A 57239-nucleotide genomic window follows, 5' to 3' on the forward strand; every position below is an offset into this window, starting at 1 on the left:
CGGACCGGATATTCCTTGTTTTGCTGACCAAAACGGCTTTGGCGGTGCCTGTAACAGGAACAAGCTCGCGAAGCGCGTCCTATCACCGGCACCACGGAGACCTCCTAAGCCATTGCCGAAGATCAGCTTTTCGCTGTGATTAGCAAAGGCGTAGAACATGTCGGAGCGCCAGGCCGGCGGTACTTCGCCTTCCGGCTTCGCCCTTTTGGAGCTGTATCACTCTAAGGCTAGCGTGGCATATTGCTCTTTATTGGGTGACAGGAAAAATTGTTAATGTGGCCACTTGGCTCTTCCATAGTGTTCCTGGCGATGGCAGTTGGGACATACCGCAGCGGCGTTTTCTACCGTATCAGGTCCATTCTGTGACAGTGGGACTTTGTGATGGACTTCCAAGAAAGGGCTGCCATCGGAAAGCCGTTCAAAAGGTGCGTTCTTTCCGCAACTCTCGCATACACCATTAGCTCGGTACAGTACCTCAGCAATTACGTCCGGGTTCCTCTGGTAAGCTGTTGCCACAATCCTCTGCTTGCCCGGTTGGCTTGCTGCCGTCTCTAATCTCTTTCTTCTTTCTGTAGCATCCATTCGTTGAGACGCTTTAACCTTATGATGCAATGACGACTCCACGTCCGTGATATACGCTATTTGGCCCATACCATCGTCCCAACTAGCTAGGTCAAACCACTTTGAGCCATCTTCCTCGGATTGAATGGACAGTAGAAAAAATCGTCCATAATAAGTGAAGCGACTACTGCTTGCCTCTCTGACAAAAGCCAACACGGGCTTTTGTGGGTTATTTATTATCGCAGCATTATCCCGATAACTTTCACTAAAGTTTCCACTTATTGCTTTCATGAAGTATTTGAGTCTTTTTCGGCTTTCGATCCAGCTATTCTCATAAGTGCCGCCGCTTAGTGTTGCCTTGATTGCGACGAAGTCAACTGAACCGGCGCCATCCCAGACAGGTAGAATGCCACCACTCCTTAAATCATAGCTACCGCAAATCGCGTGGATCATTCGAGTGGAATAGTCCATTCCAACTTGCAGATCATCCTTTGTAAGCCGATCTTCCAGTTCGTTCGCAAACTTTCTCTCAAATTCCGGTAGTATTTCTGTGATAGTCGTAATGCCTAGTCGCACTTGTTCTTCGAAGACAACCGGACTCTGCGATTTATCAAGAAAATTCAGAAGTTCCAAGAGGTTGCCAGTGTGGGACATCTCGGTTGCCCACACCCTGAAATTCTTGGCAATGTTTTTGGGCTTCTCACCAATTTCCGGATGGTTAATCGTGGGGTCGAACAACTCATCACACACGAATTTAATTGCTTGATCGACAGACATCTTCAGCACCTATTTCAGCTACGGTCGACTGCGCCAGAGACATACAAGCGGCTCGGGCTTGCTTTCGAACATTTGCGGCTAAGTGAATTTCTTTAAATGGACCTGTCAATCATGTCTTGCATGATCGGTCATGTTCGTTAGCTATGTAGTAATATTACTGCATGGCTAATTGGAGCCATTTTCTCGGCACGAATACGTTATAACCCGTACCGTAGCTGTGGCCGACGCCCTCGGTCTGCCAACCGCCGATATGGTCCACGATATCCGCAGGGCATTCCACAGCACGGAGTCTGTCTCGCATGGCATGGCGGAACCCGTGCATGGTGACGGTTTCACCTACGGTCGACTTGATCCACTTGTTCAAAGCCGCACTAGCGGAGTTGGCGTTCGTGGCCTCGCCCTTGTTGTATCGAGGGAAGGCAAACTCTCCGGACTTCCGTGTCGCCAAGATACGCTGTGCGGCCCACAGTGATGATCCGACCAGAGGAACAACTCTTTCACTCCCCTTCGTCTTCAGCCTGCGCCACGGGCGGGGAACGATCTGAACGGCAAGGCTGCCTTCATCGCATTCAATGATGTCTTCACGGAGAATGCCCGCTGCTTCGGCTAGTCGCATGCCGGTGTCGGCCACCAAAGCCACAAGCCACCGTGCTTCATCGTCAAGTTTGTAGCACCGGGTCTGAATGGTCCGGATATTCGCGAGGGAGATTGGCTTCCGATCCGAGACACCCGCCTGACGATCATAGTAAATCTTGGCGAAGGGGTTAGGGATCGACAGCCCAGCTTCACTGGCAGCGAAGTTGAAGACAGACCTCACCGTCCCAATCGTCCTTGCGATGCTGCTGCCCGACAAACCACGCTCAATCAGGCTATCCCTCAAGGCATTGCCGTCAGCCTTTGTGTAGTCGGTAAGGGGTTTGTCTCCGCAGACGTCGATAGCATAGCCACAGCACCGCTCAGCAGCCCGTTTGAAGGTGTCTACCTTCCCGGTACCTTTAAGCCGAAGGTACACAGAAACCCCGTCAGACAGCGTCATGCAGTCGGTGGTGACGGGAAGCGGCTCTATCGGCCTAGTTCCGCCTTGCCTGAGCATGTGCTTGCCCGGGATGTCGGCCTTCTGCGAGCGGAGGAAGTACCAGTATTCGTCCAACTTCATGGCGGCACTGGCTGATCTTGCCCGAGCCACGGACTGACTTCTGGTTCGCAGAGAATAGGAGATTTTTCCGGACGAGTAGTGGCCCCTCAAGTCACGTGGCACACGCCGAACGAAGTAAAATATGCCGTCTTTTTGGAAGAGGTGGGGGGCGGATTTGTACTCCGACATGTTCTACGCCTTTGCTAATCACAGCGAAAAGCTGATCTTCGGCAATGGCTTAGGAGGTCTCCGTGGTGCCGGTGATAGGACTCGAACCTACGACCCCATCATTACGAATGACGTGCTCTACCAGCTGAGCTACACCGGCGCCGGAGTGAGGCGGCTCTTAGCACCGCCTCGGAGCGAGGAAAAGGGTCAATTCGACCTCGCGCCGCCTGTTTCGCGGCGCTCTTCCTCGGTGGTGGCGATGGTGTCGAGAACTTCGGCATTCGGGCCTGTCGGTTCAGACGCCTGACCTTCGCTCAGGTCCTGTGCAGCGGTGTCCTCGGTCGCCGGGGCGGGCATCGGGGCCTCGTCCTCGGGGCGGTCGTCGCCCACCAGCAGCGGAAGCATTTCGGCGCCCACGGGCGACGCGCCGGAATCGGACGGAGGTGTCTTCCACGAGAGGGTGTCGAAGGCCTCGCAGTGGGTGCAGACCGGCACCCATTCGGAGTGCACGGTGTTGCAGTTGTCGCAGACCCATTGCGGACCGCGCGGCGCGGTGAGCGCGCGGGCGAGCCAGCCCCGGACGACCCGGTCGGAGGCACCTTCGCCGCGTTCGATGGCAGCCATGATCGACAGCACGCGGGCGTCCGGCTCTGTCTCGGGGAGGTCGCCGATGGCGCGGCGCGCGCCGGGGAAGTCCTCGGCCGCGAGGTGCAGCTCGGCGTTCAGCAGGCGCGTTTCCCGGTGATCGGGATTGATCGACAGCAGCTGGCGGAAGCGCTTGAGGCGCTGCTCCGGGGTCTCCTCGGGCTCGATCTCGGCGAAGGCCGCAGCGAGGTCGGGGTGGGGCTGAACCTGCCAGGTCTTCTTGAGCAGGCGCGTCGCGTATTTCTTGCGATCGTCGGCGATGTGGGCCCGGGCGGCCATCGCGGCAGCCGGGATCAGGTCGGACGAGTTCTTGTTGGCGGTAATTGCCGCCTCGCGGGCCTCGATGGTCTTGCCCTCGTCGAGCACGTCACGCGCCTCGGAGAGCGCCAGCACCGCGTCACGGCGCTTGTGCACGTCGCGGGGCAGGGCACCGTGGCGCAGCTTGGCGTTCAGCGTGTTGCGCGCGCCCTTCCAGTCGTGGTGCCCGGCCTGGAGCCGCAGCAGGATGTCCTGTGTCTCTTCATGCTTGGGCTTCAGCGCGAAGGCGCGCTCGGCCAGCTGCAGCGCGGTGTCGGTGTCGCCCTCGGCCAGCCGCTGGTGCATGATGCCGCGGATGCCGACGAAGCGCGTCTTGTCGTGGGCGAGGAGCTTCTTGTAGGTCGCCTCGGCCTTCTTGCGGTCGCCCTGTTGCTCGGCCGCCTGCGCGGTGATGAGGTTGGTGACCTCTGGGCGGTTCAGGTAGCGCTCGGCCTTTTCGGCCTTGGCGATGGCGAGACGCGACTCACCCGCAGCCAGCGCGGTCATGCCGTCGGCGAGCGCCTCGTAGCCCTTCTTTTCGCGGTTGCGGTCGAAGTAGCGCGAGATCGCGGTGTCGTCGCCGTTGATGAACTTCAGCACGGCGACCAGCAGCGAGACCAGCTTGAAGACGACGTAGAGCGCGACGACCAGCAGGATCAGCGCGAGCACCGATTGCAGGGGGCCGAAGCTGTACTCGGTGCCCGCCACGGTGACCATGACGCCACCGTTCGTCTGCATCAGCCAGCCGGCGCCGATGGTCAGCGCCGCGACCGCCGCGACGAAGAGGATGATCTTGAGAAGTGACCAAAGCATGTGCGGCGCCTTTTATTCGATGTTCAGGTCTTGCCGGAGGGCGTCGACGGCGGAGAGGGCATCGGCCCGGGCGCGGGCCTGGTCGATCCAGCCCGACATGGCCTCGCGGGCGGTGTCCGGCAGCGCCTCGAGTTCCGACAGGGCGGTGCCGAGATCGCCGTTGTCGACGGCGGCTTCGGCCCGGCTGAGGATCGCGTCGGGGCTGTCGCCCTCACGCGGGGTGACCGAGCGGGCGCCGAGCTGGCGCGCCATGAAGGAGGCGAAACGATTGGCGCCCTCGCCCTCGATCGGCTCGTCCGCGCGGGCCGCGGCCAACCCGTCGCGTGCCGCCGGCGGGAAGCTCTCGGCAAGGCGGGCCTGTGTGGCGACGCCGTCTTCGGCATTGGCCGACAGCGCCTCGGGAACCTCCATGCCCTCGGCGTCCGAGATCGGTCCGAGCGCCTGCTGGAATGGCTCGCCCGAGCGGACGGCGGTATCGAGGTCCGACACGGCGGCGCGGAGCGTGGCGATCTGTGCCTGCCGCGCGGCCTCCTGCTCGGAGGCGTTGGCCTCGTCGACCATGGCCTGAAGCTCGGCCCGCTGTTCCTCGATCTGGGCCTGTTGCTGGGCGAAGGCTTCGTCCATCCGGGCCTGCTGGTCTGCGAAGGCCTGATCCATCGCGGCGCGCTGGTCGGCCACCGTCTGGTCGAAAGCGCCGCTCTGTTCGTCCATTCGCGACTGCAGGTCGGCAAGCTCGGCTTCGTAGGCGGCGACGGTCTCGGGCGACACGGCGTCCTCCATCGGCGCCTTCTCGAGCGCGCTCACCCGGTCGGCGAAGCTCGCGGCGTCCTCGGAAATGGTCGCGAGGCCCGCCTGCAGACCCTCGACACTGGAGGACAGCGCGTCCACGCGCTCGTTCAGGCCGGTGCCGATTTCGCCCACGTCCGACTGGAGGGTGGCGATGTCGGCGGCCAGCGTGCCGGTGCGCTCGGTCAGGTCGGCGACGGCGGTCTCGACGCTCGACAGGTCGACATCGGAGAGGTTGGTTTCCACCCCGTCGACGCGGCCTTGGAGGGCCTGCATTCCGTCGCGGGTCTCCATCAGGGCGGACCGGGTCTCTTCCTCGAAATTGGCGGCGCCGGAAAACGGCCAGCCCGTCGGTCCGAGGTATTGCGAAAGGAAGAAGCCACCGACGGCGGCGAGGATGCCGCCGAACACGGCCGGCACGAAGCCTCCGCGGCGTTCGACGATCTTTTCCTGCACGAGCGGCCCGCCGGTGCCCGCGGCCACGGCGGCTTCGCCCCGGTCGTCGGTGACGGTGTCGTCGGCGTGAACCGAGCCGACAACGGTGTCGGCCGTGGCGTCGTTCTCGGTGCCTGCTGTCAGGGTGTCCTGTGCGGCTGCGCCATCCTCGACCGGGGGCGCGCTGTGGTCGCCGTAATCGTGCGCGATCATGCCGTCGTCGTCGGCGCGCGCTTCGTCATGCGCCTCTTGCGAGGCCGGATCGGTCTCGTCGGCATCTTCGGGGGCGGGGTCAGCGACCTCTCCGTCCGGGCCGGGCATCAGCGGGTCCGACGATGGTCCGGCATCGACCGTATCGTCACCCGAAGTGACGGTGTCGCCGTCCGAGTCGTCGGGTTCGTTGGCCATCCGGGGCGTGGACGCCTGGCCCGTATCCTCCTCCGGCGCGGTTTCGCGCTTTTCTTCGTCCGGGCTGTCTTTCGGCTTGTCCGCGTCTGCCACGTCCGCTGTCCCCTTCGAATCCTTCGCATCCCTTTGGGACGCCTTGTGTCAACCGGACCTTACTCGGCCCCACCCCCTGTCTCAAGCGCCGCGGCTTCGGGCAGAAGCCGCAGCGTCGCGGCCTGCATCGCCGCGGCGGTGGGTGCCTCCGCGATCAGCACACGGCGCGGAGCCAGCGGGCTGAGGGCGTCGGCGACCGCCGGACTCATGGCCGCCACGAAGACGGGCGCGTTCGCCGGAGAATATAGGGCGAGTTCGGCTGCCGTCCGGGGGGAAAAGACAGGGGTGACCACCGGAGATGTCCCGGCGAGCGCCGCCTGTCCGGCTTTCGACAGCGGCTGCGACGTCTGCTCGTAGACCACCGCTTCGTCGCACACGAGGCCGGCGGCTCGGAGACGTGAGCCGAGATCGCCGCGCGTCTCAAGTCCGCGCAGGTGCACGAGCCGTCCCGACGGCGGATCCCGCAGGACCAGCGCGATCAGCGACTCGACGTCGCCACCGGCCGAGACCGTCTCGAGCCCGGCCTCGCAGGCCGCCGCCGCTGTCGCGTCCCCCACCGCGAGGGCACGCCGTCCGGCCGGGCCGCCGCCCTTGCGGTAGGCGCGCACGCCGTTCATCGAGGTAAAGACCGGCACGTCGCCCGCGCCGATCACCGGCAAGGCGCCGCGGAAGCGCATGGCCAGAAGCGGGCTGATCACGGTCTGGAAGGTAGCGCCGGCGGCCTGCCGCAGGGCGTTGGCCGTGCGCGTGGCGCCGGGCTCGGGCCGGGTGATCAGCAGGACGGGACGCATCGGCTCTCGGTCTGGCACGGGGCGGGCCTCTGGCGGTGAAGGATTGAGGGCCGGGCGCCCCGGTGCTACCTCCTGACCCGCTTGCAGGCAACGGATACGTCTCTCATGGACCGGCCCATCCTCGGTATCGAAAGCTCGTGCGACGACAGCGCCGCGGCGCTGGTGCGCGACCGCGAGGTTCTGGCGTCGGTGGTCGTGGGGCAGGGCAGGCTGCACGCTGCGTTCGGCGGCGTCGTCCCCGAAATCGCCGCACGCGCCCATGCAGAGACGCTCGATGCCGTGGTCCGCCGTGCGCTGGATGAGGCCGGGATGGACCTGCGCGGCGTCGGCGCTGTGGCGGTGACCTCGGGGCCGGGGCTGATCGGCGGCGTCCTGGCGGGCGTGATGACCGCCAAGGGGATCGCCGCCGGAACGGGCCTGCCGATGATCGGGGTGAACCACCTTGCCGGGCACGCGCTGACGCCGCGCCTGACCGATGGGCTCGCATTCCCCTACCTCATGCTGCTGGTCTCGGGCGGACATTGCCAGTTCCTGATCGTACGTGGGCCGGACGCGTTCACGCGCCTCGGTGGCACCATCGATGACGCGCCCGGCGAGGCGTTCGACAAGGTGGCGCGGATCCTCGGCCTGCCGCAGCCCGGTGGCCCTTCGGTCGAGGCCGCGGCGGCGGACGGTGATCCGGCCCGATTCGCCTTTCCGCGCCCGCTGCTGGACCGCGTCGGTTGCGACATGTCCTTCTCGGGCCTCAAGACCGCCGTACTGCGCCAGCGCGACGCGCTTGTGGCGGAGCAGGGCGGTCTCTGGCGGCAGGACCGCGCGGATCTCTGCGCCGGCTTCCAGCGGGCGGTGCGCGATGTGCTGGCCGAAAAGGCGCGGCGGGCGCTCGCGATCTATATGGCAGACGCACCCGGCGAGCCCGCCATGGCCGTCGCGGGCGGCGTGGCTGCGAACGGGCCGCTTCGCGCGGCCCTGCAGGATGTCGCCGCGGCGGCGGGTGCCCGGTTCTGCGCCCCGCCGCTGGCGCTCTGCACCGACAATGCCGCCATGATTGCCTTTGCCGGGCAGGAACTGATGGCCTCCGGGCATCGTTCGGGGCTGGACCTTGCAGCCCGCCCCCGATGGCCTCTCGACGCAGGGGCCGCGCCCATGCTCGGATACGGCCGCAAGGGCGCCAAGGCCTGATCGTTCCCCAAGGAGACCCCACCATGCTCGTCGCTCTGATCGCCCGTGACAAACCCGGCGCCATCGCCACGCGGAAGGAAAACCGCGACGCTCACCTCGCGTATATCGAGGACACTGGCCACGTGCTCATGGCCGGTCCGCTGATCGAAGAGGAAGAGATGGTCGGGTCGCTGGTGATCCTCGAGGTCACCGACATGGAGGCGGCTGAAAAATGGGCCGAGGACGATCCGTACGCCAAGGCCGGGCTCTTCGAGTCGGTTCAGCTGACCGAGTGGAAGAAGGTTATCGGGTGATGCGCTACTGGCTGTTCAAGTCCGAGCCCTCCACCTGGTCCTGGGACGACCAGGTGGCCAAGGGCGACACGGGCGAGGAATGGGACGGGGTGCGCAACTACCAGGCGCGCAACTTCATGCGCGAGATGTCGGTGGGCGACCGCGGCTTCTTCTACCACTCGCAGAAGGCGCGCGAGATCGTCGGCACGGTCGAGGTGATCGCCGAAGCGCATCCCGATTCGACCACCGATGACGAGCGGTGGGAGTGCGTGGACATACGCGCGCTGGAAGCTGCAAAGACGCCCCTGTCGCTGGATGAGATCAAGGGCGACCCGGTCCTGTCCGAAATGGTTCTGGTAAAGAATTCGCGCCTGTCGGTGCAGCCGGTGACCGAGGCCGAGTGGTCGCATATTTGCAAGCGGACGGGCCTGTCGGCCTGATGCCGGCAGCCCTTAACGGGCCGCTGAAATCGAAGCGGGGGCCCCGCCATAATGCGAGTCCCCCGCTTACTCACCCCGACGCTCCCACACGCCGTTCGAGTATCCCGGTTCGTCGCCTTCTGGCTTGATGCAGGTTTGATCTACCGGACGCGAACGTTGCGCGCCAAGGTTAAGTCCCTCAAATCCAACGGGTTTACGGCATAACATTATCCCAAGAAACTAACCTCTCGGGTGGTTTCCGGGCTCCTTCGTGGCAAAACCGTGTCGGCGACCGGTAAGCTATTGATTTGGCGTAGAGGGTGCGTCTGGGGATAGGGTAAACGTATCTATGAAACCGGAATCTGGCATTTGAAAGATTATGGGGATCTTTGAGTCTACAGAGGCGCCCGGAGCGCCAAGCGGGTTAATGGCCTCTCGGAACTTGCAGCCTCACCCTAGCGATAGACGCTTTCCCGACCGAAGTGCTTCACCAGCATGTAGTAGACAACCGGCCGATGCTTGTCGCGCTCGGAACGGCCGTAGGTCTCGATGACCGCGTCGATCGCCTCGTCCAGTTCCGGTCCGTCCGACAGGCCCAGCTTGCGCACCAGGAAGTTCCGCTTCACCGTTTCGAGTTCGCCCGGCTGAGTGGCCGCAACCGTTGCGCTGTCGGCGTCGTAGATGGTCGGCCCGCACCCGATGGTGACTTTCTTCAGAAGCTCCATGTCGGGCTCCATGCCGCATTTCGTGCGGAGGTCTTCGGCATAGCGGGCAATCAGGTCGTCGCGGCGTCCCATCGGTCGTCCCTCCCTTTTCAACACTGAGATGAAGTCGGATGCCAGAAAGGTCACCCAGCAGGGGGTGTCTGGCAATCAAAAAGGGGCGTGGCGACGAAAAAGGCCGGCCCCGAAGGACCGGCCCTGCTGTCTTGCGGGATATACGCAATCAGTTGTTCGACTGGCTCTCGCCGTCTTCGGACATCTCGCCGCTGTCCGACGAGTCGCCACCTTCGGACATCTCGCTGTCCGAACCCGAACCGCTGTCCGAACCCGACTCGCTGTTCGAAGCCGCGTCATCCGACATGCCGGCGTCCATCTCCGACTCGCCCATCTCGGAGTTCTCGCCCATGTCGTTGCCCATCTCGTCGGACATCAGCTCGGACATCATCATGTCGTCGGGCAGTTCTTCGATTTCCGACTCGTCGATCTCGGGCTGCTGCTCGAGGGTCTCGCGGTCGGTGTCGACCGAGAAGCCTTCCGGGTCCTGCTGCAGCTCGAATTCCGAGATCGGCAGCGCCACGGTGTACTCGCCGAGGCCGAGGAAGCCACCGATGCCGATCACGGCTTCGGCACCGTCGCCACGGTCGATGACGTAGTCGATTTCACCGATACGGCCGTCCTCGGGATCGAAAACACTCATGCCGGTGACGTCGCCGACGGTCATTTCCTCGATGGAGGTGAATTGACCTTCGCCGGCCATTTCACCGCCAGCCTCGTCGGCCTCGGCCTCCATCTCGTTGCCGGCCTCCTCGGCTTCGGCTTCCATCTCGTTGCCGGCCTCTTCCATTTCCTGGCCGGCCTCTTCAGCAGCGTTCTCGGTCGCCTGGGCCGCATCCTCGGCTGCGTTCTCAGCGGCCTCACCGGCCTGTTCGGCGGCCTGACCGGCTTCCTGAGCTGCGTCGCCTGCTTCTTCTGCCGCGGCCTCGGCCGAGTTCTCCATCTCGGAATCGCCGTCGTGCTGCTCGGCCGTGGCCGCGCCTGCCAGAAGTGCGGCGGTAGCCGCGCTCATCATGAGTGCCTTGAGTTTCATCGTCCGTGTCCTCCTTGGTCACGTGGTGTGCTGCCCAAGAAAGCGTCGAACGGCCCCGGAAGTTTCCCCCGGGGTGAGAAAATGTTTGATCTGGCCGGAAATTGCCGCTCACGTCCGCGTGAATGGGCGGGTTCCCGCCCATTGGCAATGTCATCCGCTCCGGAGCGGGGTCAGTACCGGTAGTGCTCGGGCTTGAACGGGCCCTCGGGCGTCACGCCGATATAGGCGGCCTGCTCGGAGGACAGCTCGGTCAGCTTCGCACCCACGCGGGCAAGGTGCAGGCGCGCGACCTTCTCGTCGAGATGCTTGGGCAGGACGTAGACCTCGTTCTTGTAGTCGTCGCCCTTGGTCCAGAGCTCGATCTGCGCCAGCGTCTGGTTGGTGAACGACGCCGACATCACGAAGGACGGGTGCCCGGTCGCGTTGCCGAGGTTCAGCAGACGGCCTTCGGACAGCAGGATGATGCGGTTGCCCGAGGGCATCTCGATCATGTCCACCTGGTCCTTGATGTTGGTCCACTTGTGGTTCTTCAGCGCGGCGACCTGGATCTCGTTGTCGAAGTGGCCGATGTTGCCGACGATCGCCATGTCCTTCATCTCGCGCATATGGTCGATGCGGATGACGTCCTTGTTGCCGGTCGTGGTGATGAAGATGTCGGCGCTGCCGATCACGTCCTCGAGCAGCACGACCTCGAAGCCGTCCATCGCTGCCTGAAGCGCGCAGATCGGGTCCGCCTCGGTCACCTTGACGCGCGCGCCCGCGCCCGAGAGCGACGCCGCCGAGCCCTTGCCCACATCGCCATAGCCGCAGACGACCGCGACCTTGCCGGCCATCATGGTGTCCGTGGCCCGGCGGATGCCGTCGACAAGGCTCTCACGGCAGCCGTACTTGTTGTCGAACTTCGACTTGGTGACGCTGTCGTTCACGTTGATCGCCGGGAAGGGTAGGCGGCCGTCGCGCATCAGCTCGTAGAGGCGGTGCACGCCGGTGGTGGTCTCTTCACTGACGCCGCGGATCGCGTCCCGCTGCTTGGCGAAGAAGCCGGGCGTCGCCTCCATCCGCTTGCGGATCTGCGCGAAGAGCGCTTCTTCCTCCTCGGACTTCGGATCGGCGATCAGATCGGTCTCGCCCGCCTCGACCCGCGCGCCGAGCAGGATGTACATCGTCGCGTCGCCACCATCGTCGAGGATCAGGTTTGCGCCGCCCTGGCCATCACCGTCGAAGTGGAAGATGCGGTCGCAGTAGTCCCAGTATTCCGGCAGCGTCTCGCCCTTGATGGCGAAGACCGGGGTGCCGCCCTCCGCGATCGCCGCCGCGGCGTGATCCTGGGTCGAGAAGATGTTGCACGAAGCCCACCGCACGTCCGCGCCGAGCGCGACCAGCGTCTCGATCAGGACGGCGGTCTGGATCGTCATGTGCAGCGATCCGGCGATCTTTGCGCCCGACAGGGGCTTGGCGCTGCCGTACTCCTCGCGCAGGGCCATGAGGCCCGGCATTTCGGTTTCCGCGATGTCGAGTTCCTTGCGGCCGTAGCCTGCAAGGCCGATGTCCTTGACGATGTAATCCTTGGCCATGACCCGGGCCCCTCCGAATGGACTGAATATGTGTTGGCGTCGGCATAGCATCGCCCGGGGCGTCCGACAACGCGGCCGAGCAGCCGTTGCGCCGCTGGCCCGGCTCGGGCATCCAATTGCCCGATATCTGGGATTCGTGAACCATGCCGAAACAACCCCGTGCCTGGCAGCGGATGCTGTCCGGCCGCCGCCTCGACCTCCTCGATCCGACGCCGGTGGACATCGAGATCGAGGACATCGCCCACGGCCTCGCCTTCGTCGCGCGCTGGAACGGCCAGACGCGGGGCGACTACGCCTATTCGGTGGCCGAGCACTCGCTACTGGTCGAGGTCATATACGGCCGGCTCTGCCCCAACGCGCCGGCTTCGTGGCGCCTCGCGGCACTGCTGCACGACGCGCCGGAATACGTCATCGGGGACATGATCTCTCCGGTAAAGGCGGCGGTGGGACCGAGTTACGGCGCGCTCGACGATCGGCTGGGCGCGGCCATCCATCAGCGCTTCGGCCTGCCCGCCGAGATTCCCAAGTCGGTGAAGCGCCAGATCAAGCGCGCCGACAAGGTTTCGGCCTGGATGGAGGCGACCGAGATCGCCGGTTTCTCCGAGGCAGAGGCCGACCGCTTCTTCGGCCGCCCGCCCGAGCCTGCACGCGAAGGCCTGTCGATCCGCTTGCGCCCGCCAAAGGAGGTGCGTGAGGAGTTTACCGCCCGCCATGCCGCGCTGCTGTCGCAGATCTGAGCGCAAGCCAACGCGCGTCCGTCGTCCCGTGGAAGATTCCTGGGTAGCGCAAGGGCAGCGCCCGCGCCGCGGCGATCACCGCGGGGAGCGTTTCGCCAGGATGCGCTGCAGCGTGCGCCGGTGCATGTTCAGCCGCCGCGCGGTCTCGGACACGTTGCGGTCGCACAGCTCGTAGACTCGCTGGATGTGCTCCCACCGGACGCGGTCGGCGGACATCGGGTTCTCCGGCGGCGGCGGCAGGTCCTCTCCGCGCGCAAGCAGCGCGTTGACGATATCGGTGGCGTCGGCGGGCTTCGACAGGTAGTCTGTCGCGCCCATCTTCACCGCGGCGACCGCGGTGGCGATGGCGCCGTAGCCCGTCAGCACCACGATGCGGCTGTCCGGGCGCCGCTCGCGCAGCGCCTCCACCACGTCGAGGCCGTTGCCGTCCTCGAGCCGCAGGTCCACCACGGCGTAGGCCGGCGGACGCGCGGTGGCGGCGGCGCGGCCGGCGGCGACGGAGCCTGCGCTCTCGACCGTGAAGCCGCGCTTCTCCATCGCCTTCTCGAGGCGGCGGAGGAATGCCTCGTCGTCGTCGACCAGCAGCAGCGTGCGGTCGTCGCCAAGGTCTTCGGCAGCAGCGGTGTCGGTCACGGGTCTCGTCTCCCCACGGGTCTCGTCTGCGAAGTAGGACTGGGCACCGCGGCGGTCAAACCGGGCCGGTTCAGGCGCCTGCCGCGTCGATGAAGCAGGCGGCGCGCTCGGCCATGCCCTCGGGTGTATCCTCGCGCTTGAAGAAGTCCACCACACCCGCCTCGGGCAGAACGAGGTAGGTGAAGGTCGTGTGATCCACGAGGTAATATTCCTCGTCGGTCTCGGGCACGCGGTAATAGACCCTGTAGGCGTCGGCGGCGGCCTTCACCTGCGCTTCGCTGCCAGTCAGGCCCAGCATGTCGGGGTGCATGGCGTCGGTGAACTCGGCCATGACCTCTGGCGTGTCCCGCGCGGGGTCCACCGTGATGAAGACGGGCTGCACGTCATAGCCCATCTCCTCCATCACGTCGGCCGCTTGCGCGTTGCGCTGGTTGTCCAGAGGGCAGACGTCCGGGCAGAAGGTGTAGCCGAAATAGACCAGTGACGGCGTTTCGAAGACCGCGTCGCTCGTGACGGTCTCGCCGGTTTCCGAGACCAGCTCGAAGTCGCCGCCGATGGCTCCCATGCCGCCAGCGACGTTGGCGGATCGGCAGTCGGCGAAGACGTCGGCATCGCCGCGCATCTGCGAATAGAGGACGGTGCCGCCGATGATCCCCAGAAGCGCCGCACCCGCGGCCAGCGCCGCGATCGTGGTCCCGTTGCGCATGTGCGAGGTCCTTCCGCGTTTGATTCGACCCGCCGGAGACCTATCAAGTCGGGAACCCGCCGCAACTGACGGAACGCCGCACATGTCCGCGAGCGCCGATACCAACTTCGACCTTCTCGCCCCGGGGCGCCGCCGGAACTGGATCCGTCTGCGGACCATGATCCTGCTGCGGTGGTTCGCCATCGCCGGGCAGCTCGCCGCGATCGTGGTGGCGCAGCGGCTTTACGATCTGCAGCTCGAACTCGGGCTCTGCTTCCTTGCCGTGGGCGTGTCCGTCGTCGGCAACCTCGTGGCGATGTTCATCTTCCCCGAGACGAAGCGCCTGAGCGAGCAAGAAAACTTCATGATGGTCGTCTTCGACGTCTTTCAGCTGGCGTTCCTGCTGTTCCTGACCGGCGGATTGCACAATCCGTTCTCGCTGCTGTTGTTGGCTCCGGTCACGGTGTCGGCGGCGGTTCTGCGACTGCGCTCGACCATCATCCTCAACGCCATCGCCTTCAGCTTCGCAAGCGCGCTGGTGTTCTGGCACCTGCCGCTGATGACCGATGATGGCCAGGTTCTGCGGATCCCGGACCTCTTCGTCTTCGGTCAGTGGATCGCGCTGACCATCGCGCTGGTCTTCATCTCGGTCTACGCCCGCCGTCTGACCTCCGAGATGCACGCCATGCAGGAGGCGCTGGCGGCGACGCAGATGGCGCTGGCCCGGGCGCAGAAGCTCACTGATCTTGGCGGTGTGGTCGCGGCGGCGGCGCACGAACTCGGCACGCCGCTTGCCACCATCAAGCTGACTTCCTCCGAGCTTTACGACGACCTTGCCGACCGGCCAGAGCAGCAGGAGGACGCGGCCCTGATCCGGCAGCAGGCCGACCGTTGCCGCGACATCCTGCGCAGCATGGGCCGCGCCGGGAAGAACGACCTTCAGACGCGGCAGGCGCCCTTGCTCGAAGTCATCCGCGAGGCGGCCGAGCCGCACCAGGAGCGCGGCAAGGACGTGGTCGTCGAGGCCGAGGCCGCGGACGGCGGCGCCCAGCCGCAGATCCTGCGCCGGCCCGAGATCGTGCACGGGCTGCGCAACCTCGTGCAGAACGCGGTGGACTTCGCCCGCTCCACCGTCTGGGTCGAGGTGATCTGGACCGACATGCACATCACCGTGCGGATTCTCGACGACGGACGGGGCTTTCCGACGCACCTGATCGGCCGGATCGGCGACCCGTTCATGCGCCGCCGCTGGAGCGAGCGCGAGCGGGCGCAGCGACCCGAATACGAGGGTATGGGCCTCGGCCTCTTCATCGCGAAGACGCTGCTCGAGCGCACAGGCGCCGAGCTGAGTTTTGCCAACGGCTGGGACCAGGGCGCCCAGGGTCCGGCGCCCGAGCGGCGCGGCGCGGTGGTCGAAGTGGTCTGGCCGCGTCACGAGATCGAGGCCGATCGCGGACGCCCCCGCGGCCCGGTGGGCGCCAACCAGCCTTTCCTGCCCTGAGCGGCCGCGTGCCGTAGGCGCCTCGGGACGGCGGTGGTCCGCTACCCGTGTTAACCCAGTGTTAACCTTCCCGCGCTTCAGTTGAGCCGCGCCCGTGCAGGGCACATTGTTTCGAGTGCGATGAAGAATGGGTACTGAAGCTCTCGCCGCCGCGCTGATTGGTGGGACGATTGGTCTTGCGGGGCTTGTGATCTTCCTGTGGCGGTCGCCGGGTGTCCCGGCGATCGTCCGTCAGGCTGCGCCCCGGGGCGTGCCGCTGTTCCTGTTCCGCGATGGCCGCTGCGTCGATTCGAGCTCTGCCGGGCACACCATTCTGGACGCGCTGGAAGCGCCGCTCGGGGCCGACGGCGCCGGCGCGACCTGGTGCGATGTCGCGCGTATCCTCCGCCGTGTCTTTCCGGACCTGCCGTCGGACAGCCCGCCCCCGCCCGGCGCGGTGGCGGCGCCCGGGGTGGATACCGGCCTGCGGCTGGAGATCACGGAGGCGGGCAAAGGCGTACACGTCGCGGTGTTCGCGGATGCCGGCGATGCCGCCGCGCTGCTGGCCGGCGCCCTCGCCGCCGAGGAGGTGCGCATTCTGCGTGCCGGGATCGACACCGCTCCGCACCCGGCATGGAGCGAGGATGACGCCGACCGGATCGTCTGGGCCAACGCCGCCTTCCGCGATCTCTGCCGCGAGACGGGATCGGACCGGCCCTTCGAGGTATGCCCCGACAGCGCGGCCGAGCGACAGACCACCCGTGCCCAGATCGGGCCCGACGGCCCCCATGCGCCGCGCTGGTTCGAAATCATCAGCTTCCGGCTGGAAGACGGCTGGGCGCACCACGCGATCAGTATCAACGCCGTGGTCCGGGCCGAGGCCGCGCAGCGCAATTTCGTGCAGACCCTGTCGTTGACCTTCTCTTTCCTGCCCACTGGTCTGGCGATCTTCGACCGGACGCAGGCGCTGGTGCTCTTCAACCCCGCGTTGTGCGACCTGACCGGCCTTACCGCCGAACAGCTGGCGAACCGGCCGGACCTCATGTCGTTCTTCGATCTGCTGCGCGAGCGGCAGATCATGCCCGAGCCGCGCGATTATGCATCTTGGCGGGCTGATCTGGCCCGGTTGATCGCCGCGGCGCGGGACGAGGGCTATTCAGACACATGGTCCCTGCCGAGCGGGCTGACCTACCGGGTCAACGGCCGACCGCACCCGGACGGCGCCGTTGCCTTCCTTATCGAGGACATCAGCGACGAGGTGTCCCTCACGCGGCGCTTCCGCCGCGAGCTCGAGCTCAGCCAGTCCGTGATCGATGCCTTCGACGATGCTGTCGCGGTGTTCACCGCCGGGGGTCTGCTGGCGTTCTGCAACGCGGCCTACCGACGGCTGTGGAACACCGATCCCGACACCACGGTCGAGACGACCTCGGTGATCGAGGCCACGCGCCACTGGCAGTCCGAGTGCGCCCCGAGCCCGATCTGGGGCGACCTGCGCGATTTCGTCCGCCAACACGGGGAGCGCGCGGGCTGGGACGCGCAAGTGGGCCACCGTTCCGGAGAAACGCTGATTTGCCGCGCGGAACCGATCCACGGCGGAGCCACGCTCGTGCGGTTCTCGAACCTCGCCGCCGGGCCGGACCGGCTGTCGCGCCGGGCATGACGGTTCGGCATCCACGGCGGACCCGCGCGGGGCGACCATCGACCAATTTCGAGGAGAAGGCCCGGCCCGCCCGCTTAAGGACGTGACGAAGGTCGGCAGCACGCCCGACCACCAGGCCGCATGACCGAGGTCCAATGATCCTGACCGCAGGGCATCCGACAATGCCGGTTGCGACGCGGGCGGGCAGCGGTCATCTTCCGGCCCATGCCCGCCCGCGACTTCACCCTGACCCTGCCGGACCCTGACGCCACTGCCGACTGCGCGCGGCGGCTTGGTGCGGTGTTGCGCCCTGGCGATACGGTGCTGCTGACCGGCGGTCTCGGGGCCGGCAAGACGCATTTCGCCCGCGCCCTGATCCAGTCGCGCCTGCCGGTGCCCGAGGACGTGCCGTCGCCCACCTTCACCCTCGTGCAGGTCTACGATGCCGGCGATACCGAGATCTGGCATGCCGACCTCTATCGCCTGAGCGGACCCGACGAGGTGATCGAGCTGGGCCTGGACGCCGCTTTCGAGGACGCGATCTGCCTGGTGGAATGGCCGGACCGGCTGGGCGACATGATGCCCAAAGGCGCGCTCGACCTGGCATTCGCGCCGACCGAGGACGACGCGCGCACTCTCACGGTCCGGTGGAGCGCTGACACATGGAACGACCGGATCACCGCATGGACACGCTAGAGCCTTTCCTGTCCCGCGCCGGCTGGGCTGACGCCCGCCGCACCGCGTTGGCCGGTGATGCCTCGGCCCGCCGTTACACGCGCCTGATGCGCGAAGATGGCGCGCGCGCCATTCTCATGGTGGATCCTGGCGGCAGCGTTGCGCGGTTCGACGCGGTCGGCGCGGCACTGCGCGGCATGGGCCTTTCGGCGCCCGAGGTCTGGGCCGTGGACACCGATGCGGGCCTGATGCTGCTGGAGGATCTCGGCGACGCGGTTTTCGCGCCGCTGGCCGAGGCCGATCCGGCCCTCGAGGTCACGCTCTATGAAACCGCAGCGGACGTGCTGTCGACCCTGCATCGGCATGGCCCGCTTCCGGAACTGGAGCAAGCGACGCCGGAGCGCCTTGCCGACATGACGGACCTTGCCTTCGACTGGTATCTCGTCCGCGCCGGTGCCGCGCCCGACCCGGCCGCGAAGGCCTCGGCCCGCGCGGTGTTCGCGACCGTACTCGCGGCCCATGCGCCGGAGACCGGTGTGACGATCCTGCGTGACTACCACGCCGAGAACCTGATCTGGCTGCCCGACCGCGAAGGCGCCGCTCGCGCTGGCCTGCTGGATTTCCAGGACGCGATGGCTGGACACCCGGCCTACGACCTCGTCTCCCTGCTGCAGGATGCGCGCCGGGACGTGGGAGCAGCGGCGGCCGACGCCGCGATGGACCGCTTTCTCGACGGAAGCGATCACGATCCCGACCGTTTCGCAGCCGCTTATGCCGCGCTGGGCGCACAGCGAAATTTGCGGATCCTCGGAGTCTTCGCGCGCCTTGCCGCGACACGGGCCAAGCCGCATTACATCGACCTGATCCCGCGCGTCTGGGCCCATCTGCAGACCAACCTCGCCCATCCGGCCTGCGCGCCGCTGCGCGCGCCGTTGGCCGTGCTGCCGGACCCGACGACTGCCCTCCTGTCCCGATTGAAGGCCCCATGCCTGACGCAGTGATGATCTTTGCCGCGGGGTTCGGCACGCGCATGGGCGCGCTGACCGCAACGCGGCCCAAACCCCTGATCGAGGTCGGCGGCCGCGCGCTGCTGGACCGCACGCTCGACCTCGCGCGGGATCACGGCATGACGCGTATCGTGGTGAACGCCCATTACCGCGCCGAACAGATCGAGGCGCATCTGGCGGGCAGCGAGGTCGCCGTCTCGGTCGAGATGCCCGATATTCTCGACACCGGGGGCGGTCTTCGGGCGGCACTGCCGCTGCTGGGCGGCGGAACGGTCTTCACCTCGAACGCCGACAACGTGTGGGACGGACCGAACCCGTTCGACGTGCTGGCCGACGCGTGGCAGCCGGACCGGATGGATGCACTGCTTCTGACCGTGCCCCTGTCCCATGCTGTGGGCCGGAAGGGCGATGGCGACTTCGCCATGGCGGCGGACGGGCGACTGTCGCGCAAGGGGATGCGGGTCTATCCCGGCGTGCAGATCCTCAAGACCGAGGCGCTGGCCGACATTCCCGACCGGGTGTTTTCGCTCAACGCCGTGTGGGACCGGATCGCGGCGAGGGGTCGTCTCTTCGGCGCGCATTATCCCGGCCGCTGGTGCGACGTGGGCCATCCCGAAGGCATCGCGCTGGCCGAGGCTGTTCTGGAGGGCCGCTGATGTTTTCCACCGACCACGGACCGCGCCTCTTCGGTCTCGCCCCCGGAATCGATTTTGCCCGCGAGCTCGTCGCGGGGCTGCGCGCGCGGATGGAGGGCCAGCCGCCCGAGGCCATGGCGCGGGTCGAGCTGATCGTGAATACCGGACGGATGCGGCGTCGGATCGAGGAAGCCTTCGCCGAGGGCCCGCCGGGGTTCCTGCCGCGGATGCGGCTGCTCGACGCGCCGGTGGATCCAGTGGCCGAGGCCGACCTGCCGGCGCCGGTGTCGCCCCTCCGGAGACGGCTGGAATTGACGCGGCTGGTGTCGGGTCTTCTTGAGGCGCAGCCCGACCTCGCACCCAAGGCCGCGCTTTTCGATCTGGCCGACAGCCTCGCGGCGCTGATGGACGAGATGCAGATCGAGGGCGTGCCGCCCGAGGCGCTTTCGCGGCTCGATGTCAGTGACATGTCCGGCCACTGGGCACGCACCTTGCGGTTCCTGACCATCGTGCAAGGCTACTTCGACGCCGACAGCGCCCCGGACGCGGCTTGCCTGCAGCGCCGGATCGTGGACGCGCGGATCGCCGCGTGGCAGGCCGCTCCGCCGGATCATCCGGTCGTGGTCGCGGGCTCGACCGGCTCGCGCGGAACGACCTTGCGGCTGATGGCTGCGGTGGCGCGGCTGCCGCAAGGCGCAGTGGTGCTGCCGGGCTTCGACACCGACATGCCGCGCCACGTCTGGGACCAGCTGCTCGACGCCGAGCGGCGCACCGACCGGACGCAGCCCGGCGAGGATCATCCGCAATACCGCTTTGCCCGCCTGCTCGACGCGCTGGGCGCCGCGCCGCAGGACGTGATGCGCTGGACCGACGCCACGCCGCCCGCCCCGGCGCGCAACCGGCTGGTGTCTCTGGCACTGCGGCCCGCGCCGGTCACCGACCAGTGGCTGGAAGAGGGCCCGTCGCTTGGCCCGTTGGCCGAGGCGACCGACCGCGTGACGCTCGTCGAGGCCGCGACCCGGCGCGAAGAGGCCATGGCCATCGCTCTGCGTCTGCGGCAGGCGGCCGAGGACGGCGTGAGGGCCGCGCTCGTGACGCCGGACCGGCAGCTCAGCCGCATGGTGACCGCCGCGCTCGACCGGTGGGAGATCGTGCCGGATGACAGCGCCGGCGTGCCCGGCCACCTGAGCCCGCCCGGGCGCCTGCTGCGGCATGTCGCGGCGCTCTACCCCATCCCGCTGTCGGCCGAGGCGCTGATCGAGGTGCTGCGCCATCCACTGACGCACCGGGGCGACGACACCGCGCGACACGGTCTCTGGCGACAGGAACTGGACCTGTTCCTGCGCGGCACGCGCCGGCCGGAGGGCGCTCCGCCGGGACCGCATCCGTTTCCCGATGCCGAGGTGCTGCGCGCCTGGGGCGTGGCGGTGGGGGCCGAGGCCTGGGCCGGCTGGATCGTGGACACGTTCTGCCAGCCTCCCGTCGCGGGCCTGCGCCCTCTCGAGGACTGGGTGGCCGACCACGTCGCGCGCACGGAAGCCGTTGTGGCCGGCACCGCAGCCGACGATCCGTCTGAGCTCTGGGCCGAGGAGGCCGGCCGCACGCTGCGCGCCGCGGTCGATGCGCTGGCCCGCGAGGCCGACGCGGGCGCACCGCTGGATGCGCGCACCTATTCCGAGCTGTTCACCGGTATCCTGCAACGCGCAGAAGTGCGCCGCACCGAGGACGCGCACCCGCTGATCCGCATCTGGGGCACGCTCGAAGCCCGCGCGATGGGGGCCGATCTGATGATCCTCGGCGGACTGAACGACGGCAGCTGGCCCGAAATTCCCGCCGCCGACCCGTGGCTGAACCGCCGTATGCGAGCCGATACCGGCCTGTTGCTGCCCGAGCGCCGGATCGGGCTCTCGGCGCACGACTTCCAGCAGGCGGTGGCCGGCTCCGAGGCGTGGCTGACCCGCGCGCAGACTGCCGACGAAGCCGAGACTGTGCCCTCGCGCTGGGTGAACCGGCTCGCGAACCTGATGCGGGGTCTGGGCGCACAGGGCGGTCCCGAGGCGCTGGAGGCGATGCAGGCGCGTGGCGCGCGCTGGCTCGACATGGCCCGCGCGCTGGAAGAGCCGATCGCGACCCGTCCCGCGCCGCGTCCGTCGCCGGTGCCGCCGGTGGACGCGCGTCCGAAGAAGCTGAGCGTCACGCGGATCAAGACGCTGCTGCGCGATCCTTATGCCATTTACGCCCAGTCGGTCCTGCGGCTGCGCCCACTCGACCCGCTGCAACGCCCGCCCGATGCGCTGCTGCGCGGGATCGCGCTGCACGGCGTGGTCGAGCGGTTCGTCTCCGAGACGGTGGACACGCTTGAGGCGCTGACGCCGGAACGTCTCATGGCGGCCGCCGAAGCGGGGCTGGCCGAGGTGCCGTTCCCGGCGATCCGGCGGCTCTGGGCCGCGCGGCTGGCGCGGGTGTCGCGGGGCTTCGTGACCGACGAGGCCGAACGCCGCCGCCGCGCGCAGCCGCATCCCGACCGGCTGGAGGTCAAGGGCCGCGTGGACCTGCAAGGTCAGCCGTTCACCCTGACCGGTACCGCCGACCGTATCGATATCGACGAGCGGGGCGGGGCGTGGGTCTATGACTACAAGACGGGTGCGCCCCCGACGCAGAAGCAGGAGAGGCACTTCGACAAGCAGTTGCTGCTCGAGGCCGCGATGCTGATGCGCGGAGCCTTCCCCGATCTCGCGCCGCGCCACGTGGCGGGGCTGGTCTATATCGGGCTGGGCTCCAAGGCCGGGGAGGCCGCGCTCGACCTCGACGAGGTCTCGCCCGAGCAGATCTGGGACGAGTTCGCCCGGCTGATCGCCGCCATGCGCGCCGAGGACCACGGCTTCACCGCCCGGCGCGCCATGGAAGAGGACAGCCACGGCGGCGACTACGACCACCTGTCGCGTCTCGGCGAATGGGAGGTCACCGACACACCCGAAACGGAGCGCGTGGAATGAGGGACGCGGCGACCCAGAGACAGGTGGACGCGGCCGCGCCCGGCTCCTCCACGTGGCTGTCGGCCAATGCCGGCTCGGGCAAGACGCGGGTGCTGACCGACCGGGTGGCGCGGCTGCTTCTGGAGGGTGTGGCGCCCGAGAACGTGCTGTGCCTGACCTACACCAAGGCCGCCGCGAACGAGATGCAGAACCGGCTGTTCCGGCGGCTCGGGGCCTGGGCGATGCTGGCCGAGGACGACCTGCGCGCCGAGCTGCGCGAACTGGGGGCCGAGGGCACGCTCGACCGCGTGGCGCTGCAGAAGGCCCGAACGCTCTTTGCCCGCGCGATCGAGACGCCGGGCGGCCTGAGGATCCAGACGATCCACTCGTTCTGCGCGTCGATCCTGCGGCGCTTTCCGCTGGAGGCGGGGGTCAGCCCGCAGTTTCGCGAGGTCGAGGACCGCGCTGCCGCGCGGCTGCGCGCCGAGATCCTCGACCACATGGCCGAAGGCGCCGAGGCGCCGCTGGTCGAGGGACTGGCCTCGCACTTCACCGGCGGGGACGACGACATCGACGACCTGCTGCAGGCCATCGTCGGGCGACGTCACGCCTTCCTGCCGCCGCGCCCGCCGCACGAGGTGCGTGCGCCCTACGACCTGCCCGACGGCTACGACGCCGAGGACCTGCACGCGGAGGTATTCCTTGGCGGCGAGACCGAGCTGCTGGCGCGGCTTGCCACCGCCATGGGGCACAGCGACAAGAAGACCGATCTCACCCAGGCCGCGCAGCTTTCGGGTCTGGTCGCGGGCGTGGACGCGCTTCCTGTGCTGGAAAAGGTCTTTCTGACCGGCTCGGGCGCGAAGGAGCCGTTCACCGCCAAGATCGGCGCCGTGCCCACGAAGAGCTTCCAGAAGAAGGCTGGGATCGACGACATCCTGCCCCGGGTCGACGACCTGATGCGGCGGGTCGAGGCCGCACGGCCGTTGCGGCTTTCCCTCGCCGGGGCCGAGCGCGACGTGGCCCTGCACCGCTTCGCCGCGGCATTCCTGACCCGCTACGACGCCGCCAAAGAGGCGCGCGGATGGCTCGATTTCGACGACCTGATCGAGAAGACGCGCATCCTGCTGGCCGAGAAGGCCGTGGCGGACTGGGTGCTCTACCGGCTCGACGGCGGCATCGACCATATCCTCGTGGACGAGGCGCAGGACACCTCGCCGGTGCAGTGGAAGGTGATCGAACGGCTCGCGCAGGAGTTCACCGCCGGCTCGGGTGCGCGGGACGAGACCCGGCGCACGATCTTCGTCGTGGGTGACAAGAAGCAGTCGATCTACTCGTTCCAGGGTGCCGATCCCGCCGAGTTCGACCGGATGCGCGAGGAGTTCGGCCAGCGTCTCGACGCGCTGGGCGCGCCGCTTGCCCGGATGACGCTGGCGCATTCGTTCCGCTCGGCCGCGCCGATCCTGCGGGCGGTGGACGCGACATTCGAAGGGCGCGAAGACAGCGGATTCTCTCCGGACGAGACCCACATCGCGTTCCATGACCGGATGCCCGGCCGCGTGGACCTCTGGCCGCTGGTGCCAAAGGCCGAGGCGGGCGAGCTGTCGCCATGGTTCGAACCAGTGGACCGGATCGGTGAGGCGCATCACGACAAGGTCCTGGCCGCCCGGGTGGCCGAGGCGATCGAGCGGATGATCGGCACCGAAACCCTGCCGGAACGCGCGAAGGACGGCAGCTTCGTCGCCCGTCCCGTGCGGCCAGACGACATCCTGATCCTCGTGCGGGGGCGTGGGCAGACCTTCCGCGAGGTGATCCGCGCCTGCAAGGCGCGTGGTCTGCCGATGGCGGGGGCCGACCGGCTCAAGCTCATGGCGGAACTGGCGGTGAAGGACCTCGTGGCGACGCTGTCCTTCCTCGCCCAGCAGGAGGACGGACTGTCGCTGGCGGCTGCCTTGCGCTCTCCGCTCTTCGGGTTGTCCGAGGCCGACCTCTTTCGCATCGCTCACCCTCGCAAGGGCGGGCTGTGGGAAGCCCTGCGCGATGCCGAGGCGGACCATCCCCACGCGGTGGCGATGCTGCGGGACCTGCGGGCGCAGACAGACTACCTCCGGCCGTTCGAGCTGATCGAGCGGATCCTGACCCGTCACGAGGGCCGCCGCCGCCTGATCGGGCGGCTCGGGGCCGAGGCCGAGGACGGGATCGAGGCGCTGCTGTCGCAGGCGCTGGTCTATGAAGAAGGTTCCGTGCCGTCGCTGACCGGGTTTCTGCAGTGGATGCAGACCGGCGAACTGGAGATCAAGCGCAGCGGCGATGCCGGGGGCGGGCGCATCCGGGTGATGACCGCGCACGGCGCCAAGGGGCTCGAGGCGCCCATCGTGATCCTGCCCGATTGCCGGCCGCCGCAGTCGCGGGTGCGCGACCCCCTCCTACGGGCCGGTGACCGCGCGCTGTGGAAGATGAGCGGCGACAAGCCCGCGGTGCAGACCGACGCCGAGGACGCGCACAAGGCGCGCGACGCCGCCGAGCGTGACCGTCTGCTCTACGTCGCCATGACGCGGGCCGAACGCTGGCTGATCGTGGCGGCGGCTGGCGATCTGAAGTCCGCGGGCGAAGACTGGTACACCAAGGTCCGAACCGGGCTCGAACGCACCGACGCCGTGCCCCATGTCTTCGATTTCGGGGAGGCCGGGCAGGGCGAGGGGCTCCGGCTGGGCGACGACTGGTCGGGGCTTGAGCACGTGTCCGAGCCCGCGAAGGTCCACGTTCCGACGGTCCTGCCCGAGGCCCCCCGCGCGCCTCCGCCGGCGCCCGCGGTGCCCGTGGCGGTGCGGTCGCCCTCGGACCTTGGCGGGGCCAAGGCCCTGCCCGGCGCCGTCGGTGAGGACACGACCGAGGCCAAGGATCGCGGCACCGCGCTGCATCGGTTGCTCGAGGCGCTGCCACTGCGTCCACGCGACGGCTGGGCCCGCGACGCCGTTCGGCTCGTGCCCGACCGAGACGATGTGCCCGACCTGCTCGCCGAGGCGGCGGCGGTGATCGACCATCCCGACTGCGCGGCCCTGTTCCGGGGCGACGCGCTGGTCGAGGTGCCGCTGACCGCCGAGGTGCCGGTGGTGGGCCGGCTGACCGGCACGGTGGACCGGCTGATCCTCGGTGACGGCATCGTGACTGCCGTGGACTTCAAGTCGAACCGGACGGTGCCGGAAGATCCGGATGCTGTGCCCGAGGGGCTTTTGCGGCAGATGGGGGCCTACGACGCGATGCTGCGCTCGATCTATCCCGACCGGGAGGTGCGCGTGGCACTTCTGTGGACCGCGCGTCCGGGTGTCATGACCCTGCCGCATGACCGGGTCGCGGCCGCGCTGGGACGGACGCCGCCTCCTTGACGCGACGCGGGGCCGTCCATAGCTTCGCCATCCGACGAACATCCCACGCGGGCCGCGGGCCCGCGCCCTCGATCAGGAGCTTCGACATGTCCACCGTAGCCGTCACCGACGCCACCTTCGATGAAGAGGTGAAAGGCGCCGACGTTCCCGTCGTCGTCGATTTCTGGGCCGAATGGTGCGGCCCGTGCAAGCAGATCGGCCCCGCGCTCGAAGAGCTCGCCGAGGAATACGGCGGCAAGATCAAGGTCGCGAAGGTCGACGTGGATCAGAACCCCGACACCGCGGCCGCCATGGGCGTGCGCGGCATCCCGGCACTGTTCATCTTCAAGGATGGTCAGGTCGTGTCGAACCGCGCCGGTGCGGCGCCGAAGGCCGCACTGAAGGGCTGGATCGACGAGTCGATCTGATCGGGTCCGTCATGGCGAACCCAACGAAAACGGGGCGTGCGGGCATCACCGCGCGCCCCGTTTTTCGTTCCGCCGCCTGTGTTCGCCCTGCCTGCCGACGGCCACGAGACCATGCCGCACCGGCGCTGCCCGGAAAGTGGTGACACGCCGCGCGGCGGACCGGGAATGAGGCAAAAGAGCGGCTCGCATTTGCTCGGCCAGCCCCTCCGACAGGCTGAGAACTTCACTCCAAAGGATGAAGCCTTCCTCCCAAATGCGCCTTTTGATGGCGGGTTTGTGGCGGAATTGCGCCCTCTGAGCAATTGCGCGCCACGGTTCATCTGCCGGATATACTCATCAGTCGCTCCGCGTTTCCTGCGTGTGGCGGCGGACGGGTTCTCGGTGTGGAGTGAACGCAATGCCGGCGCAGATCGGATCGAAGACAGTCGACGGAAGTCTCTCTGACTGGGATGGCGTGTCGCCGCTTTTCCGGTCTGCCGATCCCGGTCAGTTCGCCCTCTGGGGCGAGACCGATGACGCCGGCGCGATCCTCGCGGTGGGGGGCAGCCTTCCCGTGGGCGGGACCACGACCTTCTGGCTCGACACCGACCTGAACCCCGCCACGGGCTACCGGATCTGGGGCTTCGCCGGCGGCGCCGAATACAATGTCGAAATCGGCGCGGACGGCTCTGCCACGCTCTATTCCGGGGGGCCGGGCCAGACGTTCGTGGCCGACCTCGAGGTCGCCCGCAGCGCCGACAAGACCGCGCTCGAGATTGCGCTGCCGCGCGATGTCCTGCCCTTCGGTACCCAGCTTCGGGTCCTGGCGGACGTCAACAACACGGTCTTTCTGCCCAACGACTATTCCAACATCTCGCTGATCGCCGGCCCGGCCGACATTGCGCCGGTGCCGCCGGTCGCCGCGGGAGAAATCACGCTCGACGGCGACCTCGGTGACTGGGCTGGGACTGATCCGTTGTTCACCGCGGCGGGCGGCGAGACCATCCGCGGCACGGTCTCGGGCGGCAGCCTCGCCATCGCGCTCGAGGCGCCCGTCCGCATCGGCGGCAGCACCACGGTGTGGCTCGACACCGATCTCGACCGGGGCACCGGCTTCCAGATCTTCGGCTTTACCGGCGGTGCCGAATACAACGTCGAGATCGCCTCGGACGGCAGCGCGGCGCTCTATACCGGCGGGGCGGGGCAGACCTTCGTCGCCGATCTGGACGTGCGCATGAACGCCGACGGCACCGTGGCCGAGATCGCGGTGCCCACCGGTCTGGCGGGGATCGGCGACGCGGTTCGGTTTTATGCCGACATCAACAACCAGGTGTTCCTGCCGAACGACTTCGCGAACGTCGACCTCGTCGCAGGCACCGTGAGTGCGCCCGAGCAGCCGACCGGTCCGGTGCCGTTCGGGACCTACACCATCGATGGCGCCATCGGCGACTTCGGAGCGGACGAACTGCTCTTCACCGCCGGGAACGGCGCGCGTCTCTACGGTGACGTGATCGCCGAGGGTGGCGTGTTCGCGGTCAGCGCGCCGGGCGGTGTCGGCGCGACGACGACGATCTGGCTAGACACCGATCTCGACCGGGCCACCGGCTACCAGGTGTTCGGCTCCACCGTGGGTGCGGAATACAATATCGAGATCGGTGCCGACGGCAGCGCCGCGCTTTACCAGGGCGGCGCGGGCCAGACGCTGGTCGCGCCGCTGGATGCGCGCTCGAGCGCGGACGGCACCACCATCGAGGTCGCCCTGCCGCGCGGGCTGGCCGCGCTGGGCGACGAGGTGCGCGTCTTTGCCGACGTCAATAACCAGACGTTCCTGCCGGGCGACTACGCGACCGGCAACCTGATCGCGGGCACCCCGGCGCTGCCGGCGACCGCGCCGGACCTGCGCGTCGGTATCGTCTATTCCGAGACCACCGCGCAGAACTGGTTCAACCTGACGAACTACGGCCAGCTGGTCATGTCGGCGCAGAACCAGGCCATGCAGGCGGGAATCCCGTTCGACCTGCTCGGAGAGGCGGACCTGACCGACGCGGCGAAACTCGCCCAGTACGACGCGCTGGTCTTTCCCGGCTTCGCCAACGTACCGGCGGCCGACGTGGACGCCATCGCCCGCGCGCTCGACATCGCGGCACGCGCCGGGACCGGACTGATCGCGGCCGGCAACTTCATGACCAACGACGAGACCGGCGCGGCCCTCCCGGGCAATTCCTATGCCCGGATGCAGGCGCTGCTGGGTGTCACGCTCGACGGGTTCGGCACCACGCAGGGCATCGACGTGATCGCGCGCGGCGGCGCCAACCCGATCCTCGACGACTACGTCGCAGGAGCGACCGTCGACAGCTACGAGACCCTGACCGCCTACCAGCATTTCCGCGACGTGACCGGCTCGGGCGAGGTCCTGTTCGATCAGCGCGCGACGCTGAACGGCGTGACCACTACCGAGGAGGCCGCGATCGCCACCACGGTCAACGGTGGCCGCAACGTGCATTTCGCGACCGACGCGGTGATCGGCAATTCCAACATCCTGCACGAGGCCATCGACTGGGTGGCCAAGGACGACGCCGGCACCGCCGACGTGGGCCTCAGCCTGTCGCGCAACGAGTCGCTGTTCTACTCGCGCAACGACATGGACCTGTCGCAGGAATACTACGACGTGGTGGTCCAGAACCCTGGCGTCTACGACGTTCTGCTTCCCATCCTCGAGGACTGGAAGGCGCGCTACGACTTCGTCGGGTCCTACTACGTGAACGTGGGGGCCAACCCGCCGGACCTGCAGACCGACTGGACGATCTCGCGACCCTACTACCAGCGTCTGCTGGACATGGGGAACGAGATCGGCAGCCACAGCTACACCCACCCCGACGACACCAACCTGCTGATGCCGGACAACGCCGCGATCCTCGACCTCGCCGCGCGGGTGGTGCCGGGCGCCGCGGGCTCGGTGCTGCCGTGGCAGCTGACGGTGGTCGAACAGGCGCTTCTGGCCAATTCGTTCCGCTTCCAGTTCGAGACCTCGAAGCTGATGATCGAGCAGCAGCTCGGCATCGACGTAACCGGTGCCGCGGTTCCGGGCGCGCCCGAGAGCCTCGCGACCTCGCGCGAAATCATCCGCTTCTACGACTACATGTCGGGCGGATACGCGGGCGAGGGCGCCGGTTATCCCGGTGCGTTCGGCTACCTGACGCCGGACCTGCAGGATTCGGTCTACCTCGCGCCGAACATGTCCTTCGACTTCTCGCTGATCCAGTTCCAGAACCGCACGCCAGCCGAGGCGCTGGCGATCTGGAACGCCGAGTTCACCGACATCGTCACCAACGGCGAGACGCCGATCGTCGCCTTCCCGTGGCACGACTACGGACCGACCGAGTGGAGCTTCGACAACCAGGCCTCGCAATACACCTACGCCATGTTCGAGGAGTTCATCGCCCGTGCCGACGCCGCCGGCACAGAGTTCGTCACCGGCGAGGACCTCGCGCAGCGGATCGCGACGTTCGAGGACAGTGCCCTCACCGTCAGCCGCGCGGGCGACGTCATCACCGCGACGGTGGACGCCGCCGGGCCGGCCACGGGCCGCTTCGCCCTGAACGTGGGCGAGCAGGTCTCCTCGGTCGCCAATTGGTATGCCTGGGACGGCGAGAAGGTCTTCCTCGACCGTGACGGCGGCACCTTCGAGATCGCGGTGGGCGAACCCGTCGCCGACGTCACCCGCCTGTCGGCGCTGCCCGACCGGGCCGAGCTGATTTCGGTTTCGGGCGACGGCCGGGCGCTGCGTGCCACCTTCGAAGGCGCGGGCACAGCGAGCATCCAGCTCGGACCGGACTGGGGCCGCGACAACGTGGTGATCCGCGGCGTCGACGGCGGCACCAACTGGACCGGCACCGGGCTCGACGTGATCCTGACCGGGGCGACGACATCGCTGTCGGTGGACTACGTGGGCAAGAACACCCGCGGCACCTCCGCCGCCGAGGTGATGATCGGCGGATCCGAGGGCGATCTCCTCGCCGGCCGTGGCGGCGCCGACGTGATGGTGGGCGGCGCGGGCGCGGACGACTTCGTCTTCCGTCCCGGCACGCGCGGCGCCACGGTGCTCGACTTCGAGCCGAACAGCGACGACCTGATCTTCGAATACAGTCTCTATTCCGGCTACCACCCGTGGATACGCGAGATCGACCTGGTGAACTCTTTTGTCGATTATGACGGCGGCACCCGGTTGATGGCGGGCAACGACGTGGTGCTGACGCTCGAAGGCGTCTCCCGCGCCCAGCTCGATACGCTGGACGTCGACATCGACTTCACCTTCTTCCTTTCCTGACCGCACAGAATGACGGGGACCCCGACGATGAAGGGACGTATTCTCGCGACCGGCGGCGCCGGCTACATTGGATCGCACACCTGCGTGGAGCTGCTGAGGGCCGGCCACTCGGTGGTGATCCTCGACAACTTCGAGAACTCCGACCGCGAGGTCGCGGCGCGGATACCCGCCATCGCGCCCGGTGACGTGCGCCTTGTCGAGGGGGACGTGCGCGACGCCCTTCTCGTGGCCGACGTGCTGACCCAGCACGACTGCGACGCCGTGATCCACTTTGCCGGCAAGAAGGCGGTGGGCGAGTCCGTGGCCGACCCGTTGCTGTACTACCACGACAACCTCTCGGGCGCGGTGTCCGTGCTGTCGGCGATGCGCTCGGTCGGCTGCGACAGGCTGGTGTTCTCCTCGTCGGCGACGGTCTACGGTGCCGCCAAGGTGCTGCCGATCCCCGAGACGGCGCCGACCTCGATCTCGAACCCCTACGGGCGCACGAAGCTGATGACCGAAGAGATCATCGACGACACCGCCGCCGCGATGCCGGACTTCCGGGCGCTGTCGCTGCGCTATTTCAACCCGGTTGGCGCCCATCCCTCGGCCCTGATCGGGGAGAACCCGCGCGGCGTGCCGAACAACCTCTTTCCCTACATCGCACAGACCGCGGCCGGGCTGCGCGACGCGGTGCAGGTCTACGGCTCTGACTACGACACGGCGGACGGTACCGGCAGCCGCGACTATATCCACGTGGTCGACCTCGCCCGCGGCCATGTCGCCGCGGTCGAGCATCTGCTGTCGGACGGCGCGAACGTGCTGCCGCACCGGCGGGTGAACCTCGGAACGGGAACCGGCGCCACCGTGCTGCAGGTGATCCGGGCCTTCTCCGAAGCCTGCGGCTTCGATGTGCCCTACCGCCTCGTGCCCCGGCGTCCGGGCGATGCCGCGGCGTCGCTTGCGGATCCGTCGCTGGCCCGGTCGCTCTTCGGCTGGACCCCGTCGTTCGGGCTGGCCGAGATGTGCCGGGACCACTGGCGGTTCCAGTCGGCCGCGACGGCACAGCGCGACGTCGGGCTTCTCGGCCTCGTGGCCGCGCAGAACCGCCGCTTCGGCCGCGCGGTCGAGGACCTGGCCGGGCTACGCCCGATCAACCTCGGCGGCGCGCTGGTGTGATCCGGGCGGCGCGGTTCGTGGGGGCGGCGCTCATGACGCTTGGGGCGACGGCCGCCTCGGCGGAGTGCGATGGCGGACGCGCCACCCGCATTGCCGCCGCGCTCGAGGACGGCTTCGGCGTGCAGTACTGGGGCGAGGGCTACGACGCCGACACGCTCGCCGCCGCGCCGCACGGTCTGCTGATCGTGGAGGCCGCGCGCATAGGAGCGCCCGACAGTGCCGATGGACACGAGGTCCTCTTCACGCCCGACGAGATGCGCCGGATCAACCATGACGGGGCGCGCCCGGTTCTGGTCTATCTCAACCTGACCGAGGTCGAGCCTTGGCGTGACTACTGGCCGGGCGATGGTTCGACACCCGTCTGGGTCGGCCCGGAGACCGCGTCAGGCGACAAGCTTGCCGCGTTCTGGCGCCCCGAGTGGGAGGCGCTCCTGCGCGACCGTGTGCGCCGTTTGCTGGCGACGTGGGCCAACGGGCTGTTCCTCGACGATGCGCTGAACTACTTCGCCGCCGGCAGCATGGCGCCCGGTGGCTCCGGCGCGCCCGCCGATGTGCCCGGTGCCGCGCGGACTCTGATGGCGCTGGTGCAGTCCGTGGCGTCGGAAGCCCGAAAGATCGACTGCGACGCCCTGATCGTGATGAACAACGGCGTGTTCCTCGGCCGCGACGCCGGTCCGGCCTCCGCGGGAGCGTTCCGTGCGGTCACGGACGCGGTAGACGGTATCCTGGTGGAGGACGCGCTGGGCGGCGCCGACCATCCCGATCTTCATGCCGCGCTGACCGAGGACTGGAGCGTCGCGGGCGTGCCGATCCTGACGATCGACTACGCCGGGGCGGACGCCGCCGCTGCGCTGGCGGACCGTGCCCGGCGCCGTGGCTATCGACCCTATATCGCGCCGAACGGCGCCTTTTCACAGCTTTTCCCGTCGCGTCCGCTTACGCCGTAGCGACTGCGGATCCGGTGGGATGCGCGGTCGTCGAGCCCGCCGCGTCGTTCACCTTCGACTCCTCGGCGCCGTGCCCAGCGACCGCCCAGGCTTACCCGTCGAACATCGCCGCGACGGCGGGATCGCGGGCGGCCATGGCGCGCAACCGTTCCAGATAGCCCGTCCCGTCGAGATCCTCGGCCACGATCCGCCAGAGCGCGGGATCCGCGCCGTTCCGCGCGGCGCGCTCCAAGGCCGCGAAGGCGCGGTCCGGGCGTTGGCGCCAGGCGGCCCAGGCGGCGTCCACCAGGGGTGCTTCGGACAGCCGCGCCTCTGTCAGGAGCGCGCGCCACGGGAGGAGGCCCTGCGCGCCGTCGTAGCGCACGAAGGGAAGCAGTGCGGCGGCAGGTGCGGTATCGGGCGCGCGGCGCAGAAGGCTTTCGAGCGCGCCCAGATCCCCGCTCCGCTCGGCATAGGCCGTGACCGCGCGCCACGTCGAAGCGTCAGGGGCGCCGCGCGCCTCCAGCCACGGTCGCAAGAGCGGTCGGGCCGCGCCGTATGCCCCGGCCTCGGCCAGCGCGGTGACAAGGATCGCGCGCGCGGCGGGGCGACGTGCGATGACCTCGGCGGCGACGGGCGCGGCCCTCTGCGGAACGAGAGCAAGCCCTGATGCGAGGCTGCGCGCCAAGACGGCGGCGTCCGAGCGGCCCAGCCAAGCCTCTGCTGCCGCGATCAGAACGGAGTCTCGTCCGGAAGTCAGCGCCAGAGCGGTCGCCCGTTCGACCAGGGCCGGGCTCTCGGGTCCGCCAAGCGCGGCCGCGGCCACGGCGTCGTCCAACGCGCTTTCGGCATCCAGCTGCGCCAGGAGATCGACCCGACGCAGGCGTTCGGCACCCGAGAGCTCGACGAGCGGGGTGGCCGTCAGCAACAGACGCTCGGCCTCGGTGTCGCCAGCGCGCCGGAGCAGCAGCCCGAGCCGGGCGCGCACCTCGGGGTCCGACGCGAGCGCGTGGGCGTTCGCGAGTTTGCCGGCCGCGGCGGCGGTGTCTCCACGGCGAAGGGCCAGATCCGCGCGCGCAACGGGGATCGCGGCAGCTTCAGGCGTGCGATCGGCCAGTTGGGCAAGCAGGGTGTCGGCGCGCAGCGTGTCGCCGGCCTCGGCGGCGAGTGCTGCCTGTCGGAAGGCGAGTTGTGGCGCCAACGGTCCGTCCATCGCATCCAGACGCGCAAGCGCCTCGGCCGGAGGCAGCGCCGCAATGTCGGCCTCGGTGCCGAGGTTCGGATCCGGGCGCAGCCACAGTGCCGCCGCACCGAACGCCAGCGTCAGCGCGCCGAGCGCCAGAAGGACCTCTCTCCATCGGATCATTCAGCACACCCGGCGTCGATTTCGAGCGTCACCGGGGCCGCCCGGCTGTCCGGCACATCGACCTGCCAGCCGTTCTCGTCCCGCTCCATTGGAACCGGTGCGCCGTCGATCCGGGCCCGTGGTGCCTCGCCTGCTATGGACCACCGCGTGGATCCCGGTGCCGAGCCGGAGATCGTAACGACTACGGCGCAGGCGGTGCGGCGCAGGTCGGACAGCCGCGGCCCGGCCTCGATCAAGGAGATGTCGCCGGGGGTGAAACGCGCGGCTGCGCTGTCCCGGCTCTCCGCGAGGGAGATCACCGCCCCAGTGGACGCCGGGTCCAGTGCCAGGAACAGCGACGCGCCGAAGCGACGTGCGCCCAGAACACCGGTGCTGTCGGAAAGATCGAGCGCCAGGGTCCCCGCGTCATCGATGCGCAGCGTCCCCGGGCCGCCCGGTCGGGTCACGCGCCAGCGCAGGGGTCCTTCGGGAAGGATCCGGGTATCGCGCGTGGTCTGGAGCCATTCGCCGTAGGAGGTCGCGTCCATCGGCGTCCGCTCGGGTCCGGTCGTCTGCGCCAGTGCCGAAGAGGCGCCCGAGCGCCCGGGAAAGGTCAGAAAGTCCGACGCCCTCACCAGCAGAACGTCCGGCGCGACGGGCGTGGGCGCGGCGGTATCGGTCACCGTAGCGGCCCGGGTGTGCAGCCCGGTCGGATCGGCGAAGCCCGGGGGACCGGCGAGAGGGCGCACCTCGAGAGCATCGAGGCGGGGCGGGGCGTCCCACGGCGTTGTTGCCGGGCTGCCGACCCGTAGGCGGGGCGTGTCGGGATCGCCGAGCCAACCGCCCTCGGACAATGGCAGGGTCCAGACGCCGGGCAAAGCCGACAGCGTGCCGGCGGCCTCCTGCGCCGCCGAGCCGGCGGGGCCGTCCGCCTGCAGCGCGCCGGGCGCCGGCCACGCGAAGCTCAGCGGGGCTCCGTTGGCCGCGGCAGCCCAGTCGGCGGCGAGGTCATGCGCCGGCTGGCCGAGCGAGGACAGCCCCGTGGCTGCGCCGCGCCGCGTCCAGCCGTCGGGGTCGAGAATGGCCAGCCCGATGCGGCGTCCCTGCGCCACGGACAGGTCCGGAACCGGATGCGGTCCCGCTGGCGCCAGGCGCGAGAACAGCGAGTCCGGATCAGCCAGCCACAGAAGGGCGCCGCGCCCGTCCGCCGCGCGCACGATACGGTCCGACACCCAAGTCCGGGTCCCCGTCTCGAACCCCAGTGCGCGGGGCAGGCCGTCCGGTCCGCGCAGGGTGGCGAGGGGTGTGGCCCCAGGTGGCAGGCGCGGGGCATCGACCGGTCCGGGCGGCACCGAGAGCGGCGCGTCCGCACCCAGCCAGCGGGCCTGCACGGTCAGGCTGCGTGCCGCGCCGTCGTGTAGGATCGTCGCGCGGCGGCCGTCCGTGCCCAACCGCTGCCACAAAGCCGGACCGCCGGCATCGCCCAGGACCAGCGTCGGCAGCGCCGCGCCGCACGCGGCCTCGTTCGCGTTCATCCATTCGGCCAATACGTCCGGACGTGGCACCGGTCCGTCGAACCAGCTGAGAACGCCCGCGATCCGGGTCATGTCTAGGTCATCGGGCAAGGATGCCGCCGCATCGATATACAACGGTGTGAGACCCAGCCGCGCCAGCGTCGGGCCGGCCAGCGTTGCGATGCGTCCCGCGGCGGGGTCGGGCTCGGCCCTGCGGTCGACCAGCGCGATCACATGGTCGGGCAATGCATCGGCCCCGTCGCAGAGCGCGAGCGCGGCTCCGGGCAGGGTCACCATCGCGGCCAGCAGCCCGAGGCACAGCCGAAAGAGCGGCATATCTACACCTTTCGGATGATGCGTCGGGAGCGGCTCCTCCGAACGCGCACCCTATGGAGGATTGTGAAAAATTTGGGGCAATAATAGGGTGCCAAGCGTTCATTGCGAAGGCCGTGGGGGCGAGTCTTCGGATCGAAAGGAATGCCATGCTTGGCGCAACGCTGTCCAAGGCCGCCGTGGGTCTCATCGCGCTTCTCGCCATCGTCGGCGCGGAGAAGCTGCCGATGCTCGCCGGAACGATGCCCGCGGGCGCGCAGCCCGTGGTCAGGCCGGCGGCGCCCGCCACGACGCAGGCCACGGGGCCCGAACGACTTGCCTTCGCCGGTGCAGTGTCGCCGCGTGTGACATCGGACGCTCTTCCCCGTCAGCCGGGGCTTTTCGGATCTGCTACAGCGCGCTGCGAGGACGGGGCGGCAGAGGCCGACCGCGCGCGGATCGGAGACCGCATCGCCCTGCGGGTCTTCGAGGATGCGGCCGACGGCGCCGAGCGGTTCGAGCGACGCGACCTTTCGGGCACATTCCCGGTCGAGGCCGGCGGCGACATCGCCATGCCGGGTCTCGGGCGCATCGCCGCGATCGGCCAGCCTCTGGCCTGCCTCGAAGGACCGGTCTCGGCGGCGCTGGGCGACGAGATGGGCCTGTCGGCCACCGTCACCGCCTCCTTCGCGGCGCGTCCGCCGGTTCTCGTGCAGGGCGCCGTGATCGCGCCGGGCAGCTACGACTACACGCCGGGCCTGACCGTGAGCGCGGTAATCGCCAAGGCCGGGGCCAGCTCGGGCGGGGCCGCGGACACCGCGTTGCGTCGTACGCTGGCCGCGCGTCGCGACGAGCTGCGGGCGCTGCGGGCGGGCCTGGTTCTGGAACATGCGCGGCTGGCGGCGCAGCGGGCGGGTGCGCCGGACCTCGCGCTCGACCCCACCGACCGGCGCGCCCTGACCGAGCGTCTCGGCGCCGACCGTATCGAGGGCGAGGAGGCGGTTCTGCGCGCCGCCCTCGGCTCTCGCGAGATCCGGGCCGAGCGCGACGCGGCGGCCCGTGACGACCTCGACAGCGCGCTGGCCCTCGCCATCGACCGCCGCGACCTGATGCGGGCGCGCCTCGCCGACCTGACCGCCGAGCGGGACCTCCTGGAGGACGCGCTTGGCACCGACTGCCGCGGGCGCTGTAGTTCCCAGCGGACATTCGACGAGTTGCGGCTCGACTCGCTCAACGGGCGCCTGGCCGACCTCGAGCTGACCGTGCAGGATGCCGAGACCCGGGTGATCGAGGCCCGTCAGGCCCGGGACCGGCACGAGCGGGTCGTCGCGCTGGACCACTCCGAGGCAGACCGGACGCTCGCCCTGTCGGTGGCGGAGGCGCTGGCCGATCGCAACGCGCTGGACGCGCAGATCGCGGCGGTGAACGCGCAGCTGGCCGATCTCGGCGGCGCGCCGGGCGACCGCAGCGTTATCGTCGAGCGCCGCTCGGGGCTGCGGACCGAGACCATCGCGGGCACGCCGGACCTGCCGCTCCTGCCCGGCGACCTCGTGACCGTATCGCAGAACGTGGCCGACGCGAGCGTCGCCGGGACGGCGCAGCGATGAGCGCGGTAGGACACGACGGACCAACCTCCGCGCTGCGCCGCGGGACCGCACGCGACGACCTCATGCGCGGCGTGGTGGGCGCGGTGGTCCTGCTGCTGCTGCTCGCCGCGGCCGAGCGCTTCCTTTTCGCGCCGGGCTTCTACGACACGCTTACCCTTCACCCGTTCTGGATCGTCATCCTGATCGCCGCGCTCCAGCACGGCACCGCCGTCGGCTGCGCCGCGGTGGCGATGGCGACGGTGCTGATGGGTTGGCCGGACCGGCTCGTAGGCGAGGATGCCGCCGTCTATGCCGCGCGGGCCGCGGTTCTGCCCTTGCAGTGGCTCGTTGTCGCCCTGATCGTCGGGCTCTATCGTCAGAAACAGATCGTCGAGACCGAGACCCTGCGCGCCGACGCGGCGCGGCTCGAGGGGATGACCGACAGTCTCGCGGCGGAGGTGGAGCGCATGGATGACATGATCGTCTCGCTCGAGCGCGAGGCTGCGGCCCGCCCGGCTGCCGATCCGGCCCCGGCGCCCGTGCCGACGGCTAAAGGCGCGCTGCTGCGCCGGGCGTTGCCCGAACTGTCGGCCCTGGCCGGTGCGCGCGGCGACGAACTGCCAGCCACGTTCGAGGCTGCGGCCAGGGCGCTTCTTGACGGTCCGGTGGCCTTGGTCGCCCGCGATCCCGCCGATGGCACGCTGCTTCTGGGCGACGGCGATGCGCTGGGAGACGATGCCGAGACCGCCGCCATGGCGCTGCGCGCTGCCGCAGAGGATGTCACGGGGGCGACCGTGACGCTGTCCGCCGCCGGTCTTCCGGGCGGCGGTGCTGTCCGACTGGCCGAGCGGGCCGCGACGGTCGAGGCCGGACTGACCGCAATGGTCGTGTTCCGGGCCGTGGACGCAGCCGCCGCCGATGCTGCCGCCGACCGCGTGGAGATCCTGGCCGAGATGGCGCGGATCTCCATCGACCGGCTGAGTCGCGACCTGGGCCTCGGTGCGGATGATGCGGGCAAGGCGCGCCGTGACCGGCGCCGCCGGTGATCCGGTCCTCCGGCGCGCATTCGTCGCGGGCGGCCTGACGGCCGCCGGCGTGGCGAGCGTGGCGCTGGCGGTCTTCGGACCCAGCCTCTGGGCGGCGCTGCTCTGCCATGTCCTCGCGACCTTCCTGTGCCTGCCTGTCCTGTGGCGCGACCGCCCTGCGATGGCGCTTGTCGCGGGAGCGTCCCTCACGCTCGGGCCCTTGGCGGGGCCGGTCCTACTGATCGCCCTGACCGGGCCGGGCCGGGCGCTCGCCGCTCCGGGACCGGAGGCCGATGACCTGCCCGCCGGTCCCGACCAATCCCGCGCCGACCGAATCTGCGCCGAGATCGCGGAGGGCCGCCGGCCCCGCCCCGACGCCGCGCCGGTGCCCGCGCTGGCCGAGATCTTCGTGTCGGGGAGCCTCGCCGACCAGCAGACTGCGCTTGCGGCGATGGTGCGCGACTACGCGCCCGCGCTTCGGCCGGCCCTCGACAGGGCGCTGGCCTCGGACATTCCGGCTGTTCGGGTGCAGGCGGCGGCGGTCTTTGCCCACCTGCGCGACGGCTACGCCGCGCGGGCGCGGGCGCTGACACATGGCACCACGGGCCTGACCGGAGAGGCCCACTCGGCCGAGCTGGCGGTGGTGCGAGGCTCGGGCTTCGTCGATCCCGCCGCGCTCGATGGCGTCGTCACCCCGGCAGAGCCCGAGACCCACACCCGGCATGAAAACGGCGGCACCGGTTCCGGGCGCCGTCGCGCGGTCCGGAGCGCCCCGGCATGAGCTCGGCCATTGAAGCCCCGCAGGCGGATGTCTGCATCGTCGTCGAGGGCTGTTATCCCTTCGTCGCGGGCGGGGTGTCCTCGTGGCTCGACTGGCTGATCCGCACCCAGCCAGAAACCACGTTCTCGGTCGTCGCCCTGACCGCCGACGCGCAACCACGGGACCTGAAATACGAGTTGCCGGACAATGTTGTCGGGCTGCAGACGCTGCCGTTGTCGCCACCGTCGCGCCGGCCCCGGCCCGGCAGGCCCGAGATCGACGGCGACGCCTATGGCGAGGCCCTCACGCGGCTCTGGTCAAAGGGAGATCCGCAGGCGTTCGACGAACTGGCCGACCTCGCCCGCCGCCCAGTGCGCCGCCGGCACTTCGGCCTCGGCACCCCGGCGCGCAGGCCGGATCACGCCGACCTCGTGTCTTCCGGCCCGGCCTGGACCGCAATCGAGACCTGCGCGCGGGCGCTGGCCCCCGAGGCGCCCCTGTCGGACGTGTTCTGGGCGTGGCGTACGCTTGTGGGCGGGCTCATGTCCGTTCTGACGGCGCCGGTTCCGAAGGCCAGGGTCTATCACGCGATCTCGACCGGTTACGCGGGCCTCTATGCCGCCCGCGCCGCGCGCGAGACCGGCGGCCGGGCCGCGATCACTGAGCACGGCATCTACACCAACGAACGGCGAATCGACCTGGTGATGGCGGGCTGGCTGTCGGACAGGGTCCACAAGGGGTTTCGCCTCGACGACACCCGGCGCGAGGTGCGCGACCTCTGGACCCATATGTTCGAGGGGTTCGCCCGCGTCGCCTACGCTCGGACGGACCGGATCACCACGCTCTACGGCGCCAACCAGACCTTCCAGCGCGCGTTGGGCGCCGAGGAGGACCGGCTATCGGTCATTCCCAACGGCATCGCCTTGCAGAAATTCGAGGGGCTGACCCCGGTCACCGGCAAGCCCCGGCCCGTGGTGGGGCTGATCGGCCGGGTTGTGCCGATCAAGGATATAGAGGCCTGCATCCGCGCCGCCGCCGTGGTGCGCGACGCGGTGCCGGATGTGGAATGGCTCATCATCGGCCCGACCGAGGAGGACGAGGACTATTTCGCCGCCTGCCAGCGCCGTGTCGTGGAACTGAAGCTCGAGGATACGGTGCGTTTTACCGGGCGGATGAACATCTTCGACATCCTGCCCAGCCTCGACGTCATGCTGCTGACCTCGATCAGCGAAGCGCAGCCTCTGGTCCTGCTCGAAGCCGGGGCGGCGCGCATTCCGTGCGTCGCAACCGACGTGGGCTCGTGCCGCGAAATCCTCGAAGGTCCGCCCGGCGAGGACCCACCATTGGGACGGGGCGGCTTCGTGGCGCCGCCGATGGATCCGGACGCGCTGGGCGCGGCGGTTCTGAAGTTGCTGGAGGATCCCGAGCTGCGCCGGTCCTGCGGTGAGACATTGCGTGCACGGGTCGAGGCCGGCTTCACCTCCGAGGCCTCGGCGGCCCGTTACGCCGCGCTTTATCGTGAGCTCGCGGCATGAGCGCGGCGAGCCTGATCCGGCAGGTCGCGCGGCAGACCGACTGGTGGTTCGACGGACCGCTTCTGTCGCCCCTGCGCCAGATCGGGGCCGGACTTCTGGTGGCGGCGGGGCCGTGGATCCTCGCGATTGTCACGTTGACCCTGATCGGCGCCGCGACCGAGCCGCGTCTTGGCGCCGTGGTGCTCGAGGACATGCGCCTCGCCATCGTCTACGCCTTCATGCTGGGGCCCATCGTCGCCGCGCCTGCCGGTGTGATCGCCGCGCGCGCGGTGACCGACGCCGTCGGGACCGATGCCGAGGTTCCGGTGGGGGCCATTCTCATGATCGCCGCCGGAATCGCAGGCATAGGAGCAGAGGCGCTGGCCGCGACGGTTGCGCTGATCTTCGGGCTGACCGATCCCGGCCTCGCGCTGGCCTTCGCGGTGCTGACCGCGGTGTCGGCCATGATGTGGACCGCGTTCCCGGTCCTGACCGCATGTCGCGCCCGGTACCGCCTGATCGTCGCTTTCGCGGTGGGCATGGCAGCGGCGCTCGGGCTGTCGCTGGCCGTGGCGGGAATCGCACGGTCGGGGGCGGACGTGGTGTGGTGCTTCACCACGGGAATCGCGCTGTGCTTCGCGCTGTGCGTGGTGCCGCTCGACCCCGCCGCGCTGACCCCCGCGGCCCTGCGTGACGCTGCCCGCCGCCTTGGCGGCGCTGGACGGTCGGCCTGGCCGCTGGCGCTGGGCGCAAGCCTCGCCATCGCGGGCGTCTGGGCGGACAAGTGGGTGGCGTGGGCGTGGGCCGGGGGACAGGTCTCGGCCGCAGGCTTCCGGCACCTGCCGGCCTACGACAGCGCGCTGTTCCTCGCGCAGCTTTCGGTTTTGCCGGGCCTTGCGGCCATCGCCATGTTCTACGAGGGGCCCGTCCGCGCGGCGATGGCACGGTTCCGGTCCGAACTTACGCGGGGAACATCCCTGTCCGGGGCAGAGCGTGCGGTGGGGGTCGTCGCGGCCCGGCTCTGGACCGGGCTGTGGCGGATCACGGTGGCGCAGGCGGCGCTGAGTGCGGCCCTGATCCTCGCCTCGCCGGCGCTTGCGGCGGCGGGGGGGCTCCGGCTCGACCAGTTGCTGCTGCTGCGCACGGGGATCGCCGGGGCGTTCCTGCACATGATCCTGCTGGCTGCGTCGGGGGTGCTGATCCTTGCCAACCGCAAGGCGGCCTTCGCCGCGGTCCAGGCGGCGTTCCTCGGGTTCAACCTCGCCCTCAGTGCGGCGCTGGTGGCAGGGGGGCACCTGTCTGCCCTCGGCTTCGCGGGGGCGGCGGCACTGGCGGCCGCGCTGACGGTCGTTCTCGCGATGCAAACAGTGGGGGAATTGCTCAGGCATGTCTTTCTAAGTGGAAACGATGGCCTGTTCAGGTCAGACTAGGCGAATGGCCCCGGCGAATCGATCTGGGTCAAACTCTGCATTTGATGAATAAACCTTTGGTTTAGTGATCTGCGGCCATGCTTATTAATTGGTGCGTTTTTAAGTATTTAGTTGTTTCGAGTTTTGAAAATTGTACGCAAAGGTTGCGCGATGCGACTTTCGAGCCCCTTCGGAATTGAATTCCGTCGCGGGCCTCATCCCTTTGTGCTAGAGACTCCATAAAATGATACAGCGTCCGCACTGAACCGGACGCGCCCGTTTTTCCCGCCGCGCACGAGGGCTGCCACCTCTCGCGCAGGCCGTCTGCCACCTGGGTTTAAAGCCATGACCGAGACTGTCCTGTCGATCGCCCTGATCGACCCCCTTCCGCTGCGCCGTGCCGCCTTCGCCGCGATGCTGGCCACCTGGGCCCCGCGCTCCGGCGTCGGGCTCGTGTCCGGCGCGGATCTCGATGCGGTCGGGTGCGAGGAGACCGGGACCCGGCCGAACCTCGTTCTGGTGAACCTCGGTGGATTGCCGTTGTCTAGCCCCGAGGGACGAGAGCGGGTGGCGGCGATGGCCAAGGCCCATGACGGGGCGCTCGCGGTGATCGTCGATACGCTCAGCCCGGCCTGCGTCGCCGTGGCGTTCGATCTCGGCCTGCGTGGCGCGATCCGCACCTCCGAGACCCCCGAGGTGGTGTTCGCGGCTCTTACCTTCATCGCGGCGGGTGGGTGCTACATCCCGCACGCGCGCGACACTGTGCAGGATCCGCGCACCATGTCCTACCTGCCGCAGGGCATCGACGAGGCGACCGGGCCCGACCACGCCGAGGACGAAATCGGGGACAACTCCGATCACGACCTGACCCCGCGCCAGTACGACGTCCTGGCGGCGCTGGCCGAGGGAGCGTCCAACAAGGAGATCGCGCGGACGCTCGATCTCTCGGAGGCGACGGTCAAAAGCCACATCCGGCAGGTCATGCGCAAGCTGAAGGCGCAGAACCGGACGCAGGCGGCGCTTCTGGCGCGGGACCTGCGGCGTCAGACCCGCTCGCGCGCCTTCCTGCCGCCGTCGCAGGGGCAGGGTTCCCGCGAAGCCGTGGTCGTGAAGTGACGCGTGTGATCAGAGGCTGAGGAGAGTCGGAGGCGGCGTATCGTCGGCCGCATTAAGCGCCCAGTCATAGAGCGTCGCGATCTGCCGCGCCTTGGTATGCCATGTGAAATGCCGGGACACGCGGTCCCGGCCGGCAGCACCGCGCGCGGCCAGCCCGGAGCGATCGTTCGCAAGAGCCGTCAGCCGCGCCCGCATGGCGGCCACGATCCCGGCGCGGTCGGTCAGGGGCACGGTGTAGCCCGTGCGGTCGTCCACCAGCTCTCCGGGTCCGGCGTAGTCCACCACCAGCGGCGGCACCCCAAGAGCCATTGCCTCGAGCACGGCACCACCGCCGAATTCCCGGATCGAGGGAAAGGCGAACAGGTGTGCCCGGCCCAGCACGCGCTGGACGTCCGCATGCGGACGCCAGCCGTGGAACGTCACCGCGTCGCCCACGGGTGCGGCCGCGCGCAACGTGTCCATCATCGGGCCGTCTCCGACGATCTCGAGCCGCATCCGGCCCGCGTGCAACAGCGGCAGCGCCGCCTCCAGCAGCATGTCCGGCCCCTTGTAGGGCACCAGCCGGCCCACGAAGCACGCGACCAGCGGGCCGTCGGAAGGGCGCGTCTGCGCCGTGCCGAACCGCTCCGGGTCGATGCCGTTCTCGGGTAGCCAGACCACCTTGTGCGCGTGGCGCGCGGGAATCTCGGAGGCGGTGTGACGCGATCCCGCGAGGATGGCGGTCGCGTGGCGCAAGGTGGCGTCGCGGCCGGGCAGGGCGCGGTAGACACCGCGCAGGTAACTCAGCCATTCCCTCTCGCGCCGCCGCTCGGCGTCGAAGGCGCGTGGCCACGGCACCCCGCCGTTGAGCGGACCGAGTAGGACGGCCGTACCGGTGCGGGCGACTTTCGCGGCGAGGGGCGAGGGAATCGTCGGCGACAACGGCGTGACGCGGTGCACGATATCCCAGTCGCCGCGCGTGATCTCGCTGCCGAAGCGTCGCCAGACCAGCCGCTCGAACCACGGGTAGGACAGAGCGTTCAGTGCCTGGATCATCGTCCAGCCCTTGCCCTCGCCCATGCGCAAGGCCTGTGCCACGCGCCACGCCGGCCCCGCCAACGCCTCGGAGTCGATCGCGGTAAAGTCGGTGCCCTCGCGCAGCCCGGCGCGCAGGATGGCGTCGCGGTTTCGCACCTGCGTGACAAGGTGGACATCCGCGACTTCGGACAGCGCGCGGGCCAGCGACCAGCCGACCAGCGGCACCGACACCCACTCGGGATTGGCCGCCTCGGCGATGACGAGGACGCGAGGGCGCGAAGTCGTTGCCATCACAGGATGGGTTTCCAGCCAAGGCGCGACCGGGGCTGCTTGGGCTCTTGCAGGCGCTCGGACCGCAGCGCCTCGGCATACCCTGTCAGCGCCCCGGCGATCATCCAGGTGATCGGGGTGAGCGTGGCGTTCGGCAGCATGTCGAAGAGGTTGAAGGCGAGAAGCAGACCCAGCGGCGCGATGAAGGGCGTCACCTCGCCGTTGCGGCGGCTCACGGTTTCGCGCCAGAGCAGGAACAGCGGCAGCGAAATCAGGCCGAACTCGGCAAGAAAACCGATCCAGCCGTAGATCCCGATGGTGATGATCCAGCGCCCGTCGGCCACGGTCTCGATCCGGCCGGTCACCTCGTCGTGGACATGGTTGCGCCCCCAGCTGCCCCAGCCGAAGAGAGGCTTGCGCTGCGCGCGGTCCAGAAGCTGGTTCTCCTGGTCGAAGCGGAAGCCGACCGAGTTCGCGCGGTCGGGGCTGACCGCCGCGGCCCTCTCGAGGATGGCATCCTCGGGCACAGCGCCCACCCCTTTCATCAGCGGGTAGGACAGCGCGAGGCAGGCGATCAGAATCGCCGCGTTGATCTGCATCACCGGCCCGAGCAGCAGCACCAGCGGCACGAGGCCCACCGCCAGAACGATCGCCCCCAGCGACTTGGCCAGGACCAGCACCGCGGCGAGGTAGAGGCCCCCGACGAAATAGGTGATGCGGTTGCCCTCCCGGTCCGACTTCCACAGCGCCCACGCCGCGACCAGCGCGCTCATGCAGAAGAACGCGACCCAGATGCCGTGGTAGAGGAACACGGTCGGGCGGAAGCCGCCGAAGCGGATGGTCTGCTCGAACGAGTGCTGGAAGTAGCCGTAGATCCACAGGTTCAGCTGCGGCGACAGGCGGATCTCGATCAGCATGAGCACCGAGTAGACCAGCCCGCCGTGAAACAGGGCCAGGAGCAGCTCGCGCTGCGCCGGTCCGGTGGCCAGAAGTCGCCGCGCCAGCAGGAACGGTAAAATAAGCAGGGCCTGTTGCAGCGGCAGGGCGACCGCGTCCTTGAGCCCGAGACCGGGCACGTAGTTGCCGGTAAAGACCAACGGTTCGGGATTGGCCAGCACCGTGACCACGGGCGACAGCACGAAGATTGCCAGAAGCACCCGCGCGAGGCCGTTGCGCGGCAGCAGCGATGCACCGGCCCCCTGCGTCCAGACCAGCGCCACCAAGGCCGAGAGCGCGGGGATATTGTGCTTGGTCAGTGGCGGGAACAGCGGCAGGTCGAAGGCCGCGGGCGGTTCGGGCAGCAGAAGGTAGCCGCCAACCAGCGCGAGGATCATCGCGCGTGCGGGCGACAGGCGGCGGAACAGTAGTGCCGTCACCACCGGCCAGAGCGCCAGCGCCAGGTAGGCGAGGAGGTTCGGCATGGTGCCTCGGCTCCGCTGCGGCGCGGGGCCGCGTCAGGTCCGGCCCGCTGAGTGGCCGGAGGGATTGGTCAGGCGTCGGCCAGAAGCGCTGCCGCGGCCCCTGCCGGGATGAACTCGACGGAGGCAAGATCGATGGCTTCGGGCCGCACGCCGGGAAGGTAGCAGACCAGTCGGTCGGCGTCGCCGGAAACGAGCCGCACCTCGGTCTCGTCGTAGTCGGCGTCGTAGCTCAGGCGCAAGTCCTCGGGCCCTGGCATCGTCGCGCCGTCGGGGCAGACCACCACGAGTCGGTCGAGGTCGGGGCGGAAGTCATTGAAATAGGGTTCGGGCGCATCCACGACCGGCGGGATGATCCGGCGCGGGGTCGCGAGGGGAGGCGCCGGCGGTGCAGGCCGCGGTCGCGGCGCCCGGGCCGCGTCCGGCACACGCCGGTCCGAGGACAGCAGCGCGAAGCCGGCCGCGCTCATCGCCAGCGCGGAGCCGAATGCCGCAAGCGTCGGAAGCAACATCGTGACCTCTCCTGTCCTCCGGCCCGGATGGGGCGTCTCGAAGATCAGGCTAGGCGTGGATTGGGCAGCGAATATGGCCGAAACGGTGCGATTTCGGTGCGTCGGGCACGCGGTGGCGCGTCAGCGACCGGTGCCGCGGAACCAGTCCCGCAGCTTGCGGCGTCGGCGGCCGAAGCGGTCCCCGGCAGCGTCGAACCCCTCGCTCCAGTCGTCGAGCACCGGGTCGATCCGGGCCTGCCGGAAGCGGCGCCAGCGGACCCAGATGGCCCAGAAGATGGCAGCCAGGACGATCAGCGTGATGATCGCGCGCCATGGCCAGATCCGCACGTCCGGCCCCTCGACGGCGCGCACCGACAGCGCGTTGGGATAGATCGACAGGAACTCCAGCCGCCAGCCGTAATGGCTGACCGCGACCCATGTGGGGTCGGCGGCGGTCGAGCTGAGGTCCGAGGCGACGGCCTGCACGTTCGAGCTGTCGAACTTGAAGTAGGGCGGCCAGCCCCAGCCGGTGTCCTCGTTGCGGTAGACCCGGACCGCTCCACCGTCGCGGCGCGACTGGATGAAGAAGACGTCCCGGTTCTGGGTGGCCGCGGTCGATCCGTCGGCTCGCGTCCAGAAGAACCGGTTGATGCCCCCGAAGTCCTGTCGCCGTTCGTAGGTATCGGTGATCCGGACCACGTCGTTCTGCGGCAAAGTGTAGTGCAGGAAGGCCAGCACCACGATCCAGAACAGGACGATCGCCGCGCGTGTCACGAATCGCATGTGGGCTCCTCCCGCCGGTGGCGCGCATCGGTTTGTTGCGCTCGCACGGAGGGGCATAGCGCAGTTGCGGCGGTGCCGGAAGCGCCGGTCGCGCGGTCAGCTCACGCGGTTGAGCTGATCGGCGAGAGTGCGCAGACGGGCCTGAAGCTCGATCGCCTCGGACTGGGTCATGCCCGTCGCCTGTGCCACGCGCCGCGGAACGTGCGCCGCGCGGGCCTCCAGCCCGCGTCCGCCTTCGGTCAGCCGCACCAGAACGCGCCTTTCGTCCGCGGTGTCGCGGACCCGGCGCACGCGTCCCTGCGCTTCCAGCCGCTTGAGAAGCGGCGTGAGCGTATTGGTTTCCAGGTGCAGCCGCTTGCCGATCTCGCCCACGCTCTGCGGACTTTCGGCCCAGAGCGTGCGGAGCACGAGGTACTGCGGGTACGTCAGGTCCAGCGGCCCGAGAAGTGTCTTGTAGAGACGACCGAACGCATGCTGCGCCGTGTAAAGGTCGAAGCACAGCAATTCGTCGAGCGCGGGGTCTGTCACGGCGTCGGTCATCTGAGACAAATGATCGCATTCCCTTCCGGCTTCAACCTCCCCGCGCGTGCGGAGGTGCATATTTGCGTCAAAAGAGAGCGGTCCGGGCTCGAAGAACCCATGAGCCGGCTTTTGCGCGAGGGGCCGCCTAGGATAACGTCCGGAACAGGCGATTGGTTGCCGCGAAAGGTTCGAATGATGCGCTTTGTCCATTTCGGCGCCGGCGCGGCGCTCTTGGCCCTTCTTCCCGTGGCGGCCTCCGCGCAGGAGGACGAAATCACGGAGGCCCTGGACGCCGCCCGTTCTGCCTACGAGGACGGCGATATCCAGTTCGCCATCGACGAGCTCGACTTCGCCCGCCAGCGGCTGCTGGAGTTGAAGACCGACGCGCTCGAGCGGTTCCTCCCCGAGGCTCCCGAAGGCTGGAGTCGCGAGATCGACACGGACATGGCGCAGGGACTCGCGTTGATGGGCGGTGGTGTCGGGGCCGGGGCGGACTACGAGGGGCCGGACGGGGAAACGGTCTCGATGTCGCTCATGGCCGACAACCCGATGGTTGCCTCGATGGCCGGCATGATCGCGAACGCCGCCATGATGGGTATGACGGTCGAGCGCGTGGGCCGGCAGCGGATCGCCCTGCAGGACGATCAGGCGATGGCGCTGATCGGAAACCGGGTCCTTCTGCAGGCCGAGGGCGCGGCGCCCGAGGTCCTCATGTCCCTGATCGAGCAGGTGGATTTCGACGCGCTGACGGGCTTCGGCCAGTAGGGGTCAGGCCCCGCCGCCCAGTTCGAATACGGGGCCGCCCGCGGCGCGGGCGTCCTCGGCGTCGTGGGTGACCATGAGCACCGGCAGCGCGCGGGTGCGGGCCCTTTCGAAGACCAGCGTGCGCATCTGCGCCCGCAGCGCGGCGTCGAGGCCCGAGAACGCCTCGTCGAGCAGAAGCGCGCGCGGCTCGGACAGCAGCATCCGGATCAGTGCCACGCGGGCCTTCTGTCCGCCCGACAACGTGTCGGGATCACGGTCCTCGAACCCGGCTAGGCCGACATCGGCCAACGCCTCGGCGACGGTGGCCCGCCGGTCGCTCGCTCGTCCGCCGGGGGCGAGCCCAAAGGCCGCGTTCTCGCCCACCGACAGGTGCGGAAACAGCAGGTCGTCCTGGAACAGGATGCCGATGCGGCGGGCATGGGCCGGCGCGTCGGTCACGTCCTCTCCGTTCAGGAGAATACGGCCCTCGCCTTCGAACCCGCGTGAAAGAGTGCCGGTGAGATAGGCCAGCAGGGTCGACTTGCCCGCACCGGAGGGGCCCATCACGGTCAGCACTTCGCCTGGCGCGACGTGCCGGTCGATCTCCACGAGCGTCGCGCCCTCGCGGCGGATGCGGATACCGTCGAGCGTCAGTCCCTCAGCCACGCAGTGCCCTCCGGTTCCGGAACACGAGCGCCGGGACGATCAGTGCCACCCCGAACGGCACCATCACCGCGGCGGTCTGGGCGAGCCCGTAGACCCCGATGGCCCGGCGGTCGCCGCCCGAGGCCAGCGCCACCGCCTCGGTCGTCAGGGTGTCGACGCGGCCGCCGCCGACGATGAGCGTCGGCAGGTATTGCCCGACGCTGACCGCCATCGCCACCGCCGCCGCCGTCAGGATCGGACGCAGAAGCATCGGCAGCCGCACGCGCCACAGCACCCCGGCGGGTCGCGCGCCGAGGGCCGCCGCCGTGGTCGCGTAGCGCGGGTCCCAGGCGCGCCACGGATCGCCGAGCGACAGGAAGAGATAGGGCAGGACAAAGACCACGTGCGCCAGGATCACCGGCCCCAGCCCGCTTTTCAAACCGACCGACAGCAGGAGGGTCTGCAGGCCGGGCAGGAACGCCACCTGCGGCACGAGAAGCGGCAGGTAGATCAACCACAATCCCTTCTGCGACAGGGCCTTGCCACGGCGGTGTTCCGCTTCGAGGCACCCGATCACGAAAATCAGCGACAGGCCGGTGGCGATCGCGGCGATCAGCGCAGTCGTGGCGACGGTCGCGCCGCCGCCCGTGGCGAAGCGCATCCAGCTTCGCAGGTCCAGCCCGCCGGGCAGTGGGTCGGGGAAGCCCCAGAAGCCAGCGACGCTCCAGATTCCGAGGGTCAGCAGTCCCAGCAGGACGCTTCCCGCGGCGATGGCCGCCGCGCCGAGGGCAACCGGACGCGCGGCCGCATCGGCTCGACCCGCGCGCAGGCCGGAACCGATCCAGCGACGGCCGAGAAAGGCGACGGCGCCTTCGCCCGCGCGCCAGACCAGCAGGGCCGCGCCAACGAGAACCAGTTGCAGGACGGCCCCCGCCGAAGCCGTGAGCCGCATGGCGAGATCCGGGTCGCCCATCCAGCGCACGATCTGCACCGACAGCGTTGGCGGCGTGGTCGGCCCGAGGATCAGCGCAACGTCCACGACCGACATCGAGTAGGCCAGCACCACGTAGACCGGCAGCCGAATTTGCGCGTAGATCGAGGGGAAGACCGCCAAAAGCCACCCCGCGACGCGCCCGTATCCCAGTGCCGCGGCGACGCGCATCCGCCGTGTGGCATCGGATTGCCCCAGCGCCGCCAGCGCCATGAGCAGCAGGAACGGCATCTCCTTCACCGTGAGCCCCGCCGCCATCGCGAGGCCCCAGTGGTCTTGCGTCACGGCAATGTCGGGTGGACGCTCCCACCCGGTGAGCCACGGCGACAGAAGCCGCGCGAGCCAGCCCGACGGAGCCACGAGAAATGCCAGTCCGAAGGCCGCGGCGGCATGTGGCACGGACAGAAGCGGGGACAGAACCCGCTCCAGCGCGAGAAAGGCACGCGTGCCCGACCAGCCGGCGAGAAACAGCGCAGTGATCGCAAGCGCCGCGAAGGTGGCGAGGAACCCGGTGGTCAGCGACAGCCGCACGGCGGCGGCCAGGCCGGGCCAGTCGAGCAGGCTCTGCAGCGGCCCGAGGCCAAGGGTCGTCAGGCCCGCCGCCGGGTAGAACCCCGCCGCGGGCAGCAGCGTACCCGCCAGCCCCGCCGCCACCGGACCCAGCATCGCCACCATCGTGAGCGGCGGCAGGGCCCGCAGGCCGGCGGGCAGGCGCGCGGCGGTCACGGGATCAGCGGCCGGCGCCGTAGCGGTCGGTCCAGTCGTCCGAGATCCGGGTCATCCAGCTGGGGTGCGGCTCGGGCTGGACCTCTCCCAGGTCCTGCGGCGACAAAGTCGCGACGCCGAGCTCGAGCGCCTCGAATGCGGCGCGGTCCTCTTCGGGGAGCTCGGCGACGTCAAGCACGGTGCCGTAGCCCAGAACGTCCGGATCCTGCGCGCGGACCTGTGCCTCGGGGGACATGAGGACGTTCGCGACCACCATCGCGCCGGCCTTGGAGCCCGAGTTGTAGGGGATCGCCACGAAGCTCGCGTTGCCCAATGTGCCGTCCTCCAGCACGAATGTCCGGACCGAGGGCGGCAGGCGGTTGTCCGCGATGGCGGTCGACGCCTCGCCCGGGCTGAACGAGATGGCGAGGTCGATCTCGTCATCGGCCATCAGTCGCAGCTGGTCCGGACCGGTCTGCGGATAGGCGTCGCCGCTGCGCCACAAGTTCGGCGTCAGCTCGTCGAGATAGTCCCAGAGCGGCGCGACGACGGTGTCGTAATCGGCCTCGTCCACCGGCTGCTGAAGGACGGCGGGGTCGTCCACCAGTTCGATCAGCATCTGCTTGAGAAACGTCGTTCCGAGGAAATCGGGCGGCTGCGGGTAGGTGAAGCGGCCGGGATTGGCCTCGGCCCAGTCAAGGATCGCTTCGGCGGTGGGCAACGGCTCGGGCAGGTCTTCGGTATCGTGCATGAAGACCACTTGCGCCATCGCCCACGGCGCCTCGTAGCCCTCGGTGGGCACGGTGAAGTCCGTCTGCACGGTCTTTCCGTCCACGTCGACGTATTGCCAGTTCGGCAGGTCTTCGGCGAAGGGGCCGAACAGCAGGTCCTGCTCTTTCATCGACTTGAAGTTGGGACCGTTGATCCAGATCAGGTCGACGGCCCCATCCTCGTCCTCGCCCGCCTGCTTCTCGGACAGGACGCGGGTGACCGCATCGGCGGTGTCGGCGAGCTTCACGTGCTCAAGCGTAACGCCGTACTCATCGGCCACGCGATCGCCGATCCAGACGATGAAGTCGTTGGTCGCGGTCGATCCGCCCCAGGCGTGCCAGTAGACGGTCTGCCCGTCCGCGGCCTCGGTCACCGCGTCCCAGTCGGACGGTGCGGGCTGCGCGAAGGCCGGCAGCGCGGTACAGAGCGCGAGGGCGGAAAGCGTTGTGCGAAACATGTCAGTCCCTTGAGTCGAAGGCGCGATACGCGCCGAAAAGGCGCAGGGCGCCGGTCGCGAAGCATAGCGCCGCGAAGATCCCCGCCAAGACCGGGAACTGCCCCGGAAACAACGCGATGGCGACGAAGAAGAGGATCGTCTCGGTGCCTTCGAGAAGGCCGTTCGAATAGTAGAGCGACTTCACGCCCTGCGCCGAAGTCTCCATGTCGTGCTTCTCGGCAAGAATGGCGTACCCTAGGAACGACGCCCCGTTGAAGTAGAACGATGTCAGCAGGATCGCCCCCGCGACGGCGTTCTGGGCGGGGTCGTGCAACACGAACCCGAGCGGGAAGACGCCGTAGAAGAGGAAGTCGCAGGTGATGTCGAGATAACCGCCGTAATCGCTCTTGTGGCTGGCGCGGGCCACCGCGCCGTCCAGCCCGTCGGCAAGGCGCGACACGAGTAGCAGCACCAGCGCCCAGGCAAAGGCCCCGAACGCGGCGGCGCCGGCAGCGGCCAGCCCCAACGCGAGGCCCGCCAGTGTCACGACGTTCGGTGTCGCCCCCCAGCGCGCCAGCACCCGCCCGGCCGCGTTCAGCGGCGGGTCGATCATGCGGCGGGCGGTGGCGTCGAGCATCGGCAGCCTCGTGGGCAGGGCGTGTGTTGTGGCACAATGCACCCTGTCGCCCCTGCGACAATCCGCGCCACGCAAACGTGACGGGTGTGTCAGGGACGGCGACCGGGGCATCTCCGCCGCGTTGCACGAAAATGTGTGGCGCGGATCTGTGATCCGGCGCGCGATGCGTATACCCCGCGCCATGCCGCGCGGTCCCCCGCCGGACATGGATTGCTGCGGCCTGCCTCCGCCCCATATAGCAGGGCGGGCGCGATGGACGGAAAAGGACGACGGGCATGGCTTTGGCCGGGCGCCTCTCGCGCACCCAGATGCGGATACTTCAGATCGTGGTGAGCGTCTCCGTGCTCGCCATTCTCTGGCACGCGGTCGACGGGCAGGAGGCCCTTCGTATCCTGCGTCGGGCCGAACCGGTGTGGCTGGCGGCAGCATGGGTCGCGCTCAGCATCCAGACGGTCCTGTCCGCCCTGCGATGGAAGCTCTGCGCCCGTGAACTGGGACAGACCTTCACTGTCGGGCAGGCGATTTCCGAGTATTACCTGGCGCAGATCGTGAACCAGTCGCTGCCGGGCGGTATGGTGGGCGATGCCGGCCGCGCGGTGCGCGCGCGCCACCAGGCGGGCCTGCTGCGCGCCAGCCAGGCCGTCGTGTTCGAGCGGCTCGCGGGCCAGGCGGTGGTGTTCGCCGTCATGGCGACGGGGTTCGCCTGGACCTACTTCGCCCCCGGCGGGCTGACATGGCCGTTCTGGCTGCGGTCGATCATGCTTCCGCTGGTCCTCGGCGGCATGGCCGTGCCGGTGGTGTTCTGGTTGACATGGATGTTGCCCGGGCCCCAGCGCCGCGCACTCGACGACCTCTGGTTCGCGCTGCACGCGGCAATTCTGAAGCCGCGCGTCCTGCCATGGCAGGTGGTAATGAGCATCGGCACAACGGCCTGCAACCTCGGGGCCTTCGCCTTCTGCGCCCGCGCCACCGGCACCGAGTTGCCCTTCGCGGCGATCGTCACATTGGTGCCGCTGATTCTCTTTACCATGCTGATCCCGGTCTCGATCTCGGGCTGGGGCCTACGCGAGGGGGCGGCGGCGACGCTGTTCCCGGTCGCGGGTTTTGCCAGCTCCACGGGTCTCGCCGCGTCGGTGGCCTTCGGGCTGATCTTCGTGGCGGCGGTGCTGCCCGGCATCGTGCCGATCCTGCGCCGCCGGTCGCACCGGCCTCCGGGCAAGCCCGCCCGCTCCGAGAGCTAGTCCGCGGCGTCCGCCCGCGCCCGCGTCATCTCATCGGCCAGTGCGCGCATGTCGCGCAGCAGCGGGTGCGTATCGGTGCGTGCACGCCCGTATCCCAGGTTGAAGGCGTAGTCGAAGCCCGGAGGGTTGGCCCCGGCGACGTGCTGAAGCACCGTCTCGATCTTGTCGAGCCCCTTGGCCATGCGCGCTTCGGGAGTGTCCGCAGCGGCGTATTCGTCCCAGAGCGCGCGCATCCGGTCGCGCAGATCCTTCGGCAGCGGCTCGGTCAGCGTGGCGAAATCGGCTTTCTCGCGCGCCTCGCGGCCATCGTCGGCGCGCTGCTCGGTGGCCGGCACGTCGCCCGAGATCGCCTCTCCCAGATCGTGGACGAGACAGAGCTCCACCAGCTTCAGCGTGTCGATCTCCGGCAGGTCGTCGCGCAAGAGGATCGCCAGCAGCGCCAATCGCCAGGAATGGTCGGCGACGCTTTCGGGCCGGCCGACGCCGGTGTGGCCGCTGCGGAGCGTGCCCTTGAGAGGTTCGGCCCCTTGCAGGAAGGCCACTATGCGCGCGAGGCGCTCAGGATCCGGGGTGGTGGTCATGCCATTCGCATAGCACGTTCCACCCCCTCCCGGACGAGCGAATTCGGCTTTCGCCGTCCTGACGGGCACGTCGCGCATCGGGTCGCCCCTGAGGTAGGCACCGCGCGAATCCGAACTGTGTCCGCGCTGCCGCGAAGACCGACCAGCTGTCGCAAATGTCTCGGACAGACCGAGAAGCGGCGTTTTTGTCTCAGCCGACAATTAGCGTCATCTTCATCACACGGGATCAGGATCAGTTCCAATTCCTGAGTGCAGGTGCGCCCATGCTACGCGATGCCGACGTTCTTTCCCTTCTCCTCCAGCGCCAGCCGGGACACTCGCTCGCGCGGGATTTCTACACCGATCCGGGCCTCTTCGAGGTCGACATGCAGCGGATCTGGTATCGCGACTGGCTCATCAGCGCAGCCTCCGCAGAACTGCCGAAGCCCGGCAACTACGTGACCCGCCAGATCGGCGCATACTCGGTGATTCTCGTCCGCGGCCACGACGGCGTGGCGCGGGCCTTCCACAATTCGTGCCGTCACCGCGGCAGCCGCATCTGCTCGGCCGCCAAGGGCACCAACCCGAAACTCGTCTGCCCCTACCACCAGTGGACCTACGAGCTTGACGGCCGGCTGCTGTGGGCGCGCGACATGGGCCCGGACTTCGACCCGTCCAAGCACGGCCTCAAGACCGTCCATTGCGAAGAGGCCGGCGGCCTCATCCTGATCTGCCTGGCCGAGCACGCGCCGGACGTGACCCCGTTCCTCGAGGCGGCGGAGGCCTATGCCGGCCCGCACGACATGAAGAACCTCAAGGTCGCCTACCAGTCCAACATCGTCGAGCAGGGCAACTGGAAGCTCGTGATGGAGAACAACCGCGAGTGTTATCACTGCGCGGGCTCGCACCCGTCGCTGTGCCGCACCTTCCCCGAGGATCCCAAGGTGTTCGGCACCAATCCGAACGAACAGGCTCCGGCGCTGCGCGATCACATCAAGAAGTGCGAGGATGCCGGCATGCCGTCGGCCTTCAAGGCCGCGCCCGACACCCAGTGGCGGTTCGTCCGCATCCCGTTCGTCGGCAATGCCTCGTCCTACACGATGGACGGCAAGCCTGCCGTCTCCAAGCGCACGGGCCGGGTCCCGTTCGACGACGCGGGCAGCTGCCTCGTCTACCACTACCCGTCGAGCTGGAACCACTTCCTGTCCGACAACTGCCTCGTGTTCCGCATGACGCCGATCTCGCCGACCCAGACCGAGGTTTCGACCACGTGGCTCGTCAACAAGGACGCGGTCGAAGGCGTGGACTACGACCTCGAGAAGCTGACCGAGGTCTGGATCCACACCAACGACGAGGACCGTGCCATCGTGGAGGAGAACCAGCGCGGCGTGAATTCGCCCGCCTACGTCCCCGGCCCCTATTCGCAGCAGCACGAATCCGGCGTGATCCAGTTCGTGGACTGGTACGCCCGCACCCTGCAGGAGCGGCTGACCGGCCGCGCCATGCTCGCAGCCGAGTAAAGACCGATCGGACGACACAACATGATACCGATGCCCCGTCAGGATTCGCCCGTCTGGGCGGACAGCGAAGAGCTGGAGTGCGTCGCAACGGTGCCCGAGGCACCGAACGTGATGAGCTTTGCCTTCCGTCCGCCCTCGGGCGCGCGGTTCCACTTCCGGGCGGGGCAGTTCATCACGCTCGACCTGCCGGTGCCCGGCGGCAACGTGCAGCGCACCTACACGATCTCGTCGTCACCCTCGACGCAGGCCTTCATCACCGTGACGGTCAAGGCGCAGGCCGACAGCATCGGCACCCGCTGGATGCTCGACAACCTGCGGCCGGGGATGCGGATCCGCGCCTACGGTCCGGCGGGCCACTTCCATGTGCCGCCGCAGCCGGACGGGCGCTACCTGTTCATCTCGGCCGGGTCGGGGGTCACCCCGATGATGTCGATGTCGTCGTTCCTGTGGGAACGCGGCGAAGAGCCCGACATCGCCTTCGTGCACTGCGCGCAGTCGCCGCAGAACATCATCTTCCGGCAAAAGCTCGAGTACATGGCAAGCCGGACCTCGGGTCTGAAGCTTCACTTCGTCGTGGATGATGACGACCCCTACACCGTCTGGACCGGCTATCGCGGGCGGCTTTCGGCGCTGATGCTGGGCCTGATGGTGCCAGACTACCTCGAGCGCGAAGTCTATTGCTGCGGGCCCGAAGGCTTCATGGAGGGCGTACGCGAGATGCTGATCTCGCTGGGCTACGACATGGAGAATTATCACCAGGAAAGCTTCAGCGCCCCGGCCGAAAGCCGTGCCGAGCTGACCGAGTTCGACGACCTCGTCCCGGACGAAAGCGCCGCGGCCGAGGTGGTCTTCGCCAAGTCGGGCGTCACGGCGCCTTGCCACGAGACCGACACCATCCTCAACGTTGCCAAGGGTGCCGGGCTGAACCTGCCGTCAGGCTGCACTTTCGGTCTCTGCGGCACCTGCAAGGTCCGCAAGACCTCGGGAGAGGTGCACATGGTCCATAACGGCGGTATCTCGGACGAGGACATCGCGGAGGGCTACATCCTCGCCTGCTGCTCAAACCCGATCGGCAAGGTCGAGGTCGAAGTCTGAA

47 protein-coding genes and 1 tRNA gene are annotated in these 57239 nt (G+C 68.7%); 25 read left to right on the forward strand and 23 right to left on the reverse strand.

The genetic code is table 11. The annotated features are described in order from the left end of the window. Nucleotides 1-270: 270 nt before the first annotated feature. The 6 genes from BMX29_RS13080 to BMX29_RS13105 form a co-directional block, all read right to left on the reverse strand. On the reverse strand, nt 271-1338 hold the full coding sequence (locus tag BMX29_RS13080; RefSeq protein ID WP_217644386.1) for an HNH endonuclease: 1068 nt from the start codon (nt 1336-1338) through the stop codon (nt 271-273). Between the two features lie 154 nt (nt 1339-1492). Then, nucleotides 1493-2662, reverse strand: a complete 1170-nt coding sequence (locus tag BMX29_RS13085) for a DUF6538 domain-containing protein (RefSeq protein ID WP_092813494.1) — start codon at nt 2660-2662, stop codon at nt 1493-1495. A 63-nt stretch (nt 2663-2725) separates the two neighbouring features. Then, nucleotides 2726-2801 (reverse strand) — tRNA-Thr (locus BMX29_RS13090). A gap of 47 nt (nt 2802-2848) precedes the next feature. Further along, the gene (locus BMX29_RS13095) at nt 2849-4396 is read right to left on the reverse strand and encodes a heme biosynthesis protein HemY (protein ID WP_043844197.1); all 1548 of its coding nucleotides are present in this window, start codon (nt 4394-4396) and stop codon (nt 2849-2851) included. Nucleotides 4397-4408: 12 nt separating this feature from the next. Further along, nucleotides 4409-6118, reverse strand: coding sequence for a mitofilin family membrane protein (locus BMX29_RS13100; protein WP_092813497.1), 1710 nt, complete (start codon nt 6116-6118; stop codon nt 4409-4411). 59 nt (nt 6119-6177) lie between these two features. Next, nucleotides 6178-6927 carry a uroporphyrinogen-III synthase gene (locus tag BMX29_RS13105; protein ID WP_139197002.1) on the reverse strand — a complete coding sequence of 250 codons (750 nt, stop codon included), beginning with the start codon at nt 6925-6927 and terminating at the stop codon, nt 6178-6180. Between the two features lie 87 nt (nt 6928-7014). Here BMX29_RS13105 and tsaD point away from each other — a divergent pair, with 87 nt between their 5' ends. From tsaD to BMX29_RS13120, 3 genes are read left to right on the forward strand one after another with little or no spacing between them, the layout of a single operon-like run. Further along, on the forward strand, nt 7015-8091 hold the full coding sequence (tsaD, locus tag BMX29_RS13110) for a tRNA (adenosine(37)-N6)-threonylcarbamoyltransferase complex transferase subunit TsaD (RefSeq protein ID WP_092813503.1): 1077 nt from the start codon (nt 7015-7017) through the stop codon (nt 8089-8091). Nucleotides 8092-8114: 23 nt separating this feature from the next. Next, on the forward strand, nt 8115-8384 hold the full coding sequence (locus tag BMX29_RS13115; protein ID WP_092813506.1) for a YciI family protein: 270 nt from the start codon (nt 8115-8117) through the stop codon (nt 8382-8384). Continuing rightward, the gene (locus BMX29_RS13120; protein WP_092813509.1) at nt 8384-8803 is read left to right on the forward strand and encodes an EVE domain-containing protein; all 420 of its coding nucleotides are present in this window, start codon (nt 8384-8386) and stop codon (nt 8801-8803) included. Before BMX29_RS13115 ends, BMX29_RS13120 begins: the two co-directional genes overlap by 1 nt. Nucleotides 8804-9237: 434 nt before the next feature. On the opposite strand, the gene BMX29_RS13125 is transcribed toward BMX29_RS13120, so the two are convergent. The 3 genes from BMX29_RS13125 to ahcY all read right to left on the reverse strand — a co-directional run bounded on the left by BMX29_RS13125 (nt 9238) and on the right by ahcY (nt 12165). Continuing rightward, complete coding sequence (locus tag BMX29_RS13125) at nt 9238-9579, reverse strand: DUF2853 family protein (protein WP_043844208.1); 342 nt, start codon at nt 9577-9579, stop codon at nt 9238-9240. 148 nt (nt 9580-9727) lie between these two features. Beyond that, on the reverse strand, nt 9728-10591 hold the full coding sequence (locus tag BMX29_RS13130; RefSeq protein WP_092813512.1) for a hypothetical protein: 864 nt from the start codon (nt 10589-10591) through the stop codon (nt 9728-9730). 170 nt (nt 10592-10761) lie between these two features. Continuing rightward, the gene (ahcY, locus tag BMX29_RS13135) at nt 10762-12165 is read right to left on the reverse strand and encodes an adenosylhomocysteinase (RefSeq protein ID WP_043844211.1); all 1404 of its coding nucleotides are present in this window, start codon (nt 12163-12165) and stop codon (nt 10762-10764) included. A 143-nt stretch (nt 12166-12308) separates the two neighbouring features. On the opposite strand from ahcY, the gene BMX29_RS13140 reads away from it, so the two are divergent. Further along, nucleotides 12309-12902, forward strand: a complete 594-nt coding sequence (locus BMX29_RS13140; RefSeq protein ID WP_092813515.1) for an HD domain-containing protein — start codon at nt 12309-12311, stop codon at nt 12900-12902. 75 nt (nt 12903-12977) lie between these two features. Here BMX29_RS13140 and BMX29_RS13145 read toward each other — a convergent pair whose 3' ends face one another. Both BMX29_RS13145 and BMX29_RS13150 read right to left on the reverse strand, forming a co-directional pair. After that, complete coding sequence (locus BMX29_RS13145) at nt 12978-13535, reverse strand: ActR/PrrA/RegA family redox response regulator transcription factor (protein WP_092813518.1); 558 nt, start codon at nt 13533-13535, stop codon at nt 12978-12980. A 70-nt stretch (nt 13536-13605) separates the two neighbouring features. Then, the gene (locus BMX29_RS13150) at nt 13606-14241 is read right to left on the reverse strand and encodes an SCO family protein (RefSeq protein WP_043844216.1); all 636 of its coding nucleotides are present in this window, start codon (nt 14239-14241) and stop codon (nt 13606-13608) included. Nucleotides 14242-14323: 82 nt separating this feature from the next. Here BMX29_RS13150 and regB point away from each other — a divergent pair, with 82 nt between their 5' ends. The 11 genes from regB (at nt 14324) to BMX29_RS13205 (ending at nt 32832) form a co-directional block, all read left to right on the forward strand. Continuing rightward, nucleotides 14324-15721: a sensor histidine kinase RegB gene (regB, locus tag BMX29_RS13155; RefSeq protein WP_092813521.1), complete on the forward strand. Its 1398-nt coding sequence runs from the start codon at nt 14324-14326 to the stop codon at nt 15719-15721. Between the two features lie 127 nt (nt 15722-15848). Then, nucleotides 15849-17360 (forward strand): PAS-domain containing protein, encoded by a 1512-nt coding sequence (locus BMX29_RS13160; RefSeq protein ID WP_139197004.1) that lies wholly within the window; start codon nt 15849-15851, stop codon nt 17358-17360. Nucleotides 17361-17564: 204 nt separating this feature from the next. Continuing rightward, nucleotides 17565-18035, forward strand: a complete 471-nt coding sequence (gene tsaE / locus BMX29_RS13165; protein ID WP_092813527.1) for a tRNA (adenosine(37)-N6)-threonylcarbamoyltransferase complex ATPase subunit type 1 TsaE — start codon at nt 17565-17567, stop codon at nt 18033-18035. Further along, nucleotides 18002-19015, forward strand: a complete 1014-nt coding sequence (locus tag BMX29_RS13170) for an aminoglycoside phosphotransferase family protein (protein ID WP_244889234.1) — start codon at nt 18002-18004, stop codon at nt 19013-19015. The genes tsaE and BMX29_RS13170 overlap by 34 nt, the downstream gene beginning before the upstream one ends. Further along, the gene (locus tag BMX29_RS13175) at nt 19000-19677 is read left to right on the forward strand and encodes a nucleotidyltransferase family protein (RefSeq protein WP_092813533.1); all 678 of its coding nucleotides are present in this window, start codon (nt 19000-19002) and stop codon (nt 19675-19677) included. Before BMX29_RS13170 ends, BMX29_RS13175 begins: the two co-directional genes overlap by 16 nt. Next, entirely contained in the window at nt 19677-22652 is a 2976-nt protein-coding gene (gene addB, locus BMX29_RS13180; RefSeq protein ID WP_092813536.1) for a double-strand break repair protein AddB, read from the forward strand. Before BMX29_RS13175 ends, addB begins: the two co-directional genes overlap by 1 nt. After that, the gene (gene addA / locus BMX29_RS13185; RefSeq protein ID WP_092813538.1) at nt 22649-26014 is read left to right on the forward strand and encodes a double-strand break repair helicase AddA; all 3366 of its coding nucleotides are present in this window, start codon (nt 22649-22651) and stop codon (nt 26012-26014) included. The genes addB and addA overlap by 4 nt, the downstream gene beginning before the upstream one ends. 86 nt (nt 26015-26100) lie before the next feature. After that, on the forward strand, nt 26101-26421 hold the full coding sequence (gene trxA, locus BMX29_RS13190) for a thioredoxin (RefSeq protein WP_043844226.1): 321 nt from the start codon (nt 26101-26103) through the stop codon (nt 26419-26421). 397 nt (nt 26422-26818) lie between these two features. After that, nucleotides 26819-30727 (forward strand): hypothetical protein, encoded by a 3909-nt coding sequence (locus BMX29_RS13195; RefSeq protein WP_092813541.1) that lies wholly within the window; start codon nt 26819-26821, stop codon nt 30725-30727. A gap of 27 nt (nt 30728-30754) precedes the next feature. Beyond that, the gene (galE, locus tag BMX29_RS13200) at nt 30755-31885 is read left to right on the forward strand and encodes a UDP-glucose 4-epimerase GalE (RefSeq protein WP_092813544.1); all 1131 of its coding nucleotides are present in this window, start codon (nt 30755-30757) and stop codon (nt 31883-31885) included. Between the two features lie 32 nt (nt 31886-31917). Then, complete coding sequence (locus tag BMX29_RS13205; protein WP_139197005.1) at nt 31918-32832, forward strand: endo alpha-1,4 polygalactosaminidase; 915 nt, start codon at nt 31918-31920, stop codon at nt 32830-32832. A 91-nt stretch (nt 32833-32923) separates the two neighbouring features. On the opposite strand, the gene BMX29_RS13210 is transcribed toward BMX29_RS13205, so the two are convergent. Then, a complete protein-coding gene (locus BMX29_RS13210; protein ID WP_092813550.1) occupies nt 32924-34177 on the reverse strand; it encodes a hypothetical protein in 1254 nt (417 codons plus the stop codon). Then, the gene (locus BMX29_RS13215; RefSeq protein WP_092813553.1) at nt 34174-36006 is read right to left on the reverse strand and encodes a hypothetical protein; all 1833 of its coding nucleotides are present in this window, start codon (nt 36004-36006) and stop codon (nt 34174-34176) included. The genes BMX29_RS13210 and BMX29_RS13215 overlap by 4 nt, the downstream gene beginning before the upstream one ends. 146 nt (nt 36007-36152) lie before the next feature. On the opposite strand from BMX29_RS13215, the gene BMX29_RS19250 reads away from it, so the two are divergent. The 6 genes from BMX29_RS19250 (at nt 36153) to BMX29_RS13245 (ending at nt 43392) form a co-directional block, all read left to right on the forward strand. Then, entirely contained in the window at nt 36153-37589 is a 1437-nt protein-coding gene (locus BMX29_RS19250; protein ID WP_092813556.1) for a hypothetical protein, read from the forward strand. Further along, complete coding sequence (locus tag BMX29_RS13225) at nt 37586-38614, forward strand: hypothetical protein (protein WP_092813559.1); 1029 nt, start codon at nt 37586-37588, stop codon at nt 38612-38614. The genes BMX29_RS19250 and BMX29_RS13225 overlap by 4 nt, the downstream gene beginning before the upstream one ends. After that, nucleotides 38595-39374, forward strand: a complete 780-nt coding sequence (locus tag BMX29_RS13230; RefSeq protein ID WP_139197007.1) for a hypothetical protein — start codon at nt 38595-38597, stop codon at nt 39372-39374. The genes BMX29_RS13225 and BMX29_RS13230 overlap by 20 nt, the downstream gene beginning before the upstream one ends. Next, nucleotides 39371-40888, forward strand: coding sequence for a GT4 family glycosyltransferase PelF (gene pelF, locus BMX29_RS13235; RefSeq protein WP_092813564.1), 1518 nt, complete (start codon nt 39371-39373; stop codon nt 40886-40888). Before BMX29_RS13230 ends, pelF begins: the two co-directional genes overlap by 4 nt. After that, entirely contained in the window at nt 40885-42297 is a 1413-nt protein-coding gene (gene pelG / locus BMX29_RS13240; protein WP_092813567.1) for an exopolysaccharide Pel transporter PelG, read from the forward strand. Before pelF ends, pelG begins: the two co-directional genes overlap by 4 nt. 324 nt (nt 42298-42621) lie before the next feature. Continuing rightward, nucleotides 42622-43392 carry a helix-turn-helix transcriptional regulator gene (locus BMX29_RS13245; protein WP_092813570.1) on the forward strand — a complete coding sequence of 257 codons (771 nt, stop codon included), beginning with the start codon at nt 42622-42624 and terminating at the stop codon, nt 43390-43392. A 9-nt stretch (nt 43393-43401) separates the two neighbouring features. Here BMX29_RS13245 and BMX29_RS13250 read toward each other — a convergent pair whose 3' ends face one another. The 5 genes from BMX29_RS13250 to BMX29_RS13270 all read right to left on the reverse strand — a co-directional run bounded on the left by BMX29_RS13250 (nt 43402) and on the right by BMX29_RS13270 (nt 47911). Continuing rightward, nucleotides 43402-44700, reverse strand: coding sequence for a glycosyltransferase family 4 protein (locus BMX29_RS13250; protein ID WP_092813573.1), 1299 nt, complete (start codon nt 44698-44700; stop codon nt 43402-43404). Further along, entirely contained in the window at nt 44700-46100 is a 1401-nt protein-coding gene (locus BMX29_RS13255) for a hypothetical protein (protein ID WP_092813575.1), read from the reverse strand. The genes BMX29_RS13250 and BMX29_RS13255 overlap by 1 nt, the downstream gene beginning before the upstream one ends. Nucleotides 46101-46168: 68 nt before the next feature. Further along, a complete protein-coding gene (locus tag BMX29_RS13260) occupies nt 46169-46609 on the reverse strand; it encodes a hypothetical protein (RefSeq protein WP_092813578.1) in 441 nt (146 codons plus the stop codon). 120 nt (nt 46610-46729) lie between these two features. Then, a complete protein-coding gene (locus BMX29_RS13265) occupies nt 46730-47371 on the reverse strand; it encodes a DUF1523 family protein (protein WP_092813581.1) in 642 nt (213 codons plus the stop codon). A gap of 96 nt (nt 47372-47467) precedes the next feature. Then, entirely contained in the window at nt 47468-47911 is a 444-nt protein-coding gene (locus BMX29_RS13270; RefSeq protein ID WP_043844248.1) for a MarR family winged helix-turn-helix transcriptional regulator, read from the reverse strand. 174 nt (nt 47912-48085) lie between these two features. Here BMX29_RS13270 and BMX29_RS13275 point away from each other — a divergent pair, with 174 nt between their 5' ends. Continuing rightward, the gene (locus BMX29_RS13275; protein ID WP_092813583.1) at nt 48086-48658 is read left to right on the forward strand and encodes a hypothetical protein; all 573 of its coding nucleotides are present in this window, start codon (nt 48086-48088) and stop codon (nt 48656-48658) included. A gap of 3 nt (nt 48659-48661) precedes the next feature. On the opposite strand, the gene BMX29_RS13280 is transcribed toward BMX29_RS13275, so the two are convergent. From BMX29_RS13280 to BMX29_RS13295, 4 genes are read right to left on the reverse strand one after another with little or no spacing between them, the layout of a single operon-like run. Next, a complete protein-coding gene (locus BMX29_RS13280; RefSeq protein WP_092813586.1) occupies nt 48662-49303 on the reverse strand; it encodes an ATP-binding cassette domain-containing protein in 642 nt (213 codons plus the stop codon). Further along, the gene (locus tag BMX29_RS13285) at nt 49296-50948 is read right to left on the reverse strand and encodes an ABC transporter permease (RefSeq protein WP_092813719.1); all 1653 of its coding nucleotides are present in this window, start codon (nt 50946-50948) and stop codon (nt 49296-49298) included. Before BMX29_RS13285 ends, BMX29_RS13280 begins: the two co-directional genes overlap by 8 nt. Before the next feature lie 55 nt (nt 50949-51003). After that, complete coding sequence (locus BMX29_RS13290) at nt 51004-52206, reverse strand: ABC transporter substrate-binding protein (RefSeq protein ID WP_092813588.1); 1203 nt, start codon at nt 52204-52206, stop codon at nt 51004-51006. Nucleotide 52207: 1 nt separating this feature from the next. Then, nucleotides 52208-52822: a CDP-alcohol phosphatidyltransferase family protein gene (locus BMX29_RS13295; RefSeq protein ID WP_092813591.1), complete on the reverse strand. Its 615-nt coding sequence runs from the start codon at nt 52820-52822 to the stop codon at nt 52208-52210. Nucleotides 52823-53097: 275 nt separating this feature from the next. On the opposite strand from BMX29_RS13295, the gene BMX29_RS13300 reads away from it, so the two are divergent. After that, nucleotides 53098-54063, forward strand: coding sequence for a lysylphosphatidylglycerol synthase transmembrane domain-containing protein (locus tag BMX29_RS13300; RefSeq protein WP_092813594.1), 966 nt, complete (start codon nt 53098-53100; stop codon nt 54061-54063). Here BMX29_RS13300 and BMX29_RS13305 read toward each other — a convergent pair. Continuing rightward, a complete protein-coding gene (locus tag BMX29_RS13305; RefSeq protein ID WP_092813597.1) occupies nt 54060-54644 on the reverse strand; it encodes an HD domain-containing protein in 585 nt (194 codons plus the stop codon). The two genes, BMX29_RS13300 and BMX29_RS13305, sit on opposite strands and share 4 nt — an antisense overlap. 263 nt (nt 54645-54907) lie before the next feature. Here BMX29_RS13305 and BMX29_RS13310 point away from each other — a divergent pair, with 263 nt between their 5' ends. Then, nucleotides 54908-56143, forward strand: a complete 1236-nt coding sequence (locus tag BMX29_RS13310) for an aromatic ring-hydroxylating oxygenase subunit alpha (RefSeq protein ID WP_043844259.1) — start codon at nt 54908-54910, stop codon at nt 56141-56143. 30 nt (nt 56144-56173) lie between these two features. Beyond that, nucleotides 56174-57238: an FAD-binding oxidoreductase gene (locus BMX29_RS13315; RefSeq protein WP_217644388.1), complete on the forward strand. Its 1065-nt coding sequence runs from the start codon at nt 56174-56176 to the stop codon at nt 57236-57238. Nucleotide 57239 lies beyond the last annotated feature (1 nt).

Origin of the sequence: Roseivivax marinus (assembly GCF_900109705.1) — a bacterium.
GTDB classification, from domain to species: Bacteria; Pseudomonadota; Alphaproteobacteria; order Rhodobacterales; family Rhodobacteraceae; genus Roseivivax; species Roseivivax marinus.

Coding starts and splice junctions, on each gene's coding strand:
- BMX29_RS13140 (WP_092813515.1), top strand. CDS start 12,309: ATGCCGAAACAACCCCGTGCCTGGCAGCGGATGCTGTCCGGCCGCCGC.
- BMX29_RS13295 (WP_092813591.1), bottom strand. CDS start 52,822: ATGCTCGACGCCACCGCCCGCCGCATGATCGACCCGCCGCTGAACGCG.
- BMX29_RS13175 (WP_092813533.1), top strand. CDS start 19,000: ATGCCTGACGCAGTGATGATCTTTGCCGCGGGGTTCGGCACGCGCATG.
- BMX29_RS13260 (WP_092813578.1), bottom strand. CDS start 46,609: ATGTTGCTTCCGACGCTTGCGGCATTCGGCTCCGCGCTGGCGATGAGC.
- BMX29_RS13305 (WP_092813597.1), bottom strand. CDS start 54,644: ATGACCACCACCCCGGATCCTGAGCGCCTCGCGCGCATAGTGGCCTTC.
- BMX29_RS13095 (WP_043844197.1), bottom strand. CDS start 4,396: ATGCTTTGGTCACTTCTCAAGATCATCCTCTTCGTCGCGGCGGTCGCG.
- BMX29_RS13210 (WP_092813550.1), bottom strand. CDS start 34,177: ATGATCCGATGGAGAGAGGTCCTTCTGGCGCTCGGCGCGCTGACGCTG.
- BMX29_RS13270 (WP_043844248.1), bottom strand. CDS start 47,911: ATGACCGACGCCGTGACAGACCCCGCGCTCGACGAATTGCTGTGCTTC.
- BMX29_RS13160 (WP_139197004.1), top strand. CDS start 15,849: ATGGGTACTGAAGCTCTCGCCGCCGCGCTGATTGGTGGGACGATTGGT.
- BMX29_RS13250 (WP_092813573.1), bottom strand. CDS start 44,700: ATGGCAACGACTTCGCGCCCTCGCGTCCTCGTCATCGCCGAGGCGGCC.
- regB (WP_092813521.1), top strand. CDS start 14,324: ATGTCCGCGAGCGCCGATACCAACTTCGACCTTCTCGCCCCGGGGCGC.
- BMX29_RS13290 (WP_092813588.1), bottom strand. CDS start 52,206: ATGTTTCGCACAACGCTTTCCGCCCTCGCGCTCTGTACCGCGCTGCCG.
- BMX29_RS13285 (WP_092813719.1), bottom strand. CDS start 50,948: ATGGTGGCGATGCTGGGTCCGGTGGCGGCGGGGCTGGCGGGTACGCTG.
- BMX29_RS13255 (WP_092813575.1), bottom strand. CDS start 46,100: ATGCCGAACCTCCTCGCCTACCTGGCGCTGGCGCTCTGGCCGGTGGTG.
- BMX29_RS19250 (WP_092813556.1), top strand. CDS start 36,153: ATGCTTGGCGCAACGCTGTCCAAGGCCGCCGTGGGTCTCATCGCGCTT.
- galE (WP_092813544.1), top strand. CDS start 30,755: ATGAAGGGACGTATTCTCGCGACCGGCGGCGCCGGCTACATTGGATCG.
- BMX29_RS13275 (WP_092813583.1), top strand. CDS start 48,086: ATGATGCGCTTTGTCCATTTCGGCGCCGGCGCGGCGCTCTTGGCCCTT.
- addB (WP_092813536.1), top strand. CDS start 19,677: ATGTTTTCCACCGACCACGGACCGCGCCTCTTCGGTCTCGCCCCCGGA.
- BMX29_RS13080 (WP_217644386.1), bottom strand. CDS start 1,338: ATGTCTGTCGATCAAGCAATTAAATTCGTGTGTGATGAGTTGTTCGAC.
- BMX29_RS13150 (WP_043844216.1), bottom strand. CDS start 14,241: ATGCGCAACGGGACCACGATCGCGGCGCTGGCCGCGGGTGCGGCGCTT.
- ahcY (WP_043844211.1), bottom strand. CDS start 12,165: ATGGCCAAGGATTACATCGTCAAGGACATCGGCCTTGCAGGCTACGGC.
- BMX29_RS13310 (WP_043844259.1), top strand. CDS start 54,908: ATGCTACGCGATGCCGACGTTCTTTCCCTTCTCCTCCAGCGCCAGCCG.
- BMX29_RS13225 (WP_092813559.1), top strand. CDS start 37,586: ATGAGCGCGGTAGGACACGACGGACCAACCTCCGCGCTGCGCCGCGGG.
- BMX29_RS13195 (WP_092813541.1), top strand. CDS start 26,819: ATGCCGGCGCAGATCGGATCGAAGACAGTCGACGGAAGTCTCTCTGAC.
- BMX29_RS13300 (WP_092813594.1), top strand. CDS start 53,098: ATGGCTTTGGCCGGGCGCCTCTCGCGCACCCAGATGCGGATACTTCAG.
- BMX29_RS13130 (WP_092813512.1), bottom strand. CDS start 10,591: ATGAAACTCAAGGCACTCATGATGAGCGCGGCTACCGCCGCACTTCTG.
- BMX29_RS13085 (WP_092813494.1), bottom strand. CDS start 2,662: ATGTCGGAGTACAAATCCGCCCCCCACCTCTTCCAAAAAGACGGCATA.
- BMX29_RS13315 (WP_217644388.1), top strand. CDS start 56,174: ATGCCCCGTCAGGATTCGCCCGTCTGGGCGGACAGCGAAGAGCTGGAG.
- BMX29_RS13205 (WP_139197005.1), top strand. CDS start 31,918: ATGACGCTTGGGGCGACGGCCGCCTCGGCGGAGTGCGATGGCGGACGC.
- BMX29_RS13120 (WP_092813509.1), top strand. CDS start 8,384: ATGCGCTACTGGCTGTTCAAGTCCGAGCCCTCCACCTGGTCCTGGGAC.
- pelF (WP_092813564.1), top strand. CDS start 39,371: ATGAGCTCGGCCATTGAAGCCCCGCAGGCGGATGTCTGCATCGTCGTC.
- BMX29_RS13115 (WP_092813506.1), top strand. CDS start 8,115: ATGCTCGTCGCTCTGATCGCCCGTGACAAACCCGGCGCCATCGCCACG.
- BMX29_RS13265 (WP_092813581.1), bottom strand. CDS start 47,371: ATGCGATTCGTGACACGCGCGGCGATCGTCCTGTTCTGGATCGTGGTG.
- addA (WP_092813538.1), top strand. CDS start 22,649: ATGAGGGACGCGGCGACCCAGAGACAGGTGGACGCGGCCGCGCCCGGC.
- trxA (WP_043844226.1), top strand. CDS start 26,101: ATGTCCACCGTAGCCGTCACCGACGCCACCTTCGATGAAGAGGTGAAA.
- BMX29_RS13245 (WP_092813570.1), top strand. CDS start 42,622: ATGACCGAGACTGTCCTGTCGATCGCCCTGATCGACCCCCTTCCGCTG.
- tsaD (WP_092813503.1), top strand. CDS start 7,015: ATGGACCGGCCCATCCTCGGTATCGAAAGCTCGTGCGACGACAGCGCC.
- BMX29_RS13215 (WP_092813553.1), bottom strand. CDS start 36,006: ATGCCGCTCTTTCGGCTGTGCCTCGGGCTGCTGGCCGCGATGGTGACC.
- BMX29_RS13125 (WP_043844208.1), bottom strand. CDS start 9,579: ATGGGACGCCGCGACGACCTGATTGCCCGCTATGCCGAAGACCTCCGC.
- BMX29_RS13170 (WP_244889234.1), top strand. CDS start 18,002: ATGGAACGACCGGATCACCGCATGGACACGCTAGAGCCTTTCCTGTCC.
- tsaE (WP_092813527.1), top strand. CDS start 17,565: ATGCCCGCCCGCGACTTCACCCTGACCCTGCCGGACCCTGACGCCACT.
- pelG (WP_092813567.1), top strand. CDS start 40,885: ATGAGCGCGGCGAGCCTGATCCGGCAGGTCGCGCGGCAGACCGACTGG.